The sequence below is a fragment of the Gluconacetobacter johannae genome (genome assembly GCF_014174305.1).
GTDB lineage: Bacteria > Pseudomonadota > Alphaproteobacteria > Acetobacterales > Acetobacteraceae > Gluconacetobacter > Gluconacetobacter johannae.
Window position 1 is genome coordinate 1 of record NZ_JABEQH010000023.1, and the last position, 56,652, is coordinate 56,652.

Sequence of the window (56,652 nt, forward strand, 5' to 3'; positions counted from 1 at the left end):
GCCCCCCACGCCTGCGCCCCGCCCCAGGCCAGAACCCCGATCAGCCCGCCCATCAGAACAAGGATCAGCCAGCCCGACAGACGCACCACGCCCGAAAACACCGCGTCGCCGTCCATCCTGGCTGCATATCGCCCGGCGGGACCCTCGTCCCGGCCTGAGGACCGCGGCATCCGTTGCATAATGTCCATTCCCGATGCCGTCCGAACTTCCACCACCCATAGCGTCGCCCCCCGCGAGCTTCAATCAGGCAAGGCGGGAGGCGGAATTAAGTTTTTATGACATGCCCAAAGCCCTCGGGATGCTCCACCCTGTCCATGGGCGCGCATCCATGCCAAACGCAAAGGCCACCGCACCGGGAATGCCCCCCGACCCGCACCAGCAGCAAAGGCCCTACCGCACCATGCCTCTCCCCCGGCGATCCCTTCTGGCCCTGGCGGCGGGCGGCGGCCTTGCGGCTGGCATCCGCCCCCCGCGCCCGGCCCATTCCATGCCGGCGCCCCGGCGGGTCATCATTGATACCGACACCGCGACCGACGACGCGCTGGCGCTGCTGCTGGCGCTGAATGCGCCCAGCCTGACGATCGAGGCGATCACCATCGTCGTCGGCAATGTCGAATTCGACCAGGAGGTCCGCAACGCCCTGTATACGTTGCAGGTCGCGGGCGCCGGCGGGCGCTTTCCCGTCCATCCCGGCACCGCCCGCCCCCTGCTGCGCGAGACGCACCGGACCGCAACCTGGATCCACGGCCATGACGGGATGAGCGACAGCAACTTCCCCCCGCCCGTGCAGAAGCCCGAAACCGAAGGCGGGGTCGATGCCATGATCCGCCTGGTCCGCCGCTATCCCGGCGAGATCACCATCATTGCCCTGGGCGCCCTGACCAATGTCGCCATGGCCTTCCTGCGCGACCCCGAACTGCCCCGTCTGGTGCGCGACGTCGTGTTCATGGGCGGCTTCCACGATTTCCACGGCAATGTCACCCCTGCCGCAACCTACAATTTGTGGGTCGATCCCGAGGCCGCGCGGATCGTCCTGCGGTCGGGCGCGCGGCTGACGTCGGTGGGATTCGACGCCAGCGTCCGGGCCTCGGTGCTCGATGACGGCGATTTCGCGCGCATCGCCGCCATGGAGACCGACCTCAGCCGTTTTTTCCTGCGTATCAGCCGCATGCGCCGCGCCTTCTGCAAGCAGCACCAGAAGATGGCCGGCCCCAACGAACCCGACGGGCTGACGGTGGCGGTCGCCGTCGATCCGACCATCGGCACATTGATGCTGCCCCGCGCGGCGGATATCGAAACCCAGGGCGACCTGACGCGCGGCATGATGGTGGTGGACGAACTGGACACCAGCGGCCGGCCGCCCAACGTCACGATGTGCGCCGATGCCGACACCGCCCGGTTCAAGGCCCTGGTCTTCGACGCCCTGCGCGGCGGCGTCGTCCAGGCCAGGGGCCCGACCGGCCGGAGCTGAGGCCCAGGACTTTACGAAGCCAACGGGATGCAGCCCGCGGCCCCGTCGATAACATGCGGCTGGATGGCCGGGGCGCGGTGGGCCTGCTGCCAGGTTTCCAGCCAGGACGGCACCAACTCGGCCTGCAGCGGCCGGGACATCAGGAAGCCCTGGACCACCGGGCAGTCCAGGTCGTCCAGCAAGTCGAGCTGCCGCTTGGTTTCCACCCCCTCGACCACCACGGTCAGCCCCAGGCTGCGGCCGATGCGGACCACCGCCGTCAGGACGGAATGGACGTCGCCCGTCCGTTTCAACCCGACCAGGAAGCTGCGGTCGATCTTCACCTCGCTCAACGGCAGGCTGGCCAGGTTCGCCAGGTTGGAAAAGCCGGTGCCGAAATCATCCATCGACAGGCCGACGCCCAGCGCGCGGATCGCCCGGGCGGCGGCCATCGTCCGCGCCTGATCCTCGATCATCATGCTTTCGGTTATTTCCACCGTCAGGCGATGGGGCGGAACGCCGTTTTCGGCCAGGATGCCCGCAATCACGTCGGGCAGGCCCGGATCGCGGAAATGCTGGGCCGACAGGTTGACCGACACCACCGGGATATCCACGCCCGCATCCATCCACGCCGCCATCTGGCGGCACGCGGTGCGTAGCGCCCATTCGCCCAGCGCGTCGATCAGGCCGCTCTCCTCGGCCAGCGGAATGAAGCGCGCGGGCGAGATGTCGCCCCGAACGGGATCATGCCAGCGGGCCAGGGCCTCCACCCCGTGCAGCTTCCCGGTTCGGGGTTCGACCTGCGGCTGGTAGGCCAGGGTCAGGCGGTCGGCCGCCAGGGCATCGCCCAGGGCCGAGGACAGGATCAGGCGGTCCTGCGCCTGGCGATTCATGTCGGCACAGAAGAAGCGATAGCAATTGCCCCCGGCCTCGCGCGCCTGCGACACCGCGATCTGGAGGTGCCGCAGCACCATGTCCACCGTATGGCCCTTGTCCCGGCCGGCGCAGATCCCGATGCTGACGGTGGAGGTGACCGGCATGTCGCGGATGGTGAAGGGGTCGGCCACCACCCGCAGCACGGCGCCGGCCAGCACCGAGGCCCGATCGACCGCCAGGTACCCCTCGCCGTCGATGCAGCAATCCCGGTGCCCCGGCGTCAGTCCGCAGCCGGTGACGATGGTGAACTCGTCCTGTCCGGCCCGTATCAGCAGTTCATCCGGACCCAGGACGGATTTCAGCCGCTGGGCCATGGCGATCACCATCTCATCCGCCGCCGTGTGGCCCAGCGCGTCGCCGATGGCGCGGAAACGGTCAATATCGACCGACATCAGGGTCAGGCCGCACCAGCCCGGCCGCACCGTCCGCGTTCCCAGATGCTCGCGCAGCCAGGCGCGATTCGGCAGGCCGGTCACCGCGTCGTAATGCGCCAGCTGCGCGATTCGCGCGCGCGCCTGTTCCTGCTCCACGGCCAGGGAGCAGAGCTGCAGGCAGACATCGACCACCCGCCGATGCCACAGCGAAGGCTCGCGCTTCGCCTGGAAATACAGCGCCAGGCTGCCGGCCACCGTCCCGTCCCGCAGCCGGATCGGCACCGCCCAGCACGCCGCCAGCCCCTTCGGCCGCACCAGGGCGCGCAGGGCGGGGGTCCAGTGGGGATCGGCGTCGATATCCGTGGTCAGGACCTCCTGTCCGCCGTGGATCGCGGCGCCGCACGACCCGATCATCGGCCCGACACGCAGGCCCTCGACCGCATCGGCCAGCGCCTTGGGCAACGCGGCCCGGCCGGCCATCCAGGCCGTCCCGTCGTCATGGGTCAGGATGATCGACGCCGCGACATCCGGCGCCACCGCCTCGATCCGCTGGCAGATGAACTCCATGACTTCGGTGAATCCGGTGACCCCGGTCAGCGCCGCCATCACGTCGCGACGCAGGGCGCGCAGCTCCATCAACGGGGTCTCGTCGGCCAGGATGACAATGGCCTCGCCCGTGTCCGCGCCGCCGGCCTCGTCCTCCTGCACCGGCGTGACCGACGTGCACAGCCAGATTTCCCGCCCCGACCGGGACACCGCACGCAGGTCGATCTCGAACCCGCGGCGACTCCGCAGATTGGCGCGGAATTCGCGCAGGGTGGCCATGTCGTCCTCGCGCCCGGACAGGATCATGGAGATGTCGCGATCGGCCACCTCATGCCGGTCGTAGCCCAGCATGCGGGTAAAGGCCGGATTCACGTAGGTGATGCGGTCCATGCCGTCCAGCATCATCACCCCGCGATCGGTGCGCCGGACAATGTCGGCCAGGCGCCGCGCGCGTTCGTGCTGCGCGACGTCGCCGGTCACGTCGCGCAGGCTCACCACCCGGGCGGCCCCCTGGGCCTCGGTCACGATGACCTCCAGCCACAGATCGTCGCCGTCATGCCGCGCCAGACGGACCTTGCGCGCCTTGCGGTCGGGGGTCATGTCCACCCCCGGCAGCAGGGTATGGACGGCCCGGCCCGACCAGTCCGCGTGCCGCCAGCCCCCCAGGCACGCCGCCGCGTCGTTGACGAAGACGATCATTCCCGCGCCATCGACCACGATGACACCACCGGCCATGGCGTCCAGCACCGACGCCGCAGGCAAGGGTCGATCGAACGACGGTCTGCCGGACATCGCCATCTCCTGCCCTGAATGCGGCCCAGGCATCGCAGCATGCTGCGTTTCCAGGGGCGTCCCCCGCATGGGGCACAGCACCGAAGCCATCTGAAATTCTATCCGACTGTTTGAAGGTGAACAACCGCTATAACATATTTTTTACCTCCGCAATCTTCAATGGCGGATTTCACCTGGAATCCGCACATGGCAGCCATTCGTCAAGTATTTGTCAAGCTTGATATAACGCAATACCTGTCCGACAGGGTCCGCGCCCGCCCAAATTGTTACATAATATGCACACGCATAGCGCGAATATGGAACGAACTGTTTCGCCCGACGCGTGCATCGGGCTATTTGTTACTTTATTATTACATAATGAAAAATTATCGCGCCGAGCGGCAATGTCCAGCGGGACGGGTGAATTCCATCTTTCACTTTCGTGATGATCGCGATGCGAACGCCACGACGGCGGGGACGTTTCCTGCAGCGCCGGCCGACTGATTTCATGCCTCCCTGTTTTGAACAATAATATCCGGGCCCTCCCTCGGCGGCGTTCCTTGGAACGCCGTCCTTTTTCACATGCGTCCGGGCCGTCGCGCGCCCCGCGTGCAGGGTGGTGGGAACCCAGGCCACCCCCGCCATGTTGCAGACAGAACGACCGGTCCCCGGCGTTCCAACATCAAGACGAGGGGCAAACCCCCGCAGAGGTCCAGTTGCAGCACCCCCCGCCCCCCGCCATCGGCGCCGCATCCCCCGTGTCTCCGGAGGCACGGCCATGACCGGCACAACCGCACACACGGCCCCGTCCGCCCTCGCGGCCCGCGCCGCGCCCGCCCTTGCGGACCATCATGTCCCGATCACCGACCTGCGCCGCGCCGCCTGGACCTGCGCGCTGGGCAGCGCGATGGAATATTACGATTTCGCGCTCTACAGCCTGGCCTCGGCGCTGGTGCTGGGGCCGCTGTTCTTTCCCCGTCACGGGGCGGCAGTGGGGCTGATCGCCAGCTTCGGCACCTATTTCGTCGGATTCGCGGTGCGGCCGTTCGGCGGCCTGCTGTTCGGCGCGCTGGGCGACCGGTACGGGCGCAAGTTCGTCCTGCTGCTGACGGTGACGCTGATGGGCGTGGCCAGCGCCTGCATCGGGCTGATCCCGACCTATGCCACCATCGGCATGTGGGCGCCGGTGCTGCTGGTGCTGCTGCGGATCATGCAGGGGCTGGGGGCCGGAGCGGAGCAGGCGGGCGCGTCGGTGATGATGACCGAATTCGCGCCACGCGGCCAGCGCGGCTTCTATGCCGCCATCCCGCTGCTGGGCATCCAGAGCGGATCGTTCGTCGCCGCCTGCGTGTATTATTTCGCCATCGCCACCCATCCCGACATCGTGCAGGGCTGGGGGTGGCGGGTGCCGTTCCTGCTGAGCGTCCTGATCCTGGTCGTGGCGGTCTACATGCGGATGCACCTCAAGGAATCGCCCGCCTTTACCGAGATGGCGAGCCACCACGCGCTGGAGAAGCTGACCCTGCGGCAGTTCTTCCGCAATTCCGGCCGGACCATCTTCTTCGGCATGGGGCTGCGGATGGCGGAAAACGGCGGGGCGTCGATCTATCAGGCCCTGTCGGTCAGCTATCTGGTCACCGCGGTGGGCATCGACGGGCGCACCGCCACCGCCGTGCTGATGAGCGCCACCATCGTGGGCGGCCTGGGCATCATGCTGGGCGGCACGCTGGCCGACCGGTTCGGCCGGGTGCGGGTCTATCGGGCGGCCGCGATCATCCAGGGCGTGTCGGCCTTCCCGGTGTGGTACATTCTGGGGCAGGGCAATTTCGTCGCGTGCGTGATCGCCATGAGCATCGGCTGGGGCATCGGCAACAACGGCATGTACGGCGCCCAGGCGGCGCTGCTGCCGGAAATGTTCGGCATGGGCCACCGCTATGGCGGCGTGGCGGCCACGCGCGAGATCTCGGCCGTGTTCGCCGGCGGCATCGCGCCGCTGGTGGGGTCGCTGATTATCGGCACGGTGGCGCGGCACCATGCCGGGCTGCCCCATCCGGGCCATCCGGCCTGGGTGTGGCTGGGCGCCTATGTCTTCGTGCTGTCGGCGATCACCGTGGCCGCGACCTGGTTCATCCCGGACCCGATCAACCGCGACCTGCAGGATCATCGCGACATCCTGTAGGGCCAGGGTGTTTGCCGGGTTCGGGCGCGCCCGACCTTCCTTTTGCCATATTATCCGGCGCCCATGAGAGGACATTCCGTGGAACCGCCGCCCGCACGCCATCCATGGAAAAGAGGACGACCATGCACTAACACTCGCTGCGGGCCACGCGGCGGAGCCGGCCGGTTCCGCCCCCCCGGACGGTCCCGTCCGGTGCCACTTTGACGACATAAAGGCAATTGCAATGGGTTATACCTCCAAAAACCCTTATACGAATGAGGTCCTGGCGACTTTCCCCTCGGCGACGGATGACGAGGTGAAGACGGCCCTGGCGGACGCGCATGCCGCATTCCTCGCCTGGCGGGAGACCGGCTTTTCCCAGCGGGCGGCCGTCATGCGAAAGGCCAGCGCGATCCTGCGTGAGGAGGTCGAGCCTTTCGCCCGCCTGCTGACACTGGAAATGGGCAAGCTGTTCGCCGAGGCGAAGGCCGAAGTCGAGCTGTCGGCCCAGATCTTCGACTATTACGCCGAACATGCCGAAGCCCTGCTGGCGCCGGAAAAGCTGCCGGTGTCCGATCCGCGCTCGGGCGATGCGATGCTGGTGCATCAGCCGCTGGGCGTGCTGCTGGCGATCGAGCCGTGGAATTTCCCCTATTACCAGATCGCGCGGATCATCGCGCCGCAGCTTTCGGCGGGCAACACGGTCCTGCTGAAGCATGCGTCGAACGTGCCGCAGAGCGCCGCCGCCTTCGACGTGCTGATGAAGCGGGCCGGCCTGCCGGACGGCGCGTTCCGCAACCTGTACGCCACCCGCGGACAGGTCGAACTGATCCTGAACGACCCGCGCGTGCATGGCGTGGCGCTGACGGGGTCCGAGGGCGCGGGCGCCGTGGTCGCGGCGCAGGCGGGTCGGGCGCTGAAGAAGGCGACGATGGAACTGGGCGGCGCCGACGCCTTCGTCGTCCTGGAGGACGCCGACCTGGAAAAGACCGTGAAATGGGCGGTGTTCGGACGCCACTGGAACGGCGGGCAGGTCTGCGTGTCGTCCAAGCGGATGATCGTGGTGGATGCGGTCTATGACCGGTTCCTCGAACTCTATACCGCCGGTGTCGCGGCGCTGCGCGCGGGCGATCCGTTCGCGGCCGAGACGACGCTGGCCCCCCTGTCCTCGGCCGGCGCCGTCGAGGAACTGCGCGGGAATATCGCCAAGGCGGTCGCCCATGGCGCGACCGCGACCGAGGTCGGCCCCCGCGTCCCGGAAACCGGCGCGTTCCTGCAGCCGACGATCCTGACCGGCCTGGCCGGGGACAACCCCGCCCGCTACTGGGAATTCTTCGGCCCGGTCTCGATGATCTTCCGCGCGAAGGACGAGGAGGACGCGATCCGCATCGCCAACGATACCCCGTACGGCCTCGGCGGCTCGGTCTTCACCGCCGACACCCGGCGCGGGGTCGAGGTGGCGAAGCGCATCGACACCGGCATGGTGTTCGTCAACCATCCCACCATGGTCAAGGCCGACCTGCCGTTCGGCGGCATCGCGCGTTCGGGCTTCGGGCGTGAGCTGATCGGCCTGGGCATCAAGGAGTTCGTCAACCACAAGCTGATCGACGTCGTCGATATCGACGCGCCGTTCTAAGGCGCATCGCCTCGCGTTCGGGTCCTGGACCTGAACGCGAGGCCCCACGCTCTGGCACCCTACACTCTGGCAACCCTGTTCCGGGCCGGTGATCCGACGGCCCGCCCGCCACGTTGTGACAATACGCAACGAACCCGCGGCGCGCCCGTTCGTTGATGGCCTCCGGGGGCCGAATGTGCCGGGCCAGAACAAGGGACGCCATCATGAGCACCATCCTGCTGATCGTCATCGTGCTGCTGCTGATCGGGGCGCTGCCGTCATGGCCGTACAGCTCGGGATGGGGCTATTACCCCTCCGGCGGGCTGGGCCTGATCCTGGTGATCGTGCTGATCCTGGTCCTTATGGGACGCCTTTAGGGCCCTGATACAGGCGGTGGTTGCTGCGTCGTCCATCCATCAGAACGCCCGCGGACATGACCGGCCGGCGGCGCCGGCCGTGCCCAGGCTTTCGCCGGGCAGGCCAGGCAAATCCATTTTGACGACCAGACAGGAATGGAGAAGTCCGTGCGCGGCGTAGATATCTCGATCATTCTGAACGTCCATAAGGAACAGGACCTGTTCTATCCGGCCATCCGTTCGATCGAAGAGACCGTCGACCACGCCCGTCTGTTCAATATCGAATGTGAACTTGTCATTGTCCTCGACGCTCCGGACGAGAGGACCGCATCCATCGTGCGTGATTACGATTTTTCGACCTTCGGCCGCGTCGTGGTCGAGACTGTCGCCCTGCGTTCGCTGGGGCTGTCGCGCAACCGTGGCATCGACCTGGCCCGTGGCCATTATATAGCCACCGCCGACGCGGACGACCTGCTGTCGTATAACTATCTCCATACCATGTACATGGCCCTTCATGCGTCGCCCGAAAAGGCCGCCGTCTTTCCCGAATATTATCAGGCTTTCGGGGGACAAAACTATGTCTGCCGCCTTTACCCCCTGAAAAAGACGGGAGTCCGGCGCCTGGCCGGAAGCCACACTTACGTCTCCCGCCTGATGGCGCGCCGCGCGGACCTGAAGCGGATCAGATATCGCGATTGTTCGTCGCACCGGCTTTATGCCTACGAAGACTACGACCTCAACCTGCGGCTGGTCGCGGACGGGTTCGACCTGCTGATTGCCCGCGACGTCGTCGTGTTCTATCGCCAGCACGACAGAAGCATCATGGCGTCACTGGGAGCGCCCGACAGATATATCGCGAACAATTCCGATTTTTTCGCTCCGGACATTTTCGCAAGGCTCATCGAAAAAGAAGATAGCGCGCAGGTCATATCCCAGATGCATCTGGATTTCGGCGACGACTGTCGAGAGTCATCCTATATTCAAAATCTTATTTCCCAAGCCAACAAAATCGAACCCGAGGTCCAGCCGCGCTCCCTGCGTGAGGCGACGTTCTTTACGAACGTCGGACAATCGGAAGCGTTCGGAAAGGCATTTTGGAATATTTTCCGACATTTAAAGGGAACGGATTATACAGACGTATTTTTCATGCCCTTCCTTTCCAAGGGCGGGGGCGAAAAATACATCATGCATTTCGTCCAGACGGCCATGCGCGACTATGGGCGATCCTGCCTCATACTCCTCGGCGAGCATCTGGATGCCGGCAAGCCTCGCCTTGACGTTCCGGACGGTATCGACATCATCGACCTGCACGCTCTCCTGGGCACGGAGCAGGCGGACAAAATACCCGAACTGGCATTGCGCGTCGTTGAAAATGTCGCGCCCAACGCCAATCTGTTCATGAAAGCATGTCCTTTTTCAAATGCGTTCATGCAAAAATTTTCGTACGGCCTGACCCGTCACGCCATAATGTATTTTTACTTTTGTTCCTCCTACTACATGTTCAACGGTACGCTTTATGAAGATGGATGGGATTACCGCTTCCTGTCCGATCATTCCAATGTCGTCACCTGCGTGATCTCCGATCATGAGGCGAACCTGAAGGAACTGGATTGCCGCATCCCGTCGTACAAAGACCGGACGTTTCTTCTTTATACCCACAGCGGGATCACCAGGCCTTCGTCAAATTACGGGGCCGGAAAAAAACGCCTGGTCTGGGCCTCGCGTCTCGATCTGCAGAAGCGTCCCTCGTTGCTGTGCGCCATTGCAACCGAACTCGCGGCCCTCGGGGAAACGGTTGAAATTCATGTCTATGGGGATTCGATCCTCAATCACTTCGACCCGGCCTGCTTCGATGGGCACCCGAACCTGGCCTATAGAGGCTCGTTCAACGGACTGGACAGCATACCGTTTGAAGAAAACGACGCCTTTTTATACACCTCTCTTTTCGACGGGCTTCCCAATGTTCTTCTTGAAGCGGCGGACATGCGTATTCCGATCATTTCGGTGGATGTCGGCGGCGTGTCGGAACTGATCGACGACGACAGCGCCTTCGTCGTTCGGAAGACCACCGACGATCGCGAGCTTGTCTTGCGGTATATCGAAAAAATCCGCTGCTTTCTCGCATCGACATCGGCCGAGATCCTGAAAAAGACAGGCCGCCTGCATGACCGGATGAAGGCGCAGCATGGCGTCGAAAGATACAGACAAAATGTTGGCGCATTCTACGCCATGCTGGCCGGGAATGCACAGGAAGGAGACCTGACGACATGACGTCTCATGATTATCGGGACATCAAAAACGCCATCCGGAGCGAAATCCGCGACAACGGGGCTCTCGTCGGAAGCATCGAGGCGTTTGCGGCAAAAAACGCCGCCTTCTACCCCGGCTATGGCAATCTGGGCGATGCCCTGATCGCCGTGGGCACATTCGACCTGTTCGACGACCTTGGCTGGACGCCCTCCATCGTGCGGGGACGACAGGGCGATGTCTTTGAAGGGCATAGCCACATCGTGTTCGGCGGCGGGGGCGGCTGGGTCAGGGGATTGTGGGAAACCTATGCCGAAGCCGTTCTGCAACATCTGCGAAAAGGCGGAGAGATCCTGTTTCTGCCTTCCAGTTTTTCGGGGTTTGGGTCGGAATTTGTCCCGTTTTCCGATCAGGTGACCATCTTCTGCCGTGAGCGGCGGAGCGTCGATCTGCTGCTGGAGCAGGGGGTTCCGCCGGAGCGTATCTTTCTATCCCACGACATGGCCTTCTATACCAGGGACACGCATTTCGCCGACCTGGACAGGGTGGGCCAGTATCCCTGCCTGAACATCCTGCGCGCCGACGAAGAATCCACACGCAGGACCCGACCGCGAGACTCCGTCGATCTTCCCCTTTTGTTCAACGATATTCAATGGGACTCATTGGAACACTGCCTTCCGCCTCTCCGTTCCGTCGCGGGGCTCCTGACCCAGTTCGCCAGCGTCAGGACCGACCGGCTGCATATGACCATCCTAGCCTGCCTGCTGGGGCGGACAGTGGAAATGGAAGGAAACTCCTACTTCAAGAACCGCGCGGTTTTTGACTATTCGATATGCCGCTTTCCGCAGGCCTCCTTCCGGGACCGCGAGCGGGAGATCCGGCCTGAGGAACAGGGCGAGCAGGCCCGGACGCGGCTTCTGCGCGACACAATTCGCCGATTGAGCCTGGACCGGCAGGCGGAGCGGGAAAAGCTTGGTGGCGTGTTGCGCCAGAACGACATGCTGGTTCGTGCCGGCGAGGAACTGCGAGGGCAAATGCGCGCGCAACTGCGCGATGCCGCCCAGGAGAAAGACCGCCTGCTTCGCGCGATCGAACATCTGGAGGAAATGTCCCTCGAATTCGACGAAATGAAAAAATCAAAATTCAATCGCCTGAAAGAGCACTACTATACGCTGCTCGAAGTTCCTGGAATCGGTCGTTCATTGAGGACGATACGCAACAGTATTCTGCGCTAGTCCGGGGTGGCCGTGGAGCGTCCGCCACATGTTGCAATCGTCGGCGGCGGCGCCAGTGGCGTGCTTCTGGCCTGCAACCTGGCCCGGCAGGCCAATTGCCCCGCGGTGACGCTGATCGACCCGGCGGACGAACCGGGTCCGGGGCTTGCCTACGCCACCCGGTGCCCGCGTCATCTGCTCAATGTCCGCAATGACGGCATGGGCGCCATGGCGGACGACCCGCACCATTTCCTGGCCTGGCTGCGCGCCCATGTCGATCCGCTGGCCCCGGCGGACGGCTTCACGCCCCGCGCGATCTTCGGGCATTATCTGCGTGCGCTGTATGCCGAAGCCGGACCGACCCATCTGCGCGGGCAGGTCGTCGACTATCAGCCCGAGGGCCAGGGCGGGCGTCTGACCCTGGCGGACGGGCGCCCGGTCAGGGCCGACGTCACCGTGCTCGCGACCGGGAATTTCGATCCTGCTCCGCTGGCCGCCATCGACGATGCGGTACGCGCGGCCGGCGTCTATCATCACACGGCCTGGGACGACGCGGTGTACGGCGCGATCGGGCAGGGCGATCCGGTGGCCCTGATCGGCACCGGCCTGACCGCCGTGGATGTGGTGCTGCGCCTGCGCGACGGCGACCACCGTGGCCCGATCACGGCGGTATCCCGCCACGGCCTGCTGCCCAGCCGGCACGCCCCCTACGAGGCGGACGGGACGTCCCCGTTCCCCGATGACGTGCCGCCGACCGCGCGGGCCTATCTTCGCGCCTTTCGCGCGGCGCTGCGCCGGCATGTGCCCTGGCGCGCCATCGTCGACGGGCTGCGCCACCGGACCAACGATCTGTGGCGGGCGCTGCCCGAAACCGAGCAGCGCCGCTTCCGCCGCCATCTTCAGCGCCGCTGGGATATCATGCGGCACCGCATCGCACCGGCGATCGCCGCCGCGATCGACGCCGAACGCGCGGCGGGAACCGTGGTGATTTGGAAAGGACATCTGGACGCCGTCACGATGGAAGACGGCGCGGCCGTCGTGGCCTTACGGAGCGCGCAAGGTCCGGTGTCCGTTCGCGCGGCCCATGTCGTGAACTGCACCGGCCCCGACATGGATTATTGCCGGGTCGATTCCCCCCTGCTGCGCTCCATGCTGGCGCGGCGGGTCATCATGCCCGGGCGGCTGGGGGGCGGGCTGATCTGCGATCGCGACGGCGCGCTGGTGGATGGACAGGGGCGTGCGTCCGACCGGCTGTTCACGCTCGGCCCGGCCCGGCTGGGGGTGCTGTTCGAATCCATCGCCATTCCCGAAATTCGCCAGCAGGCGGCCGATCTGGCCGCGACCCTGGCGCGACGTCTCGCACTGCCTTGAAACCGCCGGCCCATCACGAATCATAGATCCCCACGAAGCGGGCATAGGCGTTTTCCAGATGCGTACGCATCGCCGCCGCGACGGCGTCGGGGTCGCGGGCGTGGAAGGCCTCGATGATGCGGGCATGTTCCACCAGCGCGTCCGTCGTGACCCGCGCGGACAGCCGCAGGCGGAACAGGCGCACATGGACGGCCTGCCGCACCAGGATGTCATGGTACAGTTCGTTCTGGCTGGCCTTCGCGATGGCCGCGTGGAAGCGGGTGTCTTCCTCGGCGAAACGGTTATAGGCCACCTGCGTGTCCGTGCTGAAGCGCTGGCCCATGCTGTCGGCGATGGCGGCGATGGCGTCGCGTTCGTCGTCGGACATCAGCACGGCGGCCTTGGCGGCGGCGGCGGGTTCGATCAGCAGGCGCAGTTCCGCCAGGTCGCTGAACTGCTTGCGCGTCAGTTGCGGGGCCGCCCGGTATCCCGACAGATGCACCTTGACGACCAGGCCCTGGGTTTCCAGCCGGCCCAGCGCCTCGCGGATCGGCGTCTGCGATACCTCCAGTTCGCGGACCAGGGCATCGACGCCGATGCGTTCCCCCGGCTCGATGTCCAGGGCCATCAGCCGTTTCAGCAGGATCTCGTAGACCTCGCCGGCCAGGCGGACGGGCCGGGGCAAAGGGCCGGCCGGCAGGGCCGCGGCATCCTGTCCCTCTGGCGGGGCGGACAGGGGAAACGGATCGGGTCGCGGCGGTCTCGCAAACATTTCTTGACATGCCCCCGTGAACTCAGCAACGTCCCCATATCGTATATCCGATCGGATCGGATCTGCGAACACAAAAAGAAAACAAGAAGAATGGTTGCGCCGTTATCGGGTCGTCGGATTCGGGGAAGCACCACATGAAGCACATCGCACTTGTCGGCTGTGGCCTGGTCGGGGGCTCGTGGGCCCTGGTGTTCGGCCGGGCAGGCTTCGACGTCACGCTGTACGATCCCTCCCCCGCCGCCGTGCGGACCGCGCTGGACGTGGCGCGCGATGCCGCGGAGACGCTGGCCCGGCAGGACCTGCTGCATGCCGAGCGTGTCGAGGACGTGCTGGCGCGCCTGCACGCCGCCCCGTCACTGGCCGAGGCGGTGCGGGATGCCGACTATATCCAGGAAAGCGCGCCCGAACGCCTGGCGGTGAAGCAGGAACTCTATCGCGACCTGGCCGTGGCGGCGCGGCCCGACGCGGTGATCGCCAGCTCCACCTCGGGGCTGCCGGCGTCCGCCTTCACGGCCGGGATCGCGGGCCGGTCGCGCTGCGTCGTCGCGCATCCGATCAACCCGCCACACCTGATCCCGCTGGTCGAGATCATTCCCGCCCCCTGGACCGATCCATCGGTCGTGGCGCGCACCCACGCCCTGATGCGGGCGGTGGGCCAGGTCCCCATCCAGCTCAGCCGCGAAATCCCCGGCTTCGTGGTCAACCGCCTGCAAAGCGCCGTGCTGGCCGAGGGTTTTCGCCTGGTCGAGGACGGAATCTGCTCGCCCGACGACGTGGATGCCGCGATGTCGGACGGGCTGGGGCTGCGCTGGTTCTTCATGGGCCCGTTCGAGACCATCGACCTGAACGCCCAGGGCGGGATCGCCGATTACTGCCGCAAGCTGGGCCCGATGTACTACGATCTGGCGCGCGAACAGGCCGATCCGCGCCCCTGGGGCGAGGCGCTGGTCGCCCGCGTCGAGGCGGCGCGGCGCGGCAGGACGCCGGCCGCGGAGCTGGACGCGCGCAAGGCGTGGCGCGACCGGTGCCTGGCCCGGCTGGTGCGCGCCAAGAGGGAGATTGTGCAGGATCAGGAGTGATGAGTCGGGCTTCGCCCGAGCCCACCAGGGCCTGAAGCCCTGGCCCCCGTTCGATAGACTGCCTGCGCCGACGACAGACAAAAACAAGCCGCCTTCCGCGGTACAAGAACGTGTCGAAGGACTCTGGACATGAACGATCTGACGATGTCACGCGGCGCCGGCATCGGCGCCCCACCCCTTTCCGATGCCGGCGCGGAGGTGCAGCGCATGGCGCAGGCGCCCGATGCCCGGCGGCAACGGCGCCGGGCATCGGTCGGCAGCCTGATCGGCACCACCATCGAATGGTATGAATATTACATCTACGGCGCTACGGCGGCCCTGGTGTTCCCGCATCTGTTCTTTCCCAGCCACAACCGGCTGGTGTCGCTGATGCTGTCCTTCGCCTCGTTCGGCGTCGCATTCCTCATCCGCCCGATCGGGGCGGCGGTCTTCGGGCATTTCGGCGACCGGGTGGGCCGCAAGACCACCCTGATCGTCACCCTGACCCTCAGCGGCCTGGCCACCTTCCTGATCGGCATCCTTCCGTCCTACGACCGGATCGGCCTGTGGGCGCCGGCGCTGCTGGTGACGCTGCGGGTCGTCCAGGGCTTCGGCGTCGGCGGGGAATGGGGCGGGGCGGCGCTGATGTCGCTGGAATGGGGCGAGCAGGACCGGCGGGGGGCCGCCGGGGCATGGCCGCAGGTCGGCACCTCGATCGGGCTGATCCTGTCCACGTCGGCGGTGATGGGCGCCAGCCTGCTGACCGGCCCCGATTTCCTGGTGGGCGGGTGGCGCATTCCGTTCCTGCTGTCCGGGATACTGGTCATCGTCGGCCTGCTGGTGCGGCTGTCGATCCGCGAGACGCCGTCGTTCGCCCAGGCCCTGCGGGAGAAGCGGATCGAGGCCAGCCCGGTGGGCACGGTGCTGCGCGGGTACTGGCGCGAAATCATCATGATCGCGTTCCTGCGTATGTCCGAACAGATGCCGTTTTATATCTTCACCGCCTTCATCTTCGATTATGCCACCACCACCGCCCATGTCACCCGCACCTTCGTGCTGTCGGCGACGCTGGTCGCGGCGGTGATCGACATGATCCTGCTGCCGGTCTGCGCCGTGGCCGCCGATCGCATCGGCCGGCGAAGGATGTATTATATCGGCTGCGCCGTACTGGTGCTGATGGCCTTTCCGTATTTCCGGATCCTGAATTCCGGCAATACCATGCTGATCTTCATCGCCATCGCGCTGTCGCTGCTGCCGCATGCGTTGCAGTACGGGGCGCAGGCGTCGCTGATTTCCGAGCAGTTTCCAGTGAATATCCGATATTCGGGCGCGGGGCTGGGCTACCAGATGTCCTCGCTGGTCGCGGGCGGCCCGGCGCCGCTGGTTGCGGCGGTTCTGCTGGCCTGGTCGGGCAGCGGCTACGCGGTGGCGGGGTACCTGGTCTTCGGCGGGGTCGTCGCGGCGGTGGCGCTGAGCCTGATGACGGATCGCAGCAAGGCCGCGATGTAGGCCGCCACCTTCACCGGTCGTGAAACAGGAAGGACAGCACATCATGAAACCCTCCATCGGGGTCATCGGCCTGGGCGCCATGGGGCTGGGCGTCGCGCAATCGCTGCTGCGGGCCGGATACGCCGTGCATGCCTGCGACATCCGGCCCGAGGTGCTGGCGGCTTTCGCCGCGCAGGGGGGTACGGCCAGCGCCACCCCCGCCGGCGTGGCCGAGGCGTGCGACATCGTCATCGTGCTGGTGGTGAACGCGGACCAGACCGACGCCGTGCTGTTCGGCCCCGACGGCGCGTTCGCCGCGATGCGGCCGGGCGGGCTGGTCATCGCCTGCGCGACCGTCGCCCCCGCCGCGATCGAGGCGCTGGAAACCCGGCTGCGCGCCGGGGGCGTGTGGCTGCTGGACGCGCCGATGTCGGGCGGGGCGGCGAAGGCCGCGACGGGCGAGATGACACTGATGACCTCCGGCCCGCCCGAGGCCTACGACCGGGCGCGGGACGTGCTGCCGGCGATCGCCGGCCGGGTCTATCGCGTGGGCGACCGGGTGGGGCTGGGCACGCGGATCAAGATCATCAACCAGTTGCTGGCCGGGGTGCATATCGCCGCCGCCGCCGAGGCCATGGCGCTGGGCCTGCGCGAAGGGGCCGACCCGAAGACGGTGTACGACATCATCACCCACAGCGCCGGCAATTCCTGGATGTTCGAGAACCGCATGGCCCATGTGCTGGCCGGGGATTATACGCCGCTGTCGGCGGTCGATATCTTCGTCAAGGACCTGGGCCTGGTGCTGGACACCGCCCGCGCCGCGCGCTTTCCGCTGCCGCTGGCCTCGGCCGCGCACCAGATGTTCCTTCAGGCCGCCGCCGCCGGGCTGGGGCGCGAGGACGATTCCGCCGTCATCAAGATCTTTCCGGGCATTGCCCTGCCGGGCGCGGACCGCCCGGCCGGGAACGGCAACGCAGGGGGAGCGGCGTCATGACGCAGGCCCACCGGCCCCTGCTGGGCTGCATCGCCGACGATTTCACCGGCGCGACCGACCTGGCCAGCACGCTGGTGGCGGGCGGGATGCGTACGGTGCAGACCATCGGGGTGCAGGACGATGCGAAGCTGGACGACATCGCGGCCGATGCGATCGTCGTCGCGCTCAAGACCCGGACCGTTCCGGCGCACGAGGCCGTCGACCAATCGCTGGCCGCCCTGGCGTGGCTGCGCGCCAGGGGATGCCGGCAGATCTTCTTCAAATACTGCTCGACCTTCGATTCGACGCCGGCGGGCAACATCGGCCCGGTGACCCAGGCCCTGATGGCGGCCACGGGGACATCGCTGGCCATCGCCTGCCCGGCCTTTCCCGCCAATCAGCGCACGGTCTACAAGGGCTATCTGTTCGTGGGGGACGTGCTGCTGAGCGAGAGCGGGATGCGAAACCACCCCCTGACGCCGATGCGCGACCCCAGCCTGGTGCGGGTGTTGCAGGCGCAGACCGAGGCAACGGTGGGGCTGGTCGCGCATCAGGTGGTGGCGCGGGGGGCCGAGGCCGTGCGTGCGCGCCTCGCGCAGTTGCGGGCCGAGGGCGCCGGCATGGCCATCGCCGACGCGCTGGACGAGCGGGACCTGCTGGTGCTGGGCGAGGCCTGCGCCGACCATCCGCTGGTGACCGGCGGGTCGGGCATGGCGATGGGCCTGCCCGCCAATTTCCGCCGGCAGGGCCTGCTGCCGGCGCAGGACGCGACCGTGCTGCCCCGCATCGCCGGCCGCTGCGCGGTGCTGGCCGGCAGCGCGTCCGACATGACCAACCGGCAGGTCGCGCAGTGGCTACAGGACGGCCGACCGGCCTTCCGGATCGACCCCATGCTGCTGGCGGCGGGCGAGCCGGTGGTGGCCCGCGCACTGGCTTTCGCCCGGCGCAGCATCGGCACGCCGCTGATCTATGCCACCGGCCCGGCCGATGAGGTCGCGGTGGTGCAGCGCCGCCTGGGGGTGCAGGCCGCCGGCGCGATGATCGAGCACACGATGGGCGACCTGGCCCAAGGGTTGCGCGAACAGGGCGTGCGGCATTTCGTGGTGGCGGGCGGCGAGACCTCGGGCGCCGTGGTCCTGGCGCTGGGGGTGGAGATGCTGCGGATCGGGGCGCCGATCGCGCCGGGGGTGCCGGCCACCGTCAGCCTGGGGCCGGACCGGATGGGCTTCGCGCTGAAATCGGGCAATTTCGGCGGGCCGGATTTCTTTGCCGAGGCCGTGGCGGCGCTGGCAGGATCGGACGCGGCGGACGCGATGAGGGTGGGATCATGAGCGTGGAGGGCATGCGGCGCGAGGAGATCTGCCTGATCGGGTGGAACCTGCACCGGCGTGGCTATACGGTGGGCAGTTCGGGCAATATCAGCGTCCGCCTCGAGGACGGCTGGCTGGTCACGCCGACCGACGCCTGCCTGGGGCGGCTCGACCCCGCCGCCATCGCGCGGATCTCGTCCAATGGCGACTGGATATCCGGCGACCGCCCGTCCAAGACGCTGGCGCTGCACCGGCGGATCTATGACAACCGCCCCGACTGCCATGGCGTGGTCCACACCCATTCCACCCATCTGGTGGCGCTGACGCTGGCGGGCGTGCATGCGCCCGATGCCATCCTGCCGCCGATCACCCCCTATCAGGTGATGAAGGTCGGGCGGATTCCGCTGATCGCCTACGACCGGCCGGGGGCGCCGGCGGTGGCCGAGCAGGTGGGCGCGCTCGCGCGCCATGTCCGGGGCGTGATGCTGGAACGCCTGGGCCCGGTCCTGTGGGGGGCCAGCGTCACCCAGGCGGCGGACGCGCTGGAGGAGCTGGAGGAAACGGCGCGCCTGTGGCTGATGACCCTTCCCCGCCCCGCCCCGCTGGGGCCGGAGCAGCTTGCCGATCTGTGCCAAGCCTTCGGCGTGACCTGGCCCTGATTGTTTCGTGCGCCGACAGCAAGGATATCCCGCGCCATGCCCGCCTTCGCCGCCAACCTGACGATGAATTACGTCGAATGCGACTTCCTGGACCGTTTCGCCGCCGCGGCCGCGGACGGGTTTCGCGGTGTCGAGTTCCTGTTTCCCTACGCGCATCCCGCGTCCGAGATCCAGGCCCGCCTGCGCGACAACGATCTGGCGATGGCGCTGTTCAATGCCCCGCCGGGGGACTGGGCGGCGGGCGAACGCGGCCTGGCCGCCCTGCCGGGGCGGCAGGACGAGTTCCGCCGCAGTATCGAGACCGCGCTGGCCTATGCGGCCGTCCTGGGCAACCGCCGCCTGCATGTGATGGCCGGCCTGTGCCCCGATGGGGACGCACGCGCCCGGCATCACGACGTCTATGTGGACAACATTGCCCACGCCGCCCGCCAGGCGCGCGACGCCGGCGTGACGATCGTGCTGGAAGCGATCAACACCCGCGACATGCCTGGATATTTCCTGACCCGCCAGGAAGACGCTGCGGCGGTCTGCGCCGCCGTGGGCGCGGACAATGTCCGGGTCCAGTTCGACCTCTATCATGCCCAGATCATGCAGGGCGACGTCGCCACCCGCCTGCGCGCGCTGATGCCGGTGATCGGCCATGTCCAGGCGGCCGGCGTGCCCGACCGGCACGAACCCGACGACGGGGAACTGGCCTACCCGTACCTGTTCCGCCTGCTGGATACGCTTGGCTACGCCGGCTGGGTCGGATGCGAATACCGCCCCCGTGGGACGATGCGCGCGGGGCTGGGCTGGATCGAACCCTGGCGCGGACGCAGCGCCCCCTCGCCGTAGCACGACGCATCGGGCGTTGCCCGAACTCACCGATCCATGACCGGATTCAAAAGACTGCCTTGGCGGGTTTCAGGACCGCGTCCCGAGGCATGCCGTTTGCATCATTCCTTACCGCAAATCGACCTTCAGGCATGGAATAAATCGTCCGGGGATCGACCCTGATGCGACCTTGCCGGCATCCTGTGCCCCCATGCGCCGATAGAACGCCGCCGCACCGGGATCGGATTCGATGTGCATGGTCCGTGCGCCGTGCGTACGCGCGGCGGCGACCGCCCACGCGAACAGGCCACGCCCGACGCCCAGATTCAGAAAAGCGGGATCAACAAAAAGTTTTTCGAGTTCCGCCGTTTCTCCATCAACCGTCAATCGCGCAACGCCGACGACAGATCCGTCATTTTCCGCCACATAGACCAGCGAGGACAGAATATCGTCCGGAGAAATTTCGAGTTCGCTCCGGCACGCATCCAGGAATGCCGCGTCATATCCCCAAACGGCTTTGGAACGGAGACACAACCCCGTCAGGCTTTCCGCTTCCTGAACCAGCGCCGGGCGTAGCGAAACCTCTTTTTGTCCCTTTTCCAGCATGGCGTTCCCATATCATCCGGCGGACACGCGCCAGCGTTTACGGACATCCGGATAGCTGTCAATGTCAGTCTCGGCAAACGGCGGAAGGGAACGAGATGCTTGAGATGCGGCCGAACTGCGAATGTTGCGACAGGGACTTGCCGCCGTCAGACATGGGCGCACTGATCTGCTCTTTTGAATGCACCTTCTGCGTAAGCTGCGCGGAGAACAGGTTAGGGGGACGGTGTCCCAATTGCGGGGGAAACCTCGTAGCAAGGCCGACTCGAGCCGATCACTTCCTCGAAAAATCACCCGCATCGACGACGCGTGTCCTGAAACCCGAAGGATGCGCGCCGTCATTCGGGTAAGTCCATCCCTGCCCGCGACGCGCGGCCTACGACGATTCACGCGCAGGCACGCCAGGGTTCCACGCCGCCTTGTCGTCCCCCGTCCGGGCGCGGGTTGGCGTTTCACGCGCCAGCGCGGCTTCGTCGATCGGATCGCCGATCAGCAATCCATAGGCCAGCGCGGCCAGGATCGCGACGCCGGCCCCGGCCCACAGCGCCGTCCGGAACGATCCGGTGGCCTGCCCCAGCAGGCCGGTCACGACCGGGGCGAAGGCGCCCCCGATATAGCCGCCGCAATTCTGCATCGCCCCGATCGACGCCGTGCACCGGCCGGGCGCCGCCACGGGCGCCATCGCCCACGCCGTCGCAGTGCAGACGTACAGCAGGAACATCGCCACGCTGATGCAGCCGACGGCGACCGCGTTGCTGGCGACCTCCGCCGCCAGGATGGTGGCCCCGGCGGTGCCCAGCAAGGCCACGATCATCGGATATTTCCGGCTGCCGACCGGCGAGACGCCGTGCCGGACCAGCATATCGACCAGACGGCCGCCGCACAGGCTGCCCGCGATGCCGAACAGGAAGGGAATGGCCGCGATCCATCCGGTGCGCGCGATGCTCATGTGCCGGTCCATCTCCAGATAGCCCGGCAGCCATGCATTGTAGATCCACAGCACATAGATGCAGCCGAAGAACCCGGCCATCATGCCCCATGTCGTCCGGAACGCGAACAGCCGGCGCCATTCGCGCAGGCTGACCGGGCCGCGCCCGACCGCGTTCACGTCGTCGCGCAGATACGCGCGTTCGCCTTCCGTCAGGGCGATATCCGCCGGATCGCGATGCAGCAGCCAGAACAGTCCGGCGAAGACCAGCCCCACCACGCCCATGATCCCGAACATCCAGCGCCAGCCGAACGACAGCATCAGCACCGTCAGCAGCGGCACCGAAATCGCCGAGCCCAGTGTCGAGGCCGAATTCCAGATCCCCGTCGCCGTGCCGCGCGCCGGAACGGCGAACCAGTCCCGCACCACCCGCGCGCTGGCGGGGGATTGCGGCGATTCCCCCGCCCCCAGCAATAGCCGCGTGGCGAACATCGCCCCGAAACCGGTCACCAGCCCGCCCAGGCATTGCGCCAGCGACCAGATCGCAAGCCCCGCCGACAGCACCCGTCGCGGCCCCAGCCGGTCCACCAGCAGGCCGGCGGGCAACTGCGCCAGCGCATAGGCCCACAGGAAGGCCGACAGCAACGCCCCCATCCCCGCGACCGAAACGCCCAGGTCGTGACGGATCAGCGGATTGGCGACGGCCAGGGTGGCGCGGTCCACGTAATTCAACGCGCCCCCGGCCACCAGCAGAACCAGCGCGAGGCGTCCGGTCCGGGCGAGGCGGGGCGTCCTCACCGTGACAATATCGTGAGTATCCCGCGCATGTGCGGGAGGCGGGCGGTTTTTCATGACCGTTCTTCCTTGCCTGCCGGACGTGTCGCCGGCTTATCGGGGATCTGACGCCGCCCGTATGCGTTACGGTGCGGATGATGTCACATCCCGGATCGCAACGCCTCGTCAACGGAACAGATGCATTGAGAGCGTTTGATTCATGCCAGTCGATGAAAGCGACGAGGCTTTTGGCAGGAAAGGTCGGGCGTTGCCCGAACCCACCAGGGCCTGAGGCCCTGGACCCCGGTCGGGGATGGCGATACCTTGAGACAAGCTACTACGATTCTCTATGCCGTGTCGTTATGTTTCACAATATGGGTTACTACCCGCTAGGTACGGAAGACAGATGCGGCATCTTCTGACGCGGCTGAAATTCCGTCACCTGACGCTTGTCCTCAGCCTGGAGGAAAGCTGCAACCTGCACCGCACGTCGGACCTTCTGAACATGTCGCAGCCGACGGCGACGAAACTGTTGCAGGAAATCGAGCATACGCTGGGCGTGCCGCTGTTCGAGCGCCGGCCCAAGGGGATGGTGCCGACGCCCTTCGGCTCGCTGGTGGCGCGTCACGCCCGCCTGATGCTCAGCGACATCGGACGGCTTCAGCAGGACATTGACGAATTGCGGACCGGCATCTCGGGCGTGGTCCGCATCGGCACGGTCGTCGCGGCCATGCCCGATCTGGTCGCCCCGGCGGTCGGCCGCATCATCGGCGAAAACCCGCGGGTGTCCATTTCCCTGACGACGGACAACAGCGACGTTCTGCTGGTGGAGTTGCAGAACGGCCGGATCGACCTGATGGTCGGACGTCCGATCAGCCTTGTCGAAAACGAGGATTTGAACGTCGAAACACTGGAGGACGAGGACCTGCGGATCGTCGTGGGTCCGGACCATCCGCTGCTGGCGCGCGGCGATCTGGCCCTGCGCGACCTTGTCGGCGAACGCTGGCTGCTGCAACCGGGCACCAGCCCGATGCGGCGGGCGATCGACGCGGCATTCACCGTCGAGCGCCTGTCCTTTCCGCCGCATCCGGTCGAATCCGCGTCGGTGACCGCCACCATCTGCATGCTGGCGGAAACGTCGCTGATCGCGGTACTGCCGCACAGGGTCAGCGCCTTCTTCGTCCGCCGTGGCATCATCGCCGAACTGCCGGTGCAACTGCCGCGCATCCTGCGCCCCTATGCGATGGTGACCTTGCGGAATCGCCCGGCCGGCAACGCACTGACCCGGATGATGGCCCTGCTGCGCGCCGGTGCGGCCGGGGACGGGACGGGTGGCTGAAGCGTCACGCCTCAGGGCGCTGCCCTGAAACCCGCCAAAGGGCATCGCCCTTTGGAAACCCAGTCGTTTCATCCCTGATCGGGGTCCAGGGCCTCAGGCCCTGGTGGGTTCGGGCAACGCCCGATTGCGCGCGCGGGTTCGCGTGATCGGATTTCGTAATCGGGCCTTCCCAAAACTCGATTTGTAATCACCCGCGCTCCGCGAAAGGATGCCCCCAACAGCAACAACAAAGCCTGCGGATGCGACGGCCGATTTCAGTCGCACGACAGGCAGGGGAAGCATCCTATGCATGTGCTGATTCTTGGCGCGGCCGGCATGATCGGGCGCAAGCTGGCCGAAGCCCTCGGCCGGGCGCCCGTCGTCGGGTCGCAAGCCATTACCCGCCTGACCCTGGCCGACGTCGTCCTGCCCGCCGCCCCGCCGGGGCTGGAGGACAGGACCGACTGCCGCATCGCCGACCTGGGCCAGCCCGGCGAGGCCGCGCGCATGGCGGCATTGCGGCCCGACCTGGTCTTCCATCTGGCGGCCATCGTCTCGGGCGATGCCGAGGCCAATCTGGAAAAGGGATACCGCATCAACCTGGACGGCACGCGCGCGCTGTTCGACGCGCTGCGGCTGAACGCGGCGGACGGCGCGCGGCCACGGGTGATCTTCGCGTCCACGAACGCGGTGTTCGGCGGCGACATGCCCGATGTGATCGGCGACGATTATCTTCTGACCCCGCAGACCAGCTACGGCACGCAGAAGGCGATGTGCGAACTGCTGCTGGCGGACTACACCCGCCGGGGCCTGCTGGACGGGATCGGCCTGCGCCTGCCGACGATCTGCGTGCGGCCGGGCAAGCCCAACCTGGCGGCGTCCGGCTTCTTCTCGAACATCATTCGCGAACCGCTGGTGGGGCAGGAGGCGATCCTGCCGGTGGGCGAGGACGTGCGCCACTGGATGACCAGCCCGCGTTCGGCCGTGTCCTTCTTCCTGCATGCGGCGACGCTGGACCCCGCCACGCTGGGCGGCCGCCCGAACCTGACGATGCCCGGCCTGTCGGTCACCGTCGGCGAACAGATCGAAGCCTTGCGTAAAATCGCCGGCCCACGGGCGGTGGCGCTGATCCGCCGCGAACCCGATCCGCTGATCCAGCGCATCGTCACCGGCTGGGCGCGGGCTTTCGACCCGGCACGCGCGCGGGCGCTGGGCTTCGTGGCCGAGGCCGCGTTCGAGGACATCATCCAGGCCCATATCGACGACGAACTGGGCGGCGAACAGCCGGGCCTGCGCCGCGCCTCCTGACGCTTTCCGACCACAGAACGGGGTCAACCCGTCTTGCCCCCAAGGGGCCGGAGACAGTCCGACATGAGCATCACCCTTTCGCGGGCCGGCCTCGGGGCCGGCCGGGCGCCCGGCGTCGCGTCGCGGCCCGCCGCGCCGACCCCGACGCCGTTGCAGAACGCCATCCGCAAGGCGCGCGTCCGCCTCGTCCCCTTCCTGATCCTGATGTACATGCTGGCGTTCCTGGACCGCGCCAATGTCGGCATGGCCAAACAGGCGCTGGCCGGCGCCATCGGCCTGTCGCCCGCCGCGTTCGCGCTGGGGGCCGGCATCTTCTTCATCGGCTATGCGCTGTGCGAGGTCCCCAGCAACCTGATCCTCCACCGCGTCGGCGCGCGGCGCTGGATGGCGCGCATCATGGTCACCTGGGGGCTGGTCGCCGCCTGTACCATGTTCGTCCAGGGCGGCACCTCGTTCGTCGCGCTGCGCTTCGTGCTGGGCATCGCCGAGGCCGGGTTCTTTCCGGGCGTGATCCTGTATCTGACCTACTGGTTCCCGCCCGAAGAGCGCGGGCGCGTCATCGGCCGTTTCTATTTCGGCTATGCGCTGGCGCTGGTGCTGGGCACGCCGCTGTCGGGCCTTCTGCTGGGGATGGACCGGATCGGCGGCCTGGCCGGCTGGCAATGGATGTTCCTGATCGAAGGGCTGATGGCCTCGGCGGTGGGCGTGGTCACGCTGTTCGTGCTGCCCGACCGGCCGGCCGATGTCGCATGGCTCGACGACGAGGAAAAGCTGGCCCTGTCCACGGTGCTGGCCCGCGAGACCCGGCAGAAGGAGGCCGAGGGCGCCTCGAGCTTCCTGCATGCGCTGCGCGATCCGTGGCTGCTGCTGTTCACCACCATCTATTTCCTGATGCAGATCGGCAGCTACGGCGTCGCGTTCTACCTGCCCGACCAGGTCAGCCAGCTTCTGGGCGTGGCGATCGGGCTGAAGGTCAGCCTGGTGTCCGCCCTGCCGTGGCTGTGCGCCGTGTTCTTCACCGCGTTCTGGCCGCCCCTGGCCTCGCGCGTCAACCGGCCGCGCGCCTTCTTCATCGTCACCTTGCTGTTCATCTCGGGCGGTATCCTGGTGTCGGCCCATGCGCCGCCGCAGGCCGCCATCGTGATGCTGTGCATCGCCGCCGCCGGCATCATCTCGGCCCAGGCCATCTTCTGGACCTTTCCGACCGACCGCTTCGGCGGCACGGCGGCCGCGGGCTCGATCGCGGTCATCAATTCGCTGGGCAATCTCGGCGGGTTCGTCGCCCCCAACCTGCGGGCGGCGGCCGACCGCATCTTCCTCTCCCCCACCGCCGGCCTGCATGCGCTCAGCATCGCGGCGCTGCTGGGGATCGGGCTGGCGATGCTTCTGCCCGCCCGGGGGCGCCGGGTGATCGCGGCCGCCGATCTCGCCCCCGCCGACGATGCCCCGGCCGACGCCCGGCCCCTGCCCGTCGGCCCGCGCATCGCAACACCCTGACTTCTTCCGAAATCGTCTTTCCTGCACAGGAGATTCATCCGATGCCTGCAACCCTGCCCTGGAACCGCCACAACTGGCCGATCGCGGCCGCGATGATCCAGTATCCGAACATCCTGCCCGACGGGCGATGCGTGCAGGATGTACCGGCCGAGGAGTGGGCGGCGACCCTGGCCGATGTCGCGGACGCCGGCTTCACGGAACTCGACCCCACCGATTCCTGGCTGCGGATCGCCGATCTGGGCCGCAGCCGGCTGGACGAATTCATGGGCGTGGTGCGCGACGCCGGGCTGACGATCCCCGCCATCTCGACCGCGCGGCGCAGCGTGATCGACGCGCAACATGGCGAGGAGTACCTGGATTATTCCCATCGGCTGATCGACGTGGCGGCGGAAATCGGCGCCGGGGCGGTGTCCTTCGGGCTGTTCCAGGCGCTGACGCCGGAACAGAAGCGCGCGCTGTGGTTCTGGACGGTCGATGGCTACCGCGACCCAGACGACCGCGCGACCTGGGCCCTGGCGGTCCGCCGCCTGCGCGAACTGGGCCGGCACGCCGCCGACGCCGGCATCGAACTGTCGCTGGAGATGTACGAGGACACCTATCTGGGCACCGCCGACAGCGCGGTCCGCTTCGTCACCGACATCGACCTGCCGAATGTGGGGCTGAACGCCGACCTGGGCAATCTGGTGCGGATGCACCGGCCGGTCGAACACTGGCGGACGATGATGGAGAAGGTCGCGCCCTTCGCCCGCTACTGGCACGTGAAGAACTATTTCCGCACCGAGGACGCGACCACGGGAATGGTCGTCACCGCGCCGGCGCCGCTGGAATTCGGCGTCATCAGCTATCGCGCGGCCATCCGCGAGGCGCTGGGGCACGGGTTCCGTAGCGCCTTCCTGGTGGAACATTACGGCGGCGACGGGCTGAGCGTCAGCGCCACCAACCGCGAATACCTGCGCCGCATCCTGCCGCGCTGAAGACGCATCACGGAAAACGCCAGGAGTACACGCGACATGACGCATATCCATAATGGGGCCGACGGCTTCGCGGCGACGGCGCTGGACGGGTTCTGCGACGTTCACGCCCATCTGGTCCAGCGTATCCGCGGCGGCGTGATGCGGGCCACCGCCACGCCCCCCGGCAAGGTCGCCGTGGTCATCGGCGGCGGCAGCGGCCATTACCCGGCCTTCGCCGGCTATGTCGGGCCGGGCCTGGCCGACGCCGCCGTGGCCGGCGACATCTTCGCCTCGCCCTCGGCCAGGGCGGTCTACGATGTCTGCAAGCGGGCGGATCGCGGCGGCGGCGTGGTGCTGATGTTCGGCAACTATGCCGGCGACGTGCTGAATTTCAACATCGCCGCCGAACGGCTGCGTCGCGAAGGGATCGACACGCGCATCGTGGCGATCACCGACGACATCGCCAGCGCGCGCGAACCGGCAAGGCGGCGCGGCATCGCGGGCGACCTGCCGGTGCTGAAGCTGGCCGCCGCCGCCGCCGAAGCCGGCCGGCCGCTGGACGAGGTGGCGCGGATCGCGCGCCACGCCAACGACCGCACGCGCTCGTTCGGCGTGGCGTTCGGCGGCTGCACCCTGCCGGGCGCCGAGGCGCCCCTGTTCTCGGTCCCGGCGGGGCACATGGCGCTGGGCCTGGGCATCCATGGCGAGCCCGGCATCGACGAGGTCGCGATCCTGCGGGCCGGCGACCTGGCGACCCTGCTGGTCGGCCGGCTGCTGGACGACATGCCGGCCGGCGCGGGCACGCCTGTCGCGGCGGTGCTGAACGGGCTGGGCGGCACCAAGCAGGAGGAGCTGTTCGTGCTGTGGACGTCCGTCGCCGCCGGGCTGCGGAATGCCGGCCTGGACGCGATCCGCCCCGAGGTGGGCGAGTTCATCACCAGCCTGGACATGGAAGGGTGCTCGCTGTCGCTGACCTGGCTGGACGACACGCTGGAACCCCTGTGGACCGCCCCCTGCGACAGCGCCGCCCTGACGCGCGGAACCATCATCCCGACCACGCCGGCCCCGAAAATCGAGGACACCGCCGACCAGGCCGCCGCCTGGGCCCCGTCATCCGCCGCGTCGCGCGCCGCCGGGCAGGCGGTGGCCGAGGCGATGAGCCTGCTGGCGGCGACGCTGGACGGGGCCGAGGCGGAACTGGGCCGGATCGACGCCCACGCCGGCGACGGCGATCATGGCCGGGGCATGGCCTGCGGGTCGGCGGCCGGCGCGCGCGCCGCGCGGGACGCCGCGACCGAGGGGGCCGGGGCCGGCGACGTGCTGACGGCGGCGGCCGACGCCTGGGCCCACCGGGCGGGCGGCACGTCGGGGGCGTTGTGGGGCCTGGGGCTGCAAAGCGCCGGCCGGGCGATCGGCAACCAGGACGCCCCCTCGGCGGTGGGCGTGGCCCAGGCCGCCCGCACCGCGCTGGACGCCGTGATGCGGCTGGGCGGCGCGCGCCCCGGCGACAAGACGCTGGTCGACGCGCTGCTGCCGTTCGTCGAGACGCTGGAACGCGAGAGCGCGAGCGGCGCCGGGCTGGCGCGGTCCTGGCACGCGGCGGTCGGGGCCGCCACCGCCGCGGCCGAGCGCACCGCCGACCTGCTGCCGCGCATCGGGCGCGCCCGCCCGCTGGCGGCGCGCAGCAAGGGTCACCCCGACGCCGGCGCGGTGTCGCTGGCGCTGTGCGCCCGCACGATCCTGAAGATGATGGAGCATGAAAATGTCTGACAGCCCGCGCACATGGCGCGTCGTCATCGGCAGCGACGATGCCGGCCTGCACTATCGTGCCGCCCTGGCCCGCGACCTGCGGCAGGACCCACGGGTGGCCGAGGTCATCGACATCGGCGTCGGCGACGACGAGCACACCGACTATCCCCACGTCGCCGTCCGCGCCGCCCGCATGATCGCCGACGGGCGGGCCGACCGGGGCCTGCTGATCTGCGGCACCGGGCTGGGGGTGGCGATCAGCGCCAACAAGGTGCCGGGCATCCGCGCGGTCACCGCCCATGATTCCTACTCGGTCCAGCGCGGCGTGCTGAGCAACGACGCGCAGGTCCTGTGCATGGGCGAGCGGGTGATCGGGCTGGAACTGGCGCGGATGCTGGTGCGGGACTGGCTGGGCTATCGCTTCGACCGGCAATCGGCCTCGGCGGCGAAGGTGGCCGCCATCTGCAGCTACGAACCGGCCCCCGCCCACGCGCTGTAACACAGCCGGGCGACAGACATCGGACAGCAGGAACACGACATGACCATCCAGATCAGAAATGTCGCCGTCATCGGCGCGGGCTACATGGGGGGCGGCATCGCCCAGTCGCTGGCCCTGGCGGGGGTCGGGGTCACGCTGGCCGACGCCTCGCCCGACGCCACGGCTGCGGCGCTGCGACGCCTGCATGACGAGGCCGGGGCCTTCGAGCGCCAGGGACTGTTTCCGCCCGGCGCGGCGGGGCTGATCGCCGACAATCTGCGTGCCGCCGGCTCGATCGCGGAAGCGGTGGCCGACGCCGATTTCATCGAGGAGGCGGTGCCCGAGATCCCGGCGCTGAAGCGCGAGGTGCTGGCCCGGATCTCGGACGCGGCGCGGCCCGATGCGATCATCGCGACCAACACATCCACCCTGCCGGTCCATACGCTGGCCGACGCGGTGCGCCACCCCCGCCGCTTCCTGACGGTGCATTTCAGCAACCCCGCGCCGTTCATCCCCGGCGTCGAACTGGTCTGCGGCGCGGACACCGACCCCGCGATCGTGCCGGCGATCCGCGAATTGCTGGCCCGCGCCGGGCGGCGCTGCGCGCAGGTGGCCGACACGCCGGGCTTCGTGCTCAACCGGCTGCAATATGTGCTGCTGAAGGAGGCGACCCTGATCGTCGAGGAAGGTGTCGCAACACCCGAGGACGTGGACACGCTGGTCAGCACCACCTTCGGCTTCCGGCTGCCCTTCTTCGGCCCGTTCGCCATCGCCGACATGGCGGGGCTGGATGTCTACGCCAACTGCTTCCGCACGTTCGAGGAGGCCTTCGGCCCCCGCCTGGCCACCCCGGCCTCGCTGACCGCCCTGGTGGCCGAAGGCAGGTTCGGCACCAAGTCGGGCGCGGGCTATTCCGGCAGCTTCGACAAGACGCAGACCGACGCGCTGATCGCCTATCGCAACAAGGCCTATGCGCGGATGGGCCAGCTTCTGCAGGACCTCGGCCCCTCCCCCCTCCAGCGGAAGGAGTAGGGCCATGTCCGATCCCTCCGCCCCCGGCCGGCCCTTCTGGGTGGGCACGAGCTGGAAGATGAACGGCCTGCCCGACGACGCCCGCAGCTATGCCGAACGCATCGCGGCGGTGGACGACTGGCACGGCGTCCTCCCCTTCGTCATGCCGCCCTTCACCGTCCTGGCCGATGTCGCGCGCCTGCTGCGCGACAGCCCGGTGCAGGTGGGCGGGCAGAACATGCACTGGGACGAGTCAGGGTCCTGGACCGGCGAGATCTCGGCCCCGATGCTGCGCCAGTGCGGCGCGACGATGGTCGAACTGGGCCATTCCGAACGACGCCGGCATTTCGGCGAGACCGACGAGACCGTCAACCAGAAAGTCCACGCCGCGCTGCGCCATGGGCTGACCCCGCTGGTCTGCATCGGCGAGACGCAGGCCGAACGGGACGGGGGCGTGTCCGACCTGGTCCTGGCCCGCCAGGTGCGCCTGGCGCTGCATGGGCTGACGGCGGCCCAGGCGGGCCGCGTGATGTTCGCCTACGAACCCGTCTGGGCGATCGGCGAGGCCGGACGCCCCGCCCCGCCCGCGCTGGTGGCGCAGGCCGCCGCCGGCATCCGGCAGGAACTGGACCGCGCCGCCGACGCCCCCGGCGCATCCCCGCTGCTGTACGGCGGCAGCGTGAACCTGGAAAACGCGGCGCCCTATGCCGCGCTGGCCGACATCGACGGCCTGTTCGTGGGCCGCGCCGCCTGGACCGCCGAGGGCTACGCCGCCCTGGCGCGCGCTGCCGCGCGCCCGCCGCGCCGGGGGCCATAGGCGGCGACCCCGCGCGCTTCCCCCTTTCCGTTCGGAGTATCGCGCCATGCCACGGCTACGATGGATCATGGTCATCCTGTGCTTCGCGGCCACGACGATCAATTATATCGACCGGGCGACCGTATCGGTCGCGGCCCCCTTCATCGCGCGCGACCTGCATCTTGGCCCGGCGGTGCTGGGCGTGGTGCTCAGCGGCTTCTTCTGGACCTATGCGGCCATGCAGGTGCCGGCGGGCCTGGTGGTCGACCGGCTGGGGCCGCGCCTGACCTATGCCGTCGCCGTGCTGTGGTGGTCGTTCTTCACGGCCGTCACCTCGGTGGTCAACAGCGCGGCGCTGCTGTTCGGCTGCCGCTTCGCGCTGGGCGTCGGCGAGGCGGGAAGCTATCCGTGCAACACCAAGGTCGCGGCCCAATGGTTCCCCACCCGCGAACGCGGGCTGGCCTCGGGCATCTTCGACAGCGGGTCGCGCGCCGGGTCGGCGCTGTCGATGCCGCTGATCGCGCTGCTCATCAGCTTTACCGGCTGGCGTCTGGCCTTCGTCGTCACCGGGCTGGTGGGGGTGGCGTGGGTGGTGGCGTGGCTGCTGCTCTATCGCGATCCGGACCGCCATCCCGGCGTCACCGCGCGGGAACTGGCGGCGTTGCGGGCGGCGCAGCCCGCCGCGCAGGCCCAGGGCGCCCAGGCAGGGGCGGCGGTGCCGTTCCGCGCCCTGTTCCGCTACCGGACGGTGTGGGGGATGATGATCGGCTTCTTCTGCCTGAATTTCGTCTTCTATTTCTACACCACCTGGTTTCCGACCTACCTGGTGCAGGCACGCAATTTCTCGCTGCATCGACTGGGCGTGCTGGGCATGCTGCCGGGCCTGGCGGCGGTGCCGTCCGCCTGGATCGGTGGCTGGACGTCGGACCGGCTGTACCGCGCGGGCTGGAGCCTGACCGCCGCGCGCAAGACCTGCCTGGTCGGCGGCATGCTGCTGTCGTCGGTCATCACGCTGTCGGCCTTTACGCGCAGCGACGCGCTGTGCCTGGCATTCTTCACCACGGCCTATGCGGGCATCGCCTTGGCCGGCGCCAATATCTGGTCGCTGCCCGCCGACGTCGCCCCCAGTGCGGCGCATGTCGCCTCGCTCAGCGGCATCCAGAACGGGGCGGCCAACCTGTCGGGCATCCTGACCGCGACCATGACCGGCGTCATCCTCAAGATCACCGGCGGCTCGTTCATCGCGCCGCTGTGCATCACCGGCGGGTTCTGCGTGCTGGGGGCGATGACCTATCTGTTCGTCGTGGGGCCGATCGCCCCGTTGCCGCCGCTGGCCGGCAGAACCCCGGCGGCAGGTCGGGCGTTGCCCGAACCCACCAGGGCCTGAGGCCCTGGACCCCGATCAGGGATCAATGACATGACCGTTCTGTCCATTGTGCCGACACGTCCTGTGGGTATGTCGTCCGCCACGGCGGCGGCCGCGCCGGTCCCGCGCCTGTGGGGGCGCTATCTCAACCTCGATGATTTCGAGGCCGCCGCGCGCCATCGCCTGCCCCGCGCCATCTACGGCTATGCCAGCGGCGGCGCGGCCGACGGCGGGGCGGTGCGCGACAATCGCGCCGCCTTCGGCCGCTGGCATTTCGTGACGCGGATCCTGCGCGACGTGGCGTCGCGCACGCCGGCGCGCACCCTGTTCGGCCATCGCTATGACGTGCCGTTCGGCATCGCGCCCATGGGCGCCGCGGCGGTGGCGGCCTTCGATGCCGATATGCGGATGGCGCGGGCCGCGCGCGCCGCCAACCTGCCGTTCGTGCTCAGCGCCAATTCCATCACGCCGATGGAGGCGGTGGCGGCGGTCAATCCCGGCATCTGGTTCGCCGCCTACCTGCCGCCGGCCCCGGTCCATATCGACGGCATGCTGGCCCGCGTCGCCGCCGCCGGAATTAGGGTGCTGGTGGTGACGGTGGACGTCCCCGCCGGATCGAACCGCGAGGCCGAACGGCGCAACGGCTACACCATGCCCCTGCGCCCGAACGCGCGCCTGGTCGCCGACGGGCTGGCCCATCCGCGCTGGCTGCTGGGCACCGCGGCCCGCACCCTGGCGCGCCAGGGGGTGCCGGTCATTTCCAACATCCGGCCGCGCGGGGGGCCGGGCCTGTTCTCGCGTCAGGTCAGCTTCATCGGCGGGGACGGCGCCTTCACCTGGGATCATGTGCGGCAGATCCGCCGGTCATGGCAGGGGACGCTGGTGCTGAAAGGGGTGCTGTCGCCCGCCGATGCCCGCCTGGCGCGGCAGCATGGCGCCGACGGCATCGTCGTCTCGAACCATGGCGGCCGCCAGCTGGACGGTGTGGCGTCGCCCATGGACATGCTGGGCGCGGTCCGCGATGCAAGCGGCGACATGGCGGTGCTGGTCGACAGCGGCTTCCGCCGGGGCGGCGACATCCTGAAGGCGCTGGCCCTGGGGGCGGATTTCGTGCTGATCGGCCGCCCGTTCCTCTACGCCGCCGCCCTGGCCGGCGAAGCCGGCGTGCGCCATGCGGCCGGGCTGCTGCGCCGCGAGGTCGACCTGGACATGGCGCAGCTTGGCCTCGCCACGCTGGCCGACATCGGCCCCGCGTGCCTGATCCCAGCTTTCCGAAAGACTGACGCATGAGATGTCCCCGCCAAGGGCGTTGCCCTTGACCCACCAAAGGGCAGTCGCCCTTTGGAAACCCATTCGTTATCAAATGATTGGGGTGCAGGGCCTCAGGCCCTGCCGGGTCCAGGGCAGAGCCCTGGCCGCACCCCGCGCTACGATAAGGGCCGCGCGCGGGACGCCTTCAGGGGGTATCGGGCAATTTCCAGTCGATCGGCGTCAGCCCGTTTCGGATCAGGAAGTCGTTGGCCTGGGAAAAATGCCGGGAGCCGAAAAAGCCGTTATGCGCCGAAAGCGGCGACGGGTGCGGCGCCTTCAGGACCAGATGCTTCGACGAATCGACGAAGGCGGCCTTCCTCTGGGCGTAGGCGCCCCACAGCATGAAGACGGCCGGCGTCTCCTGCGCGTTGACGCGGGCGATGACCGCATCGGTGAAGCGTTCCCAGCCCTTGCCCTGATGCGATGCGGCGCAGGCGCGTTCGACGGTCAACACGCTGTTCAGCAGCAGCACACCCTGCTTCGCCCAATGCTCCAGATAGCCGTGGCGCGCCGGCGGGATGCCGAGGTCGGCCTGCATTTCCTTGTAGATATTGACCAGCGAGGGCGGAACCCTGACGCCCGGCCTGACGCTGAAGCACAACCCGTGGGCCTGGCCTTCCCCATGGTAGGGGTCCTGCCCCAGGATGACGACCTTTACGGTCCCGAGCGGCGTCAGGTCCAGTGCGCGAAAATACTCGTTCCCCTTTGGGAAAATGACCTTGCCGCTGTTCTTCGACGCGATCAGAAAATCCTTCAGCGTACGCATGTAAGGCGCATCGAATTCGGCCGCGAGCGCCTTTTTCCAGCTTTCGGACAATCTGACCGTTTCTGCCGTCATTGCGGTTCTCCCTGGGGCCACATTTAAACCAGATGCGGCGGAATGCGAAGGCAAGGGCGTTGCCCTTGACCCACCAAAGGGCCTGGCCCTTTGGAAACCCAGTCGTTTCATCATGATCGGGGTCCAGGGCCTCAGGCCCTGGTGGGTTCGGGCAAAGCCCGATCTTCCTTCGTTGCGCGATGGGGCAGACGGCTATCGTTCCGCAATTCCCCGCAACGCCGTCAGCACGTCCGGCCTGATGTCCGGGTGTCGTTGGACATCGCGCAACACCTGCCGGGCCACGCCCCGCGCCTGCTCGCCCTGGCGCAGCCAGGCCCTGAGAAAGACCCGCAGACGTACGCGCACGCCGGCGGGAAGGTCTTCGGAGCGGGCCGCGTCACGCAGTTCGATCACCCACATGCCCAGCGCCATGGCGTCCAGGTGCCGGCCCATGTACCGCAGCATCTCGTCGCGGGGGACGTCGCGGCAGGTCCGCACCGCGCGCACCATGCTGTCGGCATTCGCCGCGAGCCACCGGGGGACCGACGATGCGTCATTGCCGCGCGCCAGGGCGCGCAGCCGCCGCTCCACCCAGGCCGCCGTGCGCCTCAGATGGCTGTCCGCCCTGAAGGGAAGCACCAGTCCGAAGGTCAGCCGTGCGAACAGAACGGCCGCCAGGAAGGCCAGTGCCCCGTTGAGAAACGAGACCTCGTCATAACGCCCCAGGTTCGACGGGCCGAGCAGCACGGGAAAGAACAGGTTGAACGCGAAGGCATGATTGACCAGCCGGGACGTCCGCGCGGCCAGCCCGCCCGCGATCATGGGAACGAGCAGCAGCAGCACCAGGCATTCCGGCGACGTGACGGCCGGGATCACCAGCGCGACATACAGTCCCGCGACCCCCGCGCACCACATCGCCCCGCGATAGAACCCGGCGGACGCCAGCGCCGGGACCTCGCGCGTCGCCAGAAGCCCGTAGACCAGCGCCACGAACGACACGAAGGCCGGGCCGGCGGGCCATGCCGTCACCTCCCAGACCAGCCATGCGCCGATAATCCCCACCGCCGCCCGCAGGCCGTTATGCAGGGCCTCGATCGCCTGGCGCGGAGAATGGCTGCCGAACCTGAAAGGGTCCCGCGCCCGTGGCGACATGATCGCCTGGATATGCCGCCTTGCCGCGCCGAGATCCCGGTCGAGCGCCGCGCCCCGCACGCCGCTGCGCGCGCGGGCCAGCACCGCCAGCAGGTGGGCCAGCGCGGCGCGCGCGTGGTCGGCGCTTCGTCCCTGGCCCGCGCCCATTTCCAGCACATCGAATTCGACCCGCGCGTTGACCGCCACCAGATCGGCCAGAAGGCCGCTTTCCGCCTCGACATCCAGCCGGCCCGGCGGCGATGCCGTCACACCGGATGCCACCCTGTCGGCCAGCCCGCGCAGCCGGCCGGGCAGCCGTTCGCGCGCCGCCGCCCGGACGCCCGGCAGGAACAGCGCCGCCATCCCGGCCTCGCACGCGATGCCCAGCACGATATAGGTGCCCCGCGCCATCGCGACGTCGAAAACATGATCGGGCTGGCTGATGGCCCCGGTCGCGACGATCGCCGACGTGAAGCTCGTGACCAGCAGGCCGTAGCTGCGATACCCGTCAAAGAACGTCGCGCACCCGCAGCAGAGACCCATCCACAGCGCCAGCCCCACGAAGAACAGGCCGCTTTCCTGGGGAAACGCGGCAATCAGCGCCACCCCCGCGCAGCACCCCACCGCCGTGCCCACCAGACGCCAGCGCGCCTTGGACAGCGATTCGCCCCGCGACGCCGTCGCCACGACCCAGACGGAAAGCGGCGCCCACTGCGGGCTGTCCAGTTCCATCCACATCGCAATCAGAAGCGACAGTATCGCCGCCAGCGACGTGCGGACGGCGAACCCCAGGTCGGCCGGCGACGGCGCCAGAAGCCACCGCCATGGCATGGTCCAGGGCCTGCCCCATGCATGGCCCCATGTCCGGACCCATGTCCTGGCCCCGGAATCGGCCATTCTTCCCACCGCGCCTGACATGGTCCCGCCCCGAAAAACGACAGGCTGCGGCGCGGCGGGGCGCGCGTCCAAGCGTTTGTCGTGATCTCATCATAACGACCGTTTATGAAGCGCCCTACAGCTTGAGCGCGTCGTCCAGCACCAGCCCGCAGGCGACCTCCCAGCTTCGCGCCATCAGGGCCGTCACCACCGGCTGGCGCAGGCGTACCAGCCCCACCCCGGGCGTCGGGCAGGGGCTGAGACGCCGGATCTGGAGCGGGGCCACCGTCTCGCGTCCCGCCGGCAGCGCGGCCGTGGGCAGGATCGTCGCGAGGCGCCCCGCCTGAAGTTCGGCATGCAGCAGTTCCAGCGAATTCGTCTCCAGATACACCGCCGGCTCGCACCCGGCCTCGCGGAAACACGCATCGACGATCTGCCGGCTTCTCATCGACCGCCCGAGCAGGCACAGCGGCAGCCGCGCCGCCTCGTCCCAGCGGCAGGCGGTCCGGTTGGGCAGGCTGACCTGGGACGAGGCCGCAAGCACGAGCTGTTCCGCGTAGAGATGCCGGGTTTCAAACGGCCCGTCGGCAGGCACCTGGTCCAGATACATCAGCCCCATCTGGATCCGCTGGTCGCCCAGGTCGCGCAGGATGTCCGCGCTGGCCGCGACGTTGACCGACAGGTGCAGCGCCGGCACCGCCGCCCGCAGGCTTTCCATCAGCAGCGGAACGATCTGGATGGCGGGCGGCATCGTGCCGATGGACAGGCTGCCCCCGGCGACTTCATGGGCGAACTGCGCCTCCTGCCGCAGACCGTCCAGCGCCGCGATGCTCTGCTTCGCCCAGGCCAGAACCCGCTCGCCTTCGGCGGTGAAGCCGAACACCCGCCGGTTGCGGAGCACGACCGTGACGCCGAGTTCGTGCTCCAGTTGCCGGATGGCGGCGGAAAGCGCGGGCTGGGACACGCCGCAATGCTCCGCGGCACGGGAAAAATGCCGAAAACGGTCAAGCGCGACCAGATAGCTCAACTGACGTAGGAACACACGAACCGCCCGACCAAGGATGCCTTCGCAACCCTACCGCTTCGGGGCGGGGTCCCATAGGGGCCGCGTTACAGGGAAAGGAAGGTCGGGCGTTGCCCGAACCCACCAGGGCCTGAGGCCCTGGACCCCGGTCGGGGATAAACGACCGGGTTCCAGAGGACTTTGCCGTACGATCCTACGGGCGGGATCAGTGCGTCACGTGGGGCACGGGGCCTGCCATGGCCTTCACATCGTCCGCCGACAGCGTGTCGGCATAGCTGTTGCCGAAATGCGTGCGGACATAATTGATGACATTCGCGATCTGCTCGGGACTCAGCGTGCCGTTGAACCACGGCATCGCCCCGAAGCCGTTGAGCACCACCCCGGCGGGATAGGCCGAGATCGCCAGCTTGGGATTGCCGGCCAGCGCCGGAATGACCGCGGCCCCCTTGCCGCCCTTGCCGTCCGCCATGTGGCAGGCCTGGCAGACATGGCGATAGACCTCGGCGCCGGATTGCATGTCGCTTTTGCGCTCGCCCCCCGCACCGGGGGAATCGGCCAGGGCTGCGACCGGGAAAGCGGCAAGGCCCGCGATGACGAGCGCGCGCAGGATATGGCTGTTCATGCTCAGGCCTCCTGCGCCCGCTTGTGAAGTCGCGTTATCGCATCGAGAGACGACAGGATCGCCCCCTCCTGCCAGCAGCCGAGGTACGAGGCGTGCTCGCCCGCCAGCACGATGCGCCCGTCCATTTCCGTCAGCGTGCGATAGTGCTGCCTGCGGCTCTCCTCGCTCCAGATGGCGCAGCAGCCCAGCGACCAGGGAATGCGGCTCCAGGCCACCGAGGCGCCGTTGCTGAACTCCTTGCGATATTGCGGATGCAGGACCGAGCCCTGCGCCAGGCCGGTCTCGATCCGTTCGGCGGGCGACATACCTGCGATGTCCAGGCCGGCCATGTTCTTGGTATAGGCGCCAAGCAGCACGCCCGGCCCGGATGAATGATAGCCGTAGCTGGGATAGGAAACCTGCGAGATCTCGCCGCTGGTAAAGCTTATGCCGCCATAGATGTCGTCGTCCTGCTCCCAGAACCGGCGCTTGAACTCCAGCCCCATCTTGATGTGCGAGGTATAGGGCACGGCGCCGATCGCGGCCTTCATGGCGGGGGCGACCTGGACGTCGATCTGGCTCAGCACCGAAAGCGGGATGGTGCAGACGCACCAGTCGGCGGTCTCCTCCGAGACCTTGCCGCTTGCGGTATGTTCCCACGTCACGCGCACGCCGTGCGGGTCCTGGGCGATGCGGGTGACGCGCGCATGCATGGTGATAAGGTCGGCGACCTGTCTGGCGAAGCCCTTGCCGATCATGTCCACGCCGCCGACCGGCTGGAACATCGTCGTCTGCATCTCGTAATTCATGAAAAATGCCAGGGACTGCCACATGCCCGGCTTGAACAGCTCGTGCCGGTCGAGCAGGTGCGAGGGCACGGGCGCGCCGTCCGGGCCGCCCCCCGGACGCTTTTCCCATCCCCGGCGCGTCGAGGTATGCACGCTGCTGGTGTAGCGCAGGTTCTCGTCCAGCAGGCCCCAGCCACGCATCGCCTCTTTCAGCTGCGCGCGATCGTCCGGCGTCAGTTCCTGATCGAGCGTGTGCCCATCAATTGATTTCGCCAGAAGCTCGGCGACGACACCGGTGAAGTCGCACGCGACATCGCGATAGCGCATCGGCTTGCCGCCGAAAGCCTCCGCGCTCTGGACGAACGCATTGTAATTGAGCTGGATGAACGGTTCCAGCGCGACGCCGAACTGTTTGCAATAATGCAGCAGGGCGCGATGGTGATAGGGAATGCGCCACGGACCGGGATTGATGTAGTTCCCCGGCGAAAACTCCACTTTCTGGACGGGCGTGCCCATTTCCACAACGCGGTCGCCGCCGCGCAGCGTCCAGTTCCGCCCGCCGGGGCGGTCCTGATATTCCAGGATGCGAACGGAATATCCCGCCTTGCGTAATTCGTAGGCGGCGAGCATCCCCGCCAGCCCGGCGCCCAGCACAAGCACCTTCGACCCCTTGCGCGCGCCGGACAGCGCCGGCGGCCCCGAAAATCGTGAATCGGCCGCGTGGCCCATGACCGTCATCGCCTGGTAGAGGGCCGCGGTTCCCCCCGCGAGACCAAGCGCGGTCAGAAGCTGGCGTCGGGTCTGTGAGGCCATGAAGCTGTGGTTCCTTGTCGGCAAAGAGATGTCCCGACCTGCAAAGATCGGGGATGGGTATCGAAAGATCCCGTCCCGGCCACCTATAAGCATGACGTTTCCAACATGCAACAGAATGCATCTCTCCCCCGGAATGTATATGTTTGTGTATAAATTAATACATATTATTTCTAAACGCGAATGGGTGTTACATTCCGAAACCGAAATGTCGTAACCGTGATGCCGTCCGGCGTCCGGCCCGGGATTTGACCATAAAAGGGTGTCATATGGCGTCACGACATTCATTGCTGCTCGCAACGGCTTGCTTCTTCGGGTGCACGGGTGCAGCGCTTTCCCCTTCTGATGCGGAACCGCAACGCAATTCCACGAAGCAGGCGAAGCATGCCGCCGGCACGCCCGCCGCCTACCACCCGCCCGCCGACGCCGGCGAGGCCGTCATCGTGACGGGAACGCACGCCACCAACCGACACGCGCGCGACAGCGCCAGCCCGATCACTGTCGTCTCGGCCGCGACGCTGCGCCGTTCGGGCCAGATGAACCTGGCCGACGCGCTGACGCGTACCTATGCCTCGATCAACATATCGGCCAAGGGCAGCGACACGGCCGCGCTTACGTCGTCGATCCGCATGCGCGGGCTCAATCCGAACCAGGTCCTGGTGCTGGTGGATGGAAAGCGCCGTCACGTGACGGGCAATATCGTCCAGAACTCCGGCCCGCAGTTCGGCGCGACGCCGGTCGACCTGAACATGATCCCGGCCAACATGATCGACCATGTCGAGGTGCTGGAGGACGGGGCCGCCGCGATGTACGGCTCGGACGCCATTGCCGGCGTGGTGAACATCATCACGAAAAAGCAGGATCACGGGCTGAGCGTCAGCGCCCAGACGGGCGCGAACGCCTATAACGGCGATGGCTGGCAGTATCAGGTCAATGCCGACGGCGGCCTCAAGCTGGGCAACGACGGCTATGTCCATCTCAGCGGGCAGGTCTATCACACCGACCATTTCGTGGCCGGGGCGCAGGACCACCGCCTGCTCGGCTACTGGCCCACGGGCGCCAACACCACCGGCTATTATGCCGGCGTGGTGAAAAACGCCATGCGCGTGCCGACCGATTCCAACAAGATCATGAGCACGCCCGAGGAAACGCGCGAGAATCTCGGCATAGATTTCGGCAAGCCCATCGCCGAGAAGGTCGATTTCTACGGCCAGATCACCTATGCCCACCGCCATGCGGAGGCCATCCAGAACTATCGCGTCCCGAGCATTGCGCCTTCGCTGTATCCTTCGGGGTTCTCGCCCCTCGAAACCATCGAGGAAAACGACTATGCCGCCCTCCTGGGGGTCAAGGGGCATGATTTCCTCGGGTTCGACTGGGACGTCAGCACGGTCTACGGCGCGGACGAGGATATTGTCGGCAACAAGCACACCGCCAACACGGGAATGCTCGGCACGACCTGCAATAACGGCAACGTCGCGAATGTCTCGACCGAAGGGTGCGGCTGGTCGCCCACGACGGTCCGTTCGCTGAGCTATCGCAATGCCCAATGGACCAACAACCTCGATGTCCGCCGCCGCATCAACATCTTCAACACGGTGCCGATGGTGCTGGCCTTCGGCGGCGAACACCGGCTTGAAACCTACGAGATCGTGGCGGGCAGCCCGCCGTCCTACCAGGTTGGCGGCACGCAGGGGTACGCGGGCCTCGGCCCGCAAAGCGCGGGATCATGGAGCCGCGACATCTGGGCGGCCTATATCGACGGCGATTTCCACCCGGTGAAGCGCTGGGACCTCGATTTCGCGGGCCGTTTCGAGCATTACACCGATGTCGGCAATGCCGAGAACGGCAAGGTCTCGACCCGTGTGGACATCACCTCGCGCATTGCCGTGCGCGGCACGATCAGCACCGGCTTCCGCGCGCCCACCATGGCCGAACAGCACTACAGCACCATGAGCGTGGGCCCCAACAGCTCATCGGGGCTGCTGCCCGTCAGCTCGTCCGCGGCCCGGTCGCTGGGCGCCAGCCCGCTTCAGCCCGAACGCGCGGTCAGCGCCAGCGGCGGGTTTGTGGTCGAGCCGGTCAGCGGCTTCCACGTCGAGGCGGACGCCTACCAGATCAACCTGCGTAACCGCATCGGCCAGGGCGGCAGCACGAAAGGGGCCGCGGCGGTCAGCGCCATCCAGGCGATGGGCTATGCCCTGCCCACCGACTCGCTGGATGTCGCCAACGTATCGACCTATTACTTCGCCAATGGCGCCAGCACGCGGACGCAGGGGCTGGACATCAAGGCGGACTATACGTTCCACCTGCATCGCTACGGCAATCTGGCGCTGAGCATGGCGCTCGACCTCAACCGCACGCGGCTGCATCACAACGGCCTGTCGCAGACCGGCGCGCCGCTGCTGAACGCGCAGACGATCGGCTATCTGACCACCGCCTATCCGCGCAGCAAGATCATCCTGAACCTCTATTACACCGTCGGAAACTGGGACGTGAACCTCCGCCAGACCCGCTACGGCGAGACGACGGACATGATGACCTACCAGGACTGGACCGACAGCGCGCTGCGGTGCCCGGCGGGCGGCGCGTTGCGCTCTTCCAATTCCTGCTTCGGCCAGTTCAAGAACACCCCGCGCTGGCTGACCGATCTGGAAATCGGCTATCGTCTGGACAACCACTGGCATTTCGCGGTCGGCGGCAACAATCTGTTCAATATTCGCCCGCGTCGCCTGCCGGACGTGCTCAACTCCCTGGGCGCCGCCGTCTACGACCAGAACGCGGCGCAGGTGCCGATCAACGGCGGCTATTACTACGGGCGGATCAACGCGACCTTCTGATGCCGACGGAAGGCAGGGGCCTCGGCCCTTGCCGGGTTCGGGCAGCGCCCCGTTTGTCCCGACGGCCGGCGGCTGATACGGTGACGCCAGTCGTCTTGCCCGAGGATACATGCTGCTGATCCGCCCCCTGGTGCCCGCCGATTTCGATGCGGTCTGGCCGGTCCTGCGCGATGTCGTGCGCGCGCAGGAGACTTATGCGCTGGACCCCGAGATGGATCGCGATGCGGGATGGCGCCTGTGGGCCGAGACGCCGCGCGCGACGTTCGTGGCCGAACGCGACGGGGTGGTCCTGGGCAGCTATTACATCAAGCCCAATGCCGCCGGGCCGGGCGACCATGTGTGCAATTGCGGCTATATCGTCGCACCCGCCGCGCGGGGCCAGGGGGTGGCGGGGGCGTTGTGCGCGCATTCGCTGCGCGTGGGGCGCGAGATGGGGTTCGCCGCCATGCAGTTCAATTCGGTCGTGGCCACCAACACCGTCGCGATCGGGCTGTGGCGGAAGCACGGCTTCGCCATCGTGGGCACGCTGCCCGGCGCCTATCGCCATGCCACGCTGGGCGTGGTGGATTGCCACGTCATGTACCGCAGGCTGGACGCGGCATAGGGGACGGCCAGGAGGGACGCCCGCCATGCCCACGAAACTGATCGCCGTGCTGATCGCGGTCAGCGAGGACCGCCCGATGGTGCTGACGCTGGAGGGGGGGCGGGTGCTGCCCTCCGGCCCGCTGGAGGCCGGGCACCGGTCGTTGCAGACCGGCCTGCGGCTGTGGGTCGAGCGGCAGACCGGGCATGCGCTGGGCCATGTCGAACAGCTTTACACCTTTGCCGACGCGCCGGACAACGATGCCGGCGACGAGCGCAGCGTGCTGATTTCCTACCTGGCGCTGACCCGCATCCATCGCGGGGAGCATGGCTGGCGCAACTGGTACGACTATTTCCCGTGGGAGGACCAGACCGCCCCCGACGGCCGCGCCCTGGTCGCGCGGATCGCGGCGCGGCTGGAGGACTGGGCCCGCGCCGCGCCGCCGGCCCTGGGCGCCGTCCGCCGCCAGCGCATCGCCCTGACCTTCGGGCTGGAGGGGCTGGGCTGGGACGACGAGCTGGTGCTGCAACGCTATGAACTGCTGTGGGAGGCCGGGCTGGTGCCGGAATCGGCGCCGCCCGGAGGGGCGGCCGTGCGGGGCCAGGACATGGCGGGCGACGGGCGGCGCATCCTGGCCACCGCCATGGCGCGGCTGCGCGCCAAGATCCGCTATCGCCCCGTGATCTTCGAACTGATGCCCGACAGCTTCACGCTGCTGCACCTGCAACGCACGGTCGAGGCGGTGGCCGGGCAGGCCATGCACAAGCAGAATTTCCGCCGCCTGATTACCCAGCAGGACCTGGTGGAGGAAACGGCGGAGGTCGCCCCCGACACGCGCGGCCGCCCCGCCCGGCTGTTCCGTTTCCGGCGCGAGGTGATCGGGGCGCGGCGGATAGCCGGATCGAAACTCCCCCTCACCCGTCCCGTCTGAAAACGCGGTTTGCCGGCGATCCGACGCGCGTTTTCAGACGGGACCCGGTCCGATATCTCGCCCCCCATGGACGGCGCCTTTCCAGCCTGGCGGGCGGGCTGGTCACAACGCTGTCATGTCGATGCCTCTTGACGCGGCGCGCGCGCGGGCCAATCACAGGGGTGAACTGATGTGGCCTAATTATACTCATAACGAGCATAATTAGGCCGAGGGAGCCGTACATGTCCGAGACCCTGACCGCCTCGCCCCGCCTCGAAGCCCTGTACGACCGCGTCGCACGGGTCGTCCCCCGGATGGAGTGGGAGATGTTCGCCGACGATATCGCGGCCATCCTCGACCTCAAGCGCCGGCATCGGGCGGTGATCCTGGCGCATAATTACCAGACGCCGGAAATCTTCCACTGCATCGCCGACATCCGGGGCGACAGCCTGGCCCTGGCGCGCGACGCCCAGGGGCTGGACGCCGACGTGATCGTCATGGCCGGGGTGCATTTCATGGCCGAGACCGCCAAGATGATGAACCCGGACAAGACGGTGCTGATCCCGTCCCTGCAGGCCGGATGCTCGCTGGCGGATTCGATCACCGCGGCAGACGTGCGGGCGCTGAAGCGCGCCCATCCGGGCGTGCCGGTCGTCACCTATGTCAACAGCACGGCCGAGGTGAAGGCCGAGAGCGATATCTGCTGCACCTCGGCCAACGCGCGGCACATCGTCGAGAGCCTGGGCGCGCCCCGCGTCATCATGATCCCCGACGAATATCTGGCGCAGAACGTCCAGAAGCAGACCGGGGTCGAGATCATCACCTGGGCCGGCCATTGCGAGGTGCACGAGCGCTTCACCCCGCAGGACATCCGCGACTGGCGCCGCGACAACCCCGGCGTCGCCGTGCTGGCCCATCCGGAATGCCCGCCCGGCGTCGTCGCCGAGGCCGATTTTTCCGGCTCGACGGCGGCGATGTCGGATTTCGTGGCGCACGGCGCGCACGACAAGGTCCTGCTGGTGACCGAATGCTCCATGAGCGACAACCTGGCGGCCGCCCATCCCGCCATTGATTTCGTGCGGCCCTGCAACCTGTGCCCGCACATGAAGCGCATCACCCTGCCCGCCATCCGCCACGCGCTGGAGAGCCTGACGCACGAGGTCACGATCCCGGCCCCTCTGCTGGCGGGCGGACGCCGCGCGGTGGAACGGATGCTGGCGGCATGACCGACCTTGCCGCCCTTGCCGGGCGACCGGTCATTGCCGGGGCCGGCCTGGCCGGCCTGGCGACCGCCCTGCTGATGGACCGGCCGTGCGTGGTGCTGTCGCCCGCGCCGCTGGCCGCCGATGCCGCCAGCACCCTGGCGCAGGGCGGCATCGCCGCCGCAATCGGCCCGGACGACACGCCCGAACTGCATGCGCGCGACACGCTGGCCGCGGGCGCGGGGCTGTGTGACCCGGTGGCGGTGGAGGCCATCACGCGGGCGGGGCCGGACGCCGTGGCGGCGCTGGCCGGGCTGGGGGTGGCGTTCGACCGCCGGCCCGACGGCAGGCCCGACCTGCATCTGGAGGCCGCCCATTCCCGCCCGCGCATCGCCCATGCCAACGGCGACGGCACGGGGGCCGAGATCATGCGCGCGCTGGTCGCCCGCGTCCGCGCCACGCCGCGCATCGCCGTGCTGGAGGGCGCGGCCCTGCGCCGGGTGGTGGTCGCGGACGGGCGCGTGGCCGGCGTGCTGGCCACGCGCGCCGGGCAGGCGGTGACCATCCCGACCGCCGCCTGCGTGATCGCCACCGGCGGAGTCGGCGCGCTGTTTCCCACCACGACCAGCCCGGCCGGCGGGCTGGGGTCCGGCCTGGCCTGCGCCGCGCGCGCCGGGGCGACCCTGCGCGACATGGAATTCGTGCAGTTCCACCCGACGGCCCTGGACCCGTCGGCCCTGGATTCGGCGGCCCCGCACGCCGGCCACGCGCCGCGCGCGCTGGTCAGCGAGGCGGTGCGCGGCGCAGGCGCGCTGCTGATCGACGAGACCGGGGCCCGCTTCACCGACGAACTGGCCCCGCGCGATGTCGTGGCGCGGGCCATCCAGGCGCATCTGGCGGCCGGGCACCGCGTCCTGCTGGATGCCCGCGCGGCGACGCACGGGCAGTTCGCGCGGCATTTCCCCGGCATCGCGCGGGCCTGCCTGGCCCATGGGATCGACCCCGACCGCGACCCCATCCCGGTCCGTCCGGCCGCGCATTACCATATGGGCGGCATCGAGACCGACCTGCACGGCCGGACGTCGGTGCCGGGCCTGTGGGCCTGCGGCGAGGCCGCATCCACCGGCCTGCATGGCGCCAACCGCCTGGCCAGCAATTCGCTGCTGGAAGCCTTCGTCTGCGGCGGCTTCGTCGCGTGCGACCTGGACGGGGCATCCCTGCCGCTCCCCGGCCCGGTGTCGGCGCAGGACATCGCCCCGCCCCAGGCGGCGCACCTGGCCGATGTGCGCGCGCTGGTCGGACGCGCCGCCGGCATCCTGCGCGACGCCGATGGCCTGCGCCGGGCGGCCCGCGCCCTGGCGCCGCATGTGCCGCATGACGACCATGCCCTGGTCGGCGCGCTGCTGTGCCTGACCGCGCTGGAGCGGCACGAGAGCCGGGGCGGCCATTACCGGACCGATTACCCGGACACCGCACCCGTTACCGTCACCAGCCGTATCACCCTGGCGCGGGCGTGGCCCACCCTGGCGGCCCTGGCCGCGCCCGTCGCCCGCCTTCCTTCAGGAGCCCTGATCTCATGACGCCGCTGCCCGATTTCATGCTCGAACCCCTGGTGCGCGCCGGCCTGCTGGAAGATTTCGGCTGCGGCGGCGACCTGACCACCGACGCCCTGGCCGCGCCGGGCCAGATCCTGCACACCGCCCTGGTCGCACGGCAGGACGGCGTGGTGGCCGGCCTGTCGCTGGCCCGGCTGGCCTTCACGCTGATCGACCCCGCCGTGCGCTTCACGGTCGAACGCCCTGACGGCAGCACCGTCGCGCCCGGCACATGCATCGCGCGCGTCGTCGGCGCCGCGCCGGCGATTCTGGGCGGCGAGCGGGTGGCGCTGAATTTCCTGTCGCATCTCAGCGGCATCGCCACGGCGACGGCCGGAATCGTCCGCGCCGTCGCGGGCACCCGCGCGCGCGTCTGCTGCACGCGAAAGACGCTGCCGGGGATGCGCGCGATCCAGAAATACGCCGTGCGGGCCGGGGGAGGATCCAACCACCGCTTCCGCCTGGACGATGCGATCCTCATCAAGGACAACCACATCGCCCTGGCCGGCGGCAGCGTGCGCGCGGCCCTGGACGCCGCCCGCGCCCGCGCCGGCCATCTGGTCAGCATCGAGCTGGAGGTCGATACGCTGGACCAGTTGGCCGAAGCGTTGCAGGCCGGCGGCGCGGACGTGTTCCTGCTGGACAACATGACGCCCGCCCAGTTGCGCGACGCGGTGGCGATGGTGGCCGGTCGCGCCCTGACCGAGGCCTCGGGCGGCATCACCCCCGACACCGCCGCCGCCATCGCGGCGACCGGGGTCGATATCCTGTCGCTGGGATGGCTGACGCATACGGTGCGCGCCCTGGATATCGGGCTGGATTACGACAGCCGGGGCATGTAGGCGCGTCGGATCGCCGGCAGGCGGCCTTGTGAGACAGCCTCTCAGGACGCCGCCCGGTCGTGGCGCAGGCCGGGCGCGCGTCCGGCGGCGATTTCCACCCGGTTGCGGCCGCGTTCCTTGGCGCTGTAAAGCGCCATGTCGGCGCGCGCCAGCGGATCGCCGGCGTGGGTGTCCCACGCGGTGATGTCCGAAATGCCGATGCTGACGGTGAAGTCGATCGCCCGGCCCCGCACGATGGCCGGGTTGGCCGCGACCCTGCGGCGCAGCCTCCTGGCGAAAAGTTCGGCCTGCGCCAGGTCGGCGCCCGGCAGGCAGGCGGCGAATTCCTCGCCGCCCAGCCGGCCGGCGCTGTCGGTCACGCGCAATGTCGTACGCAACATCGTGGCGAAATGGCGGATCACCGCGTCGCCGACCGTATGGCCGTATGTATCGTTGATGATCTTGAAATGGTCGATGTCGATCATCAGCACGGCCGCGCGGCTGTCGTCCCCCTCGCCGCCCGCCGCGTAGCAGTCGCCCTGGCAGGTCGCGGCCCGGCTGACGCCCTGGAAGGCCTCGTCCAGCCGTTCGGCGAAGGCGCGCCGGTTGGGCAGCTGGGTCAGATGGTCGATGCACGCCAGGTCCTTCAGTTCCTGTTCCACGCGCTTGTGCTCGGTCACGTCGACAACCAGGCCGTGCCACAGGATGCCGCCGTCCTTCTGGCGGACCGGGTGGGCGTCGATCTTCCGCCAGCGCAGGCCATGGACGGGCAGCAGCACGCGGAACGTGCAGTGCCACGGCGCCAGGTCGGCGGCCGAGGCCGCGCGCGTGGCACGGTAGAGATCCAGATCCTCGGGGTGGATGCGTGCTTCCAGCGGGGCGACGGTCGTGGCCACCTGCCGGGGCAGGAGTTCGAAAATATCCGCGATCCGCATGCTGGCATAGGACAGGCAGGCGGCGCCGTCGGCGGCCTGGCGGTACTGGAAGACCAGGCCGGGGATTTCGTTCGTCAGGTTGGCGATCAGGTCCCGGCTGGTCCGCAGTTCCTCGGCCAGCAGGCGCATCGAGGTGATGTCGGTGGTCGTCCCCACCATCCGCAGGGGCCGGCCGGCGGCGTCGCGTTCGATGGCGCGGCCACGGCTGAGGACCCATTTATAGGCGCCGTCCTTGCAGCGCAGCCGGTGTTCGACCTCGTAGCCCGGACTTCGTCCCTCGAAATGGGCCTGCATGGTCGCCTGCACATAGGCCAGATCGTCGGGATGCACGCGGTCGTAGCTGTCCTCGATCCGGTTCGAGACCTCGTCGGGCCGATAGCCCAGCAGTTCGGCCCAGCCCTGCGAATAACGGATTTCCCCGGTGGCGATGTTGCGGTCCCAGATGCCGGTCCCACTGCCCGCGATCGCCTGGGCCATGATATCCGCGAAATCCTGCACCTGCTCGACGTCCCCCCGGTACGTGTCGGCCCGATCATAACGACATGCGGCCGCCTACCGCAACGCCGCACGGCCCGCCATGGCAGGGAACACGGTTCAGGGAAGGTCTTTGTGGAGGTCTTCCATCGTATCGCGGATATGCTGGGCCACCTGTCGTTCCACCAGGTCGGCATCGCCCCCCAGCCAGGTCTCCAGCAGCGCCTGGTGGGCGATGTGGGCGCGTTCGTAGCGGTCCTCGGACCGCAGATGGAAGCGGATATACCGGTCGGCCAGGACGTTGATCCGTTCGACGAAGGACATCGTCAGCGTCCCGGCGCCGGGCTGGATCAGCGCCAGGTGGAAGGCGCGGTTGTAGGCGCCGGTATCCGGGTCGTCATGGCGTTCCGCCCGGCGCAGGCGGGTCAGGGCCATCCGGGCGGCGCTGTGATCGGCGGCGGTGGCCATGCGGCAGCCCCGGGCGGCGGCGGGCGGTTCCAGTTGCAGGCGCAGGATGAAGACTTCCTCGGCCTCGGCCGAGGACAGGGTGCTGACCGAGAAGCCGCGATTGGGATGGGACAGGACCAGCCCGTCCTGCTCCAGCCGGGCCAGGGCCTCGCGCAGCGGAATCTTGCTGACGCCCAGTTCGGTGGCGATCGTATCCTGGCGGATCGGATCGCCGTCCGGCAGGGCGCCGCTGAGGATTCGGTCGCGAATCAGGTAATACAGCTGATCCGAAATGGTCCGGATCGTCAGCGGACGGTCGGCGATCGCGGGCAGGGGTTTGCCTATGGGCATGTGGGGAAGCAACCTCCTGGCAGCGCGGAAAAACCGGAGCCGGCCCGTTTGCCATCGGGCCGGCCCCATTTTCATCAAGGGAGCCGAAAGCGTGTTTCGGAAGCGGGTCCGCCGGCGATCCGGGGCATCGCGCCCTGCGGGATACGACAGAATGACCTTGCCTGACAGACCCGCTTACAAAACAATTCTGACCGGTCAGACAATCTGGAAACCCTGCCAGAAGACGTCCTCGCGGTCGATCCAGATTGTGTTCAGGCCGGTCGAAATCGCGCTGCCGGTAATCAGGGGCACGATCGCCGGCCGGCCGGCGAGGTCGGTTTCGCAGTCGATCGCACCGATGAAACGGCTGCGGATGAAGCTGTCATGCGCGAAGCGGGCGCCGACCTTCAATTCGCCACGACCCCACAGATGCGCCAGACGGGCGGACGTGCCGGTGCCGCAGGGGCTGCGGTCGATGGCGCGATCGCCGTAGAACACGGCGTTGCGGCCCTGCCCCGGCGCGTCGCCCGGTTCGGCCCACAGCACATGGCTGACGCCGGCGATGGTCGGGTCCAGCGGATGGACGGGGTGGCAGGCGGCCCGCACGGCCGCGCGCACCCGCGGGCTGAGCTCCAGGATACGCTGCGCGCCCAGTTCGTCGAGGGTGCGATAGGGGCCCTGGGGTTCGACGATGGCGTAGAAATTGCCCCCGTAGGCGACATCGACCACCATCGGGCCGAATCCGGGTACGTCGATTTCGACCCCGGTCGCCGCGACATAGGCCGGGACGTTGCGGATGGTGACCGAGGTCACGCGCCCGCCCTCGGTCGTGTAGGAGACGCCGATGGTGCCGGCCGGGACCTCCAGCGTCAGGCGGCCGGGTTCACGCGGGACGATCAGCCCGTGCTCCAGCGCGAAGGTGACCAGCCCGATCGTGCCATGCCCGCACATGGGCAGGCAGCCGCTGGTTTCGATGAACAGGAGGCCGGCGTCGGTGTCCGGCCGGGTGGGGGGATAGATGAACCCGCCCGACATCATGTCATGTCCGCGCGGTTCGAAGCACAGGCCGGTGCGGATCCAGTCGAAGCGGGCCAGGAAATCCTGCCGGCGTTCGCTCATGGACGTGCCGCGCAGCAGGGGCGCGCCGCCGGCGACCAGCCGGACCGGGTTGCCCGCCGTATGTCCATCGACGCAGAAGAAAGTATGACGCATCGCGTGCCCCCTGGTCCGGATGGGATGGTCCGGCCGCTGGCCGGGCCGGTGTGCCCGAGGTTAGAAGAACGACCTGTCCACGATCATGGAGCCGCCATGGAACCCGCCTGCCCCGGACCGAAATCAGCCACAGGGACGGGTGGCGGCGGCGCGTTCGACCATCGCCGTGACCGCCGCCCGGCGGGCGCCGGACAGCGGCAGGCGCGGCATGCGTACCCGCTCGCTGCCGCGTCCCATGATCTGTTCGGCCAGCTTGATGGCCTGCACCAGGTCGTGTTCGGCATCGAGGTGCAGCAGCGGCATGAACCAGCGATAGATCGCCAGCGCCCGTTCCATGTCGCCCTGGGCCAGGGCCGCGACCAGCGCCACGGATTCCTGGGGGAAGGCGCTGGTCAGGCCCGAGATCCAGCCCTGCGCCCCCAGCATCAGCCCTTCCAGGGCGACGTCGTCCAGCCCCGCCATCAGCACGAAGCGGTCGCCGAACGCATTGAGCAGGTCGGTATAGCGGCAGGTGTTGGCCGAGCTTTCCTTGACCGCCACGATCGTCCGGATCGCGGCCAGCCGTTCCAGCACCGGCAGGGTGATGTTCACCCGGTAGGCGGTGGGGTTGTTGTACAGCATGATCGGCAGGTCGGACGCTGCCGCGACGGTGGAGAAATGGGCTTCGAGTTCGGCCTCGGTGGGGACGTAGACCATGGCGGGTAGCACCATCAGCGCGTCGGCGCCGATGCGCGCGGCGTCGGCGGCGAAGCGCGCGGCACGGGCGGTGGTCAGTTCCGACACGCCGACGATGATGGGCACGCGCCGGTCCACGACCTCGCACGCCGCGCGGAGAAGGGTTCGTTTCTCCTCGGGTTCCAGCGAATTGTTCTCGCCGCAGGTGCCCATGACCACCAGGCCGTGCACCCCGTCGCGCACCAGCGCGTCCAGCACGCCCTGCGTCGCCGCGATGTCGATCGCACCATCCGCCGCGAACTGTGTCGTCGCGGCGGGGAATACGCCTGTCCACTTCATCGTGCGCCTCGCTTGCTTTCGATTTTGTTTCGTTTATCGTATACGTGTCGATATTGAAAGGACGAAATCATCCTGCCTTCGCCCCCTTCCGGCATGAGCGACATGCCCGAACCCCTTGCCCCGACGCCCCCCCGGACCGCCATCGTCGTGGGCGGCGGGCTGGTCGGGCTGTGCTGCGCGCGGGCCCTGCGCGCGGCGGGGCTGGAGGTCACGCTGGTCAGCGAGCCCCGCTACGCGGCGCCGGCGTCCTCGGGCAATGCGGGGCATATCGCGACCGAACAGGTGATGCCGCTGGCGTCGCCGTCGGCGCTGGCCTCGGCCCCCGGACGGCTGTTCCTGCGCGGCGGCGCGCTGGATTTCGGCTGGACGCGGCCGGGGGCCTGGGTGCCGTGGCTGCGCCATTACCTGCAGGCCTGCCGCCCCGCCCGCGCCCAGGCGGGCCAGCAGGCGCTGCGGGACCTGCTGGCCGAGGCGCTGCCGGCCTGGCGGCGGATGACGGCCGAACTGGGCCGGCCCGACCTGCTGGACGAAGGCGGGCATCTGATGTTCTGGCACGATCCCCAGCGCGCCGGGCCGGGCATGGCGCACTGGCTGGCCGCCGATACCGGCACCGCCACCGTCCGCAAGCTGGACGAGGACGAATTTCCCAACCTGGACGGCGTGCTGGCCCATCGCCCCTGCGGCGCCCTGAAGCTGGAGGGCACCGGGCGGGTCACCATCAGCCCCGGCACGGTGATGAACATCCTGTCCGACACGCTGTATGGGGCGCAGGTGCGGCGCGTGGCCGCGCGCGCGGTGGGGCTGGCGCGCGACGACGCAGGCACGGCGGTGCATCTGACGGGCGGGGAGGTGCTGGTGGCCGACCGGGTGGTCATCGCCACCGGCGTCGGCAGCAAGGCGCTGTTGCGGACGGCGGGCCTGTCCGCGCCGGTGGTGGCCGAGCGCGGATACCACATCGAATGGGACCATGGCGGCATGCCCGCCCTGCCGCCGATGGTGTTCGAGGAACGGTCGATGATCGTCAGCCGGTTCGGCGCGCGGTTGCGGACGTCGTCCTTCGTCGAGTTCACGGCCCCCGACGCCCCGGCGGACCCCCGCAAATGGCGCTACCTGGAAGAGAACGTCCGCGACCTGGGCCTGCCGGTCGCCTCGGGCTTCAGCCACTGGATGGGGTCGCGCCCGACCCTGCCGGACTACCTGCCCGCCATCGGGCCGCTGCCCGGCCTGCCGGGCGCGATCGCGGCCTACGGACACCAGCATCTGGGCCTGACGCTGGCGCCGCTGACCGCCGAACTGGTGTGCGCGCTGGCGACCGACATCGCCCCGCCGATCGCGCTGGCGCCCTTCCGGCCCGAGCGATTCAGCCGGATACGCCACGTCCAGCCCCTACAACCCGCCCTGGCGCAACCGCCCCCGACATAACCCCCGACACAAGGCGTTCCATGCACACCCGCACCCCCGCCGCTTCCTCCTTCCCTGCCCCCGACGCGCCTGTCGGCGAAGCGCCGTCCGATCATTTCCGCCGGTCGCTGTCGCTGCTGGACCTGACGATGATCGGCTTCGGGTCCATCTTCGGGTCGGGCTGGCTGTTCGCGGCGTCGAACGTGTCGGCCATCGCGGGGCCGGCCAGCGTCGTCTCCTGGGGGGTCGGCGGGCTGGCGGTGCTGCTGCTGGGGCTGGTCTTCTGCGAACTGGGGGCGGCGCTGCCGCACGCGGGGGGCGCCGTGCGCTATCCGGCCTACAGCCATGGGCCGCTGCTGGGCTTCCTGATGGGGCTCATCACCGTGATCGCGTTTTCCAGCCTGATTTCCATCGAAATCGTGGCGGCGCGGCAATATGCCGGGGCGTGGATCCCCGGACTGACCCGCAACGCGGCTGGCGACCCGACCTGGGCGGGCTGGCTGGTGCAGCTTGCGGTGCTGGCCGGGCTGCTGCGGCTGAACCTGGCGCCGGTCCGCACCTTCGCGCTGTTCAACAACATCGTCACATTGTTCAAATTCTGCGTGCCGTTGCTGGTGATCGTCGTGCTGCTGGGCCACATGGATGCCGGCGCCTTCACCCGCCACGGCTTCGCCCCCGCCGGCGGGGCCGGGATCGAGGCCGCGATTTCCACCGGCGGCATCATCTTCGCCTATCTGGGCCTGACGCCGATCATCGCGGTCGCCAGCGAGGTCCGCGACCCGCAGCGCACCATTCCGCTGGCGCTGACGGCGTCGGTGCTGATGGCGACGGCGGTGTACGTGCTGCTGCAGGTCGCCTTCGTCGGCAGCGTGCCCGACCGGCTGCTGGCCGGCGGGTGGGCCGGCATCGCCCACATCCTGGCGCTGCCGTTCCATGACATCGCGATGACGGTCGGGGCGGTCTGGCTGGCGACGCTGGTGGTGGCGGACGCCATCGTCTCGCCCGCCGGGACGGGCAATATCTACATGGGCGCATCGCCCCGCATCATCTACGGCTGGGCGCGCGGCGGCACCTTTCCCGCCCTGTTCGCCCGCGTCGATCGCGGCAGCGGCGTGCCGCGCCCGGCCTTGTACCTGACCTTCGTGATGGCGGTGTTCTGGACGCTGCCCTTTCCCTCCTGGCAGGCGCTGATCGGCGTGGTGTCGTCGGCCCTGATGATGAGCTACGCCTTCGCGCCCATCGCCGCCGCCGCCCTGCGCCGCACCGCGCCGGACCTGCCCCGGCCGTTCCGCCTGTCGCGCATGGCCGTGATGGGGCCGCTGTCGTTCATCGTCGCGTCGCTGATCGTCTACTGGTCCGGATGGCAGACCGTGTCGTGGCTGCTGACCCTGCAACTGGTGCTGGGGATCGGCTTCCTGGCCTGGTGGGGGGCCGCACGGCGGCCGGGCCATCGCGGGCAGGTGCGCCATACCGGCTGGGTGCTGGTCTATTTCGCCGGCATGGTGGTGCTGTCGGGTGTCGGCAGCTTCGGCGGCAGCGGCATCCTGCCGCATCCGCTGGACGATGCCGCCGTCGGGCTGTTCGCCCTGGCCATCTACCTGTGGGCCGAGCGCAGCGGCAGCCCGGCGTTCATGGAACAGGCCAGCCGGTGAAACCCCGCCGCCGGGCGCATCCGGCGGACCGGCGCAACTTTTCCACGTGCCGGAGGTTAGGGCGAGACAGATCGTCCTTGATTGTCCCTTCCAGTTACAAAACATCGTGGCATTTTATGATGAAATAGAAACGTCCTGGCCGCCGTACAGGCGGATGCCGGGCCTGCGGGCCAGCGCGTCCCGACCGCCGATGAGGGCCGGGCCATGAGGGAGTACCTATCCTGTTCCATCCGGTCGAAAGACGGAGCATGCGGCCCATGACGACCCTCGCCACCCTGCCGCTGACGCGCATGCGCGTGACGCCCAACCTGATGACGACCGCCATCGGCACGATCCTGGTGACCTCCGAGATCGGCTCCGACACGCAGAGGATCGTGATCCGCACCCGCATGGTCACGGAGCGACAGGCGCGGCCGGGCCTGCTGATGGTCCAGGACAAGCTGTCGGGATATTTCGTGCCGGATGAGGACTGCGGCGCTTTCGTCCGCAACGCCCTCGACGCGACCGACCTGCTGATGCCCGTGCTGAAGGATATTTTGCCGGGCCTGCGCTATATGGACAATGCCTGCGTGCGCGGCGACGTATGGCACCTCAGCGACGAATCCGGCACCCTGTTCGCCGGCGTCGCCGTCGGGTCGGCCCCGCTGGAAACGGCGATCTCGGGCTATGCCCGGATCGTCGACGGGCGCATCGGCGAGATCGTGGCCGCCCGCCGCCTGACCTATCTGGGCCGGCTGGACCTGACGGTGGCGCCGGGCATTCCAACCCTGGCCTGAGGCCCTGGACCCCGATCATGGATAACGGATTGGTTTCCAAAGGCCTGTGGCCTTTGGCGGGTTTCAGGGCAGCGCCCTGAGATTCTTGCGAAATGCGACCTTCGCGCCTATGGGGCGACACCCCACGAAAAAGGGCGCCGGCCCCTTGCGGTTCCGGCGCCCCGATCGGTGATCCGTGGGGGGATCAGACCGAGTAATACATCTCGAATTCCGCCGGATGGGGCGTGTGTT

Annotated in this window: 46 protein-coding genes; 33 read left to right on the plus strand and 13 right to left on the minus strand. The window is 68.3% G+C overall.

Going from position 1 to position 56,652, the window contains the following annotated elements; genetic code table 11:
• Positions 1–328: 328 nt before the first annotated feature.
• A complete protein-coding gene (locus HLH21_RS14745) occupies positions 329–1,471 on the plus strand; it encodes a nucleoside hydrolase (RefSeq protein ID WP_182944518.1) in 1,143 nt (380 codons plus the stop codon).
• Between the two features lie 11 nt (positions 1,472–1,482).
• On the opposite strand, the gene HLH21_RS14750 is transcribed toward HLH21_RS14745, so the two are convergent.
• The gene (locus HLH21_RS14750; protein ID WP_182944519.1) at positions 1,483–4,098 is read right to left on the minus strand and encodes an EAL domain-containing protein; all 2,616 of its coding nucleotides are present in this window, start codon (positions 4,096–4,098) and stop codon (positions 1,483–1,485) included.
• Between the two features lie 757 nt (positions 4,099–4,855).
• Between HLH21_RS14750 and HLH21_RS14755 the strand changes: the two genes are divergently transcribed.
• From HLH21_RS14755 to HLH21_RS14780, 6 genes are all read left to right on the plus strand, one after another.
• Positions 4,856–6,256 (plus strand): MFS transporter, encoded by a 1,401-nt coding sequence (locus tag HLH21_RS14755; protein ID WP_182944520.1) that lies wholly within the window; start codon positions 4,856–4,858, stop codon positions 6,254–6,256.
• Between the two features lie 223 nt (positions 6,257–6,479).
• Positions 6,480–7,871 carry an NAD-dependent succinate-semialdehyde dehydrogenase gene (locus HLH21_RS14760; RefSeq protein ID WP_182944521.1) on the plus strand — a complete coding sequence of 464 codons (1,392 nt, stop codon included), beginning with the start codon at positions 6,480–6,482 and terminating at the stop codon, positions 7,869–7,871.
• A gap of 203 nt (positions 7,872–8,074) precedes the next feature.
• Positions 8,075–8,227, plus strand: a complete 153-nt coding sequence (locus HLH21_RS14765) for a DUF3309 family protein (RefSeq protein ID WP_182944522.1) — start codon at positions 8,075–8,077, stop codon at positions 8,225–8,227.
• Between the two features lie 135 nt (positions 8,228–8,362).
• A complete protein-coding gene (locus tag HLH21_RS14770; RefSeq protein WP_182944523.1) occupies positions 8,363–10,477 on the plus strand; it encodes a glycosyltransferase in 2,115 nt (704 codons plus the stop codon).
• The gene (locus tag HLH21_RS14775; RefSeq protein ID WP_182944524.1) at positions 10,474–11,688 is read left to right on the plus strand and encodes a polysaccharide pyruvyl transferase family protein; all 1,215 of its coding nucleotides are present in this window, start codon (positions 10,474–10,476) and stop codon (positions 11,686–11,688) included. Before HLH21_RS14770 ends, HLH21_RS14775 begins: the two co-directional genes overlap by 4 nt.
• 12 nt (positions 11,689–11,700) lie before the next feature.
• Entirely contained in the window at positions 11,701–13,038 is a 1,338-nt protein-coding gene (locus HLH21_RS14780; RefSeq protein WP_182944525.1) for an FAD/NAD(P)-binding protein, read from the plus strand.
• A gap of 13 nt (positions 13,039–13,051) precedes the next feature.
• Here the strand turns inward: HLH21_RS14780 and HLH21_RS14785 are convergent, their stop codons facing one another.
• The gene (locus tag HLH21_RS14785; RefSeq protein WP_220789841.1) at positions 13,052–13,702 is read right to left on the minus strand and encodes a GntR family transcriptional regulator; all 651 of its coding nucleotides are present in this window, start codon (positions 13,700–13,702) and stop codon (positions 13,052–13,054) included.
• A 221-nt stretch (positions 13,703–13,923) separates the two neighbouring features.
• Here HLH21_RS14785 and HLH21_RS14790 point away from each other — a divergent pair, with 221 nt between their 5' ends.
• The 6 genes from HLH21_RS14790 (at position 13,924) to otnI (ending at position 20,111) form a co-directional block, all read left to right on the plus strand.
• Entirely contained in the window at positions 13,924–14,868 is a 945-nt protein-coding gene (locus tag HLH21_RS14790) for a 3-hydroxyacyl-CoA dehydrogenase (RefSeq protein WP_182944527.1), read from the plus strand.
• A 129-nt stretch (positions 14,869–14,997) separates the two neighbouring features.
• Positions 14,998–16,356, plus strand: a complete 1,359-nt coding sequence (locus tag HLH21_RS14795; RefSeq protein WP_220789842.1) for an MFS transporter — start codon at positions 14,998–15,000, stop codon at positions 16,354–16,356.
• A 19-nt stretch (positions 16,357–16,375) separates the two neighbouring features.
• A complete protein-coding gene (gene ltnD / locus HLH21_RS17245; protein WP_264811668.1) occupies positions 16,376–17,329 on the plus strand; it encodes an L-threonate dehydrogenase in 954 nt (317 codons plus the stop codon).
• On the plus strand, positions 17,326–18,639 hold the full coding sequence (gene otnK, locus HLH21_RS14805) for a 3-oxo-tetronate kinase (protein WP_182944529.1): 1,314 nt from the start codon (positions 17,326–17,328) through the stop codon (positions 18,637–18,639). Before ltnD ends, otnK begins: the two co-directional genes overlap by 4 nt.
• Entirely contained in the window at positions 18,636–19,277 is a 642-nt protein-coding gene (gene otnC / locus HLH21_RS14810) for a 3-oxo-tetronate 4-phosphate decarboxylase (protein WP_182944530.1), read from the plus strand. Before otnK ends, otnC begins: the two co-directional genes overlap by 4 nt.
• A 36-nt stretch (positions 19,278–19,313) precedes the next feature.
• A complete protein-coding gene (gene otnI, locus HLH21_RS14815; protein WP_182944531.1) occupies positions 19,314–20,111 on the plus strand; it encodes a 2-oxo-tetronate isomerase in 798 nt (265 codons plus the stop codon).
• A 108-nt stretch (positions 20,112–20,219) separates the two neighbouring features.
• On the opposite strand, the gene HLH21_RS14820 is transcribed toward otnI, so the two are convergent.
• Complete coding sequence (locus HLH21_RS14820; protein WP_182944532.1) at positions 20,220–20,696, minus strand: GNAT family N-acetyltransferase; 477 nt, start codon at positions 20,694–20,696, stop codon at positions 20,220–20,222.
• Between the two features lie 104 nt (positions 20,697–20,800).
• Between HLH21_RS14820 and HLH21_RS14825 the strand changes: the two genes are divergently transcribed.
• Positions 20,801–21,043 carry a DUF1272 domain-containing protein gene (locus HLH21_RS14825; protein ID WP_264811670.1) on the plus strand — a complete coding sequence of 81 codons (243 nt, stop codon included), beginning with the start codon at positions 20,801–20,803 and terminating at the stop codon, positions 21,041–21,043.
• Positions 21,044–21,069: 26 nt separating this feature from the next.
• On the opposite strand, the gene HLH21_RS14830 is transcribed toward HLH21_RS14825, so the two are convergent.
• Positions 21,070–22,419: an MFS transporter gene (locus HLH21_RS14830; protein WP_220789843.1), complete on the minus strand. Its 1,350-nt coding sequence runs from the start codon at positions 22,417–22,419 to the stop codon at positions 21,070–21,072.
• Between the two features lie 382 nt (positions 22,420–22,801).
• On the opposite strand from HLH21_RS14830, the gene HLH21_RS14835 reads away from it, so the two are divergent.
• From HLH21_RS14835 to HLH21_RS14880, 10 genes are all read left to right on the plus strand, one after another.
• Positions 22,802–23,734 carry a LysR family transcriptional regulator gene (locus HLH21_RS14835; RefSeq protein WP_182944535.1) on the plus strand — a complete coding sequence of 311 codons (933 nt, stop codon included), beginning with the start codon at positions 22,802–22,804 and terminating at the stop codon, positions 23,732–23,734.
• Between the two features lie 285 nt (positions 23,735–24,019).
• Positions 24,020–25,021 carry a D-erythronate dehydrogenase gene (gene denD / locus HLH21_RS14840; protein WP_182944536.1) on the plus strand — a complete coding sequence of 334 codons (1,002 nt, stop codon included), beginning with the start codon at positions 24,020–24,022 and terminating at the stop codon, positions 25,019–25,021.
• A gap of 63 nt (positions 25,022–25,084) precedes the next feature.
• On the plus strand, positions 25,085–26,518 hold the full coding sequence (locus HLH21_RS14845) for an MFS transporter (protein ID WP_182944537.1): 1,434 nt from the start codon (positions 25,085–25,087) through the stop codon (positions 26,516–26,518).
• A 41-nt stretch (positions 26,519–26,559) separates the two neighbouring features.
• A complete protein-coding gene (locus HLH21_RS14850; RefSeq protein ID WP_182944538.1) occupies positions 26,560–27,492 on the plus strand; it encodes a sugar phosphate isomerase/epimerase family protein in 933 nt (310 codons plus the stop codon).
• Between the two features lie 36 nt (positions 27,493–27,528).
• Positions 27,529–29,241 carry a dihydroxyacetone kinase family protein gene (locus HLH21_RS14855; RefSeq protein WP_182944539.1) on the plus strand — a complete coding sequence of 571 codons (1,713 nt, stop codon included), beginning with the start codon at positions 27,529–27,531 and terminating at the stop codon, positions 29,239–29,241.
• Positions 29,228–29,719, plus strand: a complete 492-nt coding sequence (locus HLH21_RS14860) for a ribose-5-phosphate isomerase (protein ID WP_281375056.1) — start codon at positions 29,228–29,230, stop codon at positions 29,717–29,719. Before HLH21_RS14855 ends, HLH21_RS14860 begins: the two co-directional genes overlap by 14 nt.
• A 39-nt stretch (positions 29,720–29,758) precedes the next feature.
• Positions 29,759–30,730: a 3-hydroxyacyl-CoA dehydrogenase family protein gene (locus HLH21_RS14865; protein WP_182944540.1), complete on the plus strand. Its 972-nt coding sequence runs from the start codon at positions 29,759–29,761 to the stop codon at positions 30,728–30,730.
• A gap of 4 nt (positions 30,731–30,734) precedes the next feature.
• Positions 30,735–31,526 carry a triose-phosphate isomerase gene (locus HLH21_RS14870; RefSeq protein WP_182944541.1) on the plus strand — a complete coding sequence of 264 codons (792 nt, stop codon included), beginning with the start codon at positions 30,735–30,737 and terminating at the stop codon, positions 31,524–31,526.
• Between the two features lie 46 nt (positions 31,527–31,572).
• Complete coding sequence (locus HLH21_RS14875) at positions 31,573–32,892, plus strand: MFS transporter (RefSeq protein ID WP_182944542.1); 1,320 nt, start codon at positions 31,573–31,575, stop codon at positions 32,890–32,892.
• 30 nt (positions 32,893–32,922) lie between these two features.
• Positions 32,923–34,161 (plus strand): alpha-hydroxy acid oxidase, encoded by a 1,239-nt coding sequence (locus HLH21_RS14880; protein ID WP_246379832.1) that lies wholly within the window; start codon positions 32,923–32,925, stop codon positions 34,159–34,161.
• 166 nt (positions 34,162–34,327) lie between these two features.
• Here HLH21_RS14880 and ung read toward each other — a convergent pair whose 3' ends face one another.
• From ung to HLH21_RS14905, 5 genes are all read right to left on the minus strand, one after another.
• On the minus strand, positions 34,328–35,020 hold the full coding sequence (gene ung / locus HLH21_RS14885) for a uracil-DNA glycosylase (protein WP_182944543.1): 693 nt from the start codon (positions 35,018–35,020) through the stop codon (positions 34,328–34,330).
• Positions 35,021–35,212: 192 nt separating this feature from the next.
• A complete protein-coding gene (locus tag HLH21_RS14890) occupies positions 35,213–36,961 on the minus strand; it encodes an FUSC family protein (protein ID WP_246379833.1) in 1,749 nt (582 codons plus the stop codon).
• 181 nt (positions 36,962–37,142) lie between these two features.
• Positions 37,143–38,048, minus strand: coding sequence for a LysR family transcriptional regulator (locus HLH21_RS14895; protein WP_182944545.1), 906 nt, complete (start codon positions 38,046–38,048; stop codon positions 37,143–37,145).
• A gap of 187 nt (positions 38,049–38,235) precedes the next feature.
• The gene (locus HLH21_RS14900) at positions 38,236–38,652 is read right to left on the minus strand and encodes a c-type cytochrome (protein ID WP_182944546.1); all 417 of its coding nucleotides are present in this window, start codon (positions 38,650–38,652) and stop codon (positions 38,236–38,238) included.
• 2 nt (positions 38,653–38,654) lie between these two features.
• A complete protein-coding gene (locus HLH21_RS14905) occupies positions 38,655–40,232 on the minus strand; it encodes a flavin monoamine oxidase family protein (RefSeq protein ID WP_182944547.1) in 1,578 nt (525 codons plus the stop codon).
• A 266-nt stretch (positions 40,233–40,498) separates the two neighbouring features.
• Here HLH21_RS14905 and HLH21_RS14910 point away from each other — a divergent pair, with 266 nt between their 5' ends.
• The 6 genes from HLH21_RS14910 to nadC all read left to right on the plus strand — a co-directional run bounded on the left by HLH21_RS14910 (position 40,499) and on the right by nadC (position 48,201).
• Positions 40,499–43,069 carry a TonB-dependent receptor plug domain-containing protein gene (locus HLH21_RS14910; protein WP_182944548.1) on the plus strand — a complete coding sequence of 857 codons (2,571 nt, stop codon included), beginning with the start codon at positions 40,499–40,501 and terminating at the stop codon, positions 43,067–43,069.
• Between the two features lie 109 nt (positions 43,070–43,178).
• Positions 43,179–43,673 carry a GNAT family N-acetyltransferase gene (locus tag HLH21_RS14915; protein ID WP_182944549.1) on the plus strand — a complete coding sequence of 165 codons (495 nt, stop codon included), beginning with the start codon at positions 43,179–43,181 and terminating at the stop codon, positions 43,671–43,673.
• Positions 43,674–43,698: 25 nt separating this feature from the next.
• The gene (locus HLH21_RS14920) at positions 43,699–44,583 is read left to right on the plus strand and encodes an NUDIX hydrolase (protein WP_182944550.1); all 885 of its coding nucleotides are present in this window, start codon (positions 43,699–43,701) and stop codon (positions 44,581–44,583) included.
• Positions 44,584–44,804: 221 nt separating this feature from the next.
• Complete coding sequence (gene nadA, locus HLH21_RS14925) at positions 44,805–45,788, plus strand: quinolinate synthase NadA (RefSeq protein WP_182944551.1); 984 nt, start codon at positions 44,805–44,807, stop codon at positions 45,786–45,788.
• Positions 45,785–47,344: an L-aspartate oxidase gene (locus tag HLH21_RS14930; RefSeq protein ID WP_182944552.1), complete on the plus strand. Its 1,560-nt coding sequence runs from the start codon at positions 45,785–45,787 to the stop codon at positions 47,342–47,344. Before nadA ends, HLH21_RS14930 begins: the two co-directional genes overlap by 4 nt.
• The gene (gene nadC, locus HLH21_RS14935) at positions 47,341–48,201 is read left to right on the plus strand and encodes a carboxylating nicotinate-nucleotide diphosphorylase (RefSeq protein WP_182944553.1); all 861 of its coding nucleotides are present in this window, start codon (positions 47,341–47,343) and stop codon (positions 48,199–48,201) included. The genes HLH21_RS14930 and nadC overlap by 4 nt, the downstream gene beginning before the upstream one ends.
• Positions 48,202–48,242: 41 nt before the next feature.
• On the opposite strand, the gene HLH21_RS14940 is transcribed toward nadC, so the two are convergent.
• From HLH21_RS14940 to HLH21_RS14955, 4 genes are all read right to left on the minus strand, one after another.
• On the minus strand, positions 48,243–49,592 hold the full coding sequence (locus tag HLH21_RS14940; protein WP_182944554.1) for a sensor domain-containing diguanylate cyclase: 1,350 nt from the start codon (positions 49,590–49,592) through the stop codon (positions 48,243–48,245).
• Positions 49,593–49,709: 117 nt separating this feature from the next.
• Positions 49,710–50,387 carry a GntR family transcriptional regulator gene (locus HLH21_RS14945; RefSeq protein ID WP_182944555.1) on the minus strand — a complete coding sequence of 226 codons (678 nt, stop codon included), beginning with the start codon at positions 50,385–50,387 and terminating at the stop codon, positions 49,710–49,712.
• 195 nt (positions 50,388–50,582) lie between these two features.
• Positions 50,583–51,578 carry a 4-hydroxyproline epimerase gene (locus HLH21_RS14950; protein WP_182944556.1) on the minus strand — a complete coding sequence of 332 codons (996 nt, stop codon included), beginning with the start codon at positions 51,576–51,578 and terminating at the stop codon, positions 50,583–50,585.
• Between the two features lie 123 nt (positions 51,579–51,701).
• A complete protein-coding gene (locus HLH21_RS14955) occupies positions 51,702–52,592 on the minus strand; it encodes a dihydrodipicolinate synthase family protein (protein ID WP_182944557.1) in 891 nt (296 codons plus the stop codon).
• A 102-nt stretch (positions 52,593–52,694) separates the two neighbouring features.
• Between HLH21_RS14955 and HLH21_RS14960 the strand changes: the two genes are divergently transcribed.
• The 3 genes from HLH21_RS14960 to HLH21_RS14970 all read left to right on the plus strand — a co-directional run bounded on the left by HLH21_RS14960 (position 52,695) and on the right by HLH21_RS14970 (position 56,421).
• On the plus strand, positions 52,695–54,014 hold the full coding sequence (locus HLH21_RS14960) for an NAD(P)/FAD-dependent oxidoreductase (RefSeq protein ID WP_182944558.1): 1,320 nt from the start codon (positions 52,695–52,697) through the stop codon (positions 54,012–54,014).
• A gap of 20 nt (positions 54,015–54,034) precedes the next feature.
• Positions 54,035–55,645 carry an APC family permease gene (locus HLH21_RS14965; protein WP_182944559.1) on the plus strand — a complete coding sequence of 537 codons (1,611 nt, stop codon included), beginning with the start codon at positions 54,035–54,037 and terminating at the stop codon, positions 55,643–55,645.
• Between the two features lie 257 nt (positions 55,646–55,902).
• Positions 55,903–56,421 carry a hypothetical protein gene (locus HLH21_RS14970; RefSeq protein WP_182944560.1) on the plus strand — a complete coding sequence of 173 codons (519 nt, stop codon included), beginning with the start codon at positions 55,903–55,905 and terminating at the stop codon, positions 56,419–56,421.
• Positions 56,422–56,652: the final 231 nt, after the last annotated feature.

Excerpts from the sequence above, each read along its gene's own strand:
- HLH21_RS14745 (WP_182944518.1), top strand. The coding sequence starts at position 329 with ATGCCAAACGCAAAGGCCACCGCACCGGGAATGCCCCCCGACCCGCAC.
- HLH21_RS14750 (WP_182944519.1), bottom strand. The coding sequence starts at position 4,098 with ATGTCCGGCAGACCGTCGTTCGATCGACCCTTGCCTGCGGCGTCGGTG.
- HLH21_RS14755 (WP_182944520.1), top strand. The coding sequence starts at position 4,856 with ATGACCGGCACAACCGCACACACGGCCCCGTCCGCCCTCGCGGCCCGC.
- HLH21_RS14760 (WP_182944521.1), top strand. The coding sequence starts at position 6,480 with ATGGGTTATACCTCCAAAAACCCTTATACGAATGAGGTCCTGGCGACT.
- HLH21_RS14765 (WP_182944522.1), top strand. The coding sequence starts at position 8,075 with ATGAGCACCATCCTGCTGATCGTCATCGTGCTGCTGCTGATCGGGGCG.
- HLH21_RS14770 (WP_182944523.1), top strand. The coding sequence starts at position 8,363 with ATGGAGAAGTCCGTGCGCGGCGTAGATATCTCGATCATTCTGAACGTC.
- HLH21_RS14775 (WP_182944524.1), top strand. The coding sequence starts at position 10,474 with ATGACGTCTCATGATTATCGGGACATCAAAAACGCCATCCGGAGCGAA.
- HLH21_RS14790 (WP_182944527.1), top strand. The coding sequence starts at position 13,924 with ATGAAGCACATCGCACTTGTCGGCTGTGGCCTGGTCGGGGGCTCGTGG.
- HLH21_RS14795 (WP_220789842.1), top strand. The coding sequence starts at position 14,998 with ATGAACGATCTGACGATGTCACGCGGCGCCGGCATCGGCGCCCCACCC.
- otnK (WP_182944529.1), top strand. The coding sequence starts at position 17,326 with ATGACGCAGGCCCACCGGCCCCTGCTGGGCTGCATCGCCGACGATTTC.
- otnC (WP_182944530.1), top strand. The coding sequence starts at position 18,636 with ATGAGCGTGGAGGGCATGCGGCGCGAGGAGATCTGCCTGATCGGGTGG.
- otnI (WP_182944531.1), top strand. The coding sequence starts at position 19,314 with ATGCCCGCCTTCGCCGCCAACCTGACGATGAATTACGTCGAATGCGAC.
- HLH21_RS14820 (WP_182944532.1), bottom strand. The coding sequence starts at position 20,696 with ATGCTGGAAAAGGGACAAAAAGAGGTTTCGCTACGCCCGGCGCTGGTT.
- HLH21_RS14825 (WP_264811670.1), top strand. The coding sequence starts at position 20,801 with ATGCGGCCGAACTGCGAATGTTGCGACAGGGACTTGCCGCCGTCAGAC.
- HLH21_RS14835 (WP_182944535.1), top strand. The coding sequence starts at position 22,802 with ATGCGGCATCTTCTGACGCGGCTGAAATTCCGTCACCTGACGCTTGTC.
- denD (WP_182944536.1), top strand. The coding sequence starts at position 24,020 with ATGCATGTGCTGATTCTTGGCGCGGCCGGCATGATCGGGCGCAAGCTG.
- HLH21_RS14845 (WP_182944537.1), top strand. The coding sequence starts at position 25,085 with ATGAGCATCACCCTTTCGCGGGCCGGCCTCGGGGCCGGCCGGGCGCCC.
- HLH21_RS14850 (WP_182944538.1), top strand. The coding sequence starts at position 26,560 with ATGCCTGCAACCCTGCCCTGGAACCGCCACAACTGGCCGATCGCGGCC.
- HLH21_RS14855 (WP_182944539.1), top strand. The coding sequence starts at position 27,529 with ATGACGCATATCCATAATGGGGCCGACGGCTTCGCGGCGACGGCGCTG.
- HLH21_RS14860 (WP_281375056.1), top strand. The coding sequence starts at position 29,228 with ATGAAAATGTCTGACAGCCCGCGCACATGGCGCGTCGTCATCGGCAGC.
- HLH21_RS14865 (WP_182944540.1), top strand. The coding sequence starts at position 29,759 with ATGACCATCCAGATCAGAAATGTCGCCGTCATCGGCGCGGGCTACATG.
- HLH21_RS14870 (WP_182944541.1), top strand. The coding sequence starts at position 30,735 with ATGTCCGATCCCTCCGCCCCCGGCCGGCCCTTCTGGGTGGGCACGAGC.
- HLH21_RS14875 (WP_182944542.1), top strand. The coding sequence starts at position 31,573 with ATGCCACGGCTACGATGGATCATGGTCATCCTGTGCTTCGCGGCCACG.
- HLH21_RS14880 (WP_246379832.1), top strand. The coding sequence starts at position 32,923 with ATGACCGTTCTGTCCATTGTGCCGACACGTCCTGTGGGTATGTCGTCC.
- ung (WP_182944543.1), bottom strand. The coding sequence starts at position 35,020 with ATGACGGCAGAAACGGTCAGATTGTCCGAAAGCTGGAAAAAGGCGCTC.
- HLH21_RS14890 (WP_246379833.1), bottom strand. The coding sequence starts at position 36,961 with ATGCCATGGCGGTGGCTTCTGGCGCCGTCGCCGGCCGACCTGGGGTTC.
- HLH21_RS14900 (WP_182944546.1), bottom strand. The coding sequence starts at position 38,652 with ATGAACAGCCATATCCTGCGCGCGCTCGTCATCGCGGGCCTTGCCGCT.
- HLH21_RS14905 (WP_182944547.1), bottom strand. The coding sequence starts at position 40,232 with ATGGCCTCACAGACCCGACGCCAGCTTCTGACCGCGCTTGGTCTCGCG.
- HLH21_RS14910 (WP_182944548.1), top strand. The coding sequence starts at position 40,499 with ATGGCGTCACGACATTCATTGCTGCTCGCAACGGCTTGCTTCTTCGGG.
- HLH21_RS14915 (WP_182944549.1), top strand. The coding sequence starts at position 43,179 with ATGCTGCTGATCCGCCCCCTGGTGCCCGCCGATTTCGATGCGGTCTGG.
- HLH21_RS14920 (WP_182944550.1), top strand. The coding sequence starts at position 43,699 with ATGCCCACGAAACTGATCGCCGTGCTGATCGCGGTCAGCGAGGACCGC.
- nadA (WP_182944551.1), top strand. The coding sequence starts at position 44,805 with ATGTCCGAGACCCTGACCGCCTCGCCCCGCCTCGAAGCCCTGTACGAC.
- HLH21_RS14930 (WP_182944552.1), top strand. The coding sequence starts at position 45,785 with ATGACCGACCTTGCCGCCCTTGCCGGGCGACCGGTCATTGCCGGGGCC.
- nadC (WP_182944553.1), top strand. The coding sequence starts at position 47,341 with ATGACGCCGCTGCCCGATTTCATGCTCGAACCCCTGGTGCGCGCCGGC.
- HLH21_RS14940 (WP_182944554.1), bottom strand. The coding sequence starts at position 49,592 with ATGGCCCAGGCGATCGCGGGCAGTGGGACCGGCATCTGGGACCGCAAC.
- HLH21_RS14945 (WP_182944555.1), bottom strand. The coding sequence starts at position 50,387 with ATGCCCATAGGCAAACCCCTGCCCGCGATCGCCGACCGTCCGCTGACG.
- HLH21_RS14950 (WP_182944556.1), bottom strand. The coding sequence starts at position 51,578 with ATGCGTCATACTTTCTTCTGCGTCGATGGACATACGGCGGGCAACCCG.
- HLH21_RS14955 (WP_182944557.1), bottom strand. The coding sequence starts at position 52,592 with ATGAAGTGGACAGGCGTATTCCCCGCCGCGACGACACAGTTCGCGGCG.
- HLH21_RS14960 (WP_182944558.1), top strand. The coding sequence starts at position 52,695 with ATGCCCGAACCCCTTGCCCCGACGCCCCCCCGGACCGCCATCGTCGTG.
- HLH21_RS14965 (WP_182944559.1), top strand. The coding sequence starts at position 54,035 with ATGCACACCCGCACCCCCGCCGCTTCCTCCTTCCCTGCCCCCGACGCG.
- HLH21_RS14970 (WP_182944560.1), top strand. The coding sequence starts at position 55,903 with ATGACGACCCTCGCCACCCTGCCGCTGACGCGCATGCGCGTGACGCCC.